The following is a 57,671-nucleotide window of genomic DNA, read 5'->3' on the forward strand; positions in this document are numbered from 1 at the left end:
TTGCGTAAATCGTGGCTTTTTTGATTTATGGGCTCAAGTTCTTGTCATTTGATGGTGACAAGAGCATTGTCCCATTCCCGACGGATGATCAACAGTGGGAGGGAAGGGGGGTTAGCCTGAGCGGCACTTAAATAACTAGGGTTTGATGAATCCCCGCTTGTCTGTGACTAAGCGGGGATCGAAATCACTTCTCATAGACCTAGATAAACGCCTGTAAGTCCAAAAGCATGAAGAGTATTGGGGAAGATGGGATTTATCCCTTGTATATAGTCTTTATGCTATGATGAAATAGATGAAAAATGAGGAAGAAAAGGAGAGGCGAACATGTCTAAATCTACGGAATATTCGGAGTCGGGGAACCCAATCTATCGCTATAGCGATAGACAGCATGAATGGCGGCCTCCGGTATACGGGGAAGAAGAATGGATCGAGAAAATCGAAGACCACGTGCGCAAGCATATCGGGGAAGTCGATTCCGTTTTCCACGAAATCCTATCGGATGTCGTTCATATTGACGTCCACTTCATAAAACCAACTCCCGAACGCAATTATTATACTTTATTCACAACTGGCATGAGCTTTATGCCCATGAATACGCCAGAAGGAGCGGAAGGCTACGAATACGCGGAATTGATGATCTGCTTGCCGCCGGATTGGCGGATCTCGCAAGAAGATTTACAAAATCCGGATCACTATTGGCCTATTCGATGGCTGAAAATGTTGGCCGGTTTTCCCCATGACTACGACACTTGGCTAGGCTGGGAGCATACGGTGCCTAATGGAGATCCGGCCGAACCGCTATCGCAGCAAACGGAAATGAGCGGAATCATTTTGCTGCCTCCCCTTGATGTGAACGAAGATTTTCTTTCACTTGACATGGAGGATGGGCGGACCGTACACTTCTATGCCATCGTCCCGCTATATCCGGAAGAAATGGACTTCAAGTTGAAGCACGGCAGCGACCCGCTGCTGGATAAATTCGAAGAATACGGCATTAACGAGATTATCGATTTGAATCGGCGCAATACGTGCAAAGCTGGCTAGAAGGTTGGAAGCAAAGCGAATATGAATAAGGGCACAGATTCTTGTCAACTGACACCGGATAGGCCCACATGGGGCGCCTTGTCCCATAAGGTCGCCGGTGTCAGGCATTACAGGGGCAGCCGGGCATGCCCTCGTGGGACCGGGAATCGAGCTACTTCTCCTTCTGGCCAATAGATGAACTGGAGGCTCTCAATAAAGATTTCTCTTGGTAAGATGGATTAACTGATTAAGAGCCCGTCTGGGTGGAGTGAAATTCATTCCGTCGTGATTTTTTTTGGTTGTGAAACCGGTAACGGCGGGAGAGCGCATCGCTGGCAGCGATGAGGTCAGGGGTTCAGTCCGCGCGGACGTAATAAAGTGAGTGAGCTTCGAAGGAAATGCATCTAGTGGAGGAGCACGGCGTCTGAATCTACCACTATAAAAGTGTTGATACTGCCATATTCAGTGAGAATTGTTTTGCTAATTAGAACGTACTTGCTACTTTAAGAGCTTTTTCAAGACCATCCACAATTATCTCTTCTGCTTTTTCTGGGAATTGATTGTGGCCTTCTATCACAATTGTCTCTATATCATTTACTCCGAAGAATCTCATCATACTTGCTACATATTTAACAGCCATTTCAACGTCAGCTTTTGGTCCTTCAGAATATACACCGCCACTAGCGTTTAATAATGCAATTTTCTTATTCCCCATAAGTCCCACTGGACCGTCTGGTGTATATTTAAATGTTTTACCTGCTCGGTTTAAATAATCAATATATGTGTGTAGCACAGCTGGGATTGTTAGGTTCCATAATGGGAAACCAAACACAACTTTATCAATAGCAAGGAATTGATCTAAATATTTATCAGCAACAGCTACTGCTTTTGCTTCTTCTGCTGTTAACGCAAGTCCTTTACTCGTTTTAAAAGTACCATTAATCATATCTACGCCTACATATGGCAATTCTTCCTTGTATAAATCAAGCTCTATTATTTTATCATTTGGATGCGATTCTTTGTAACTCGCAAAAAATTCATCATATAATTTTACACTGACTGATTGATATGCTGGGCGATTGTTTGCTTTTACGAATAAAACTGTTGTCATTTGTTCCTCCTGATGTTCACTACTCTAAGGTGTTTTATTATTAATTACTAAAAAGTTCATCGTATTAGCTTCACAATATCTTTTTGAATCTATACTCCATATCCCCACCCATAGCTGCAGGTGTATCACCAGTTTCTCTGAAATCATGGGTATAAATTTGTTCAAACGGACCCCAATTTACTTGCTTATAAAATTCATAACAAGGGAATCCATCGTGTTCCCCTTGAATGTCGACAATACCATCTTTTTTGACAAGTACAGTTAATAGATAGTCAACAGGAGGTGCTAATACATTTAATGGGTTGCTAGCACTTGCACTCATTTGAAATTTGACCTCGTCTGACCCCCATACAATATCCGTGCACAAAATGCCTTCCGTACTAGCTTTTCCTAATCTTTTATTAATGGAACCATCAGGAGTTGTGGTTTTTTCTGTTGTTATGCCCGTATTCACATATGTGAAAATTTCTTTTTTGTAGAAATCTACAATGACTTCTTGTTCAATTCTTGAACGCAAAGTGTTTACTGCATAAGGTGTAAACTCACGTGAGTCACCTTCGAATTCGATTGTGTTACCCGTTTGAATATCTTTCCTAGGTTCAGTCCAAGATGTTGGAATAAATACACTTGCTCTAACTTTAACGATAGTAGTCATGAGAATACACCTCTGTAATGTTTAATATTATTTTTCGTATGGTTAAATGCTTGCTTTTCCTTTAATATTTGCTGTTTGCAATCCCAGCTAGCGCTGCTGGAGTGTCACCAGTTTTTCTGAAATCATATGTATATATGAATTCAAATGGACCGAAATCTGTTTGTTTATAAAAGTCATAGCAAGGGAACCCATCATGTAAACCTTCGATATGTGCATCCCCAAAAGAAACATCATCAGCGCCCCACCTTCCAGTTGAAGGATCTTTAATAGGTTCCAACCAAGCATACGGTGCAAATACACTTCCTCTATTTTTAACGATATTAGCCATAAGAACCCTCTATAATTTATTAATTTTGTCTCGGTGAATTCTATTTCTTTCACAATCGTAATATAGTCAACTTGATTGACTATATTACGCATAGTACAATGAACTCTGAACAAAGTCAACCTAGTTGACTTTATTTAAGGAGGTAATATGTATGAATAATCATTTTTTTAGTGAATTAGATCTTACATCCCTTTTGTCATTATCTTTTAGTGTATCGATTAATGAACTACATGACAGATTGAGTGAATTGGGATTTGATGATATTAGGCCTGTACATGGTTTTATGTTTAAATGTATCAATCCTAATGGAGCAACAGGTATAGAACTAGCCGAATATTTAGGAGTTACAAAGCAAGCTGTGAGTAAAATGGTGGATTATCTCGAGCAATGTGGTTATGTAATACGCAAAGCTCATCCCACTGATAATAGAGGGAAAAATATTATTTTGACCGAACGAGGTTGGTTAGTAGTGAAAGCAAAAGAGAAGATTCTAACTGAGATTGAGCAACGTTGGATTGAAAACATTGGAGCAGAACGACTGCAAATGATCAAAGAAGATTTATCAAAATTAATTTATGGAGCAAATGAAGGTAATTTACCAACAAGAGTAAGACCTGTCTGGTAATCATAGAAAATTAAAACCTCTCCTATAATTGAACTACACCCCAAAAAATAGACATTAGAAAAAAGCTGGGTTAATCTAAACTATTTTAGGGGTGTTTGGCATTGGCTACAAAAGGACAGAAGTTTAAACGTTACAGTTAGGAGACCAAGCTAAAAGCAATCGAGCTAAAGCTAGGTGGCAAAACAAAAAGGGAGATAATAAAGGAATTGGGGATTGAAGATGAAGGTCAGATTAAGAAATGGATGCGTAAATACAAGCAACTCGGAGAGTACAGGCTTATGGATAATAGAGGGCGCCGTATGCAGGACGTGTAGCGGATAATAGACTTAATCATGATATTACAGCAGACAAACCCAATCAGAAATGGGTCACGGATATTACTCAGTACCGCGTGTTCGATCAGAAGATTTACCTGTACGTTATTAAGGATTTGTTTAATACTGAAATTATTGCTTATCACATGAGTTTCAACAATGAAAATTCGTTGGTTTTAAAAACGTTTGAAAAGGTATTTAACAAGCTGACTCCGGTTGAGTACCGTCGCCAGCTTGTTTCCTAGGGCTTTTTTCAATGTCTACAAAATCGGGGCTTGACCATGCAGCATAGGTTTTTTTATTGTCTACAAAATGGAGTCTTGTTCAGACTGCTGCACTGTTTATTTAACTATCGTTCTCCGATTGTACATTTGTTGCCCTAAGGCCTTGCGGTAGCAGTTGATAGCCGCTAGTCTTTCAGCTCATTCACAGAAAAGGGTTAATATTTGTAATATCTCCAGTGGATCGGTCCACTGTTACAAGAAACCGGCCATCGCTAGTAAGATTGCCTGCGGAAGAAGGTCTAATTTCAAATAAAATAAGTGAGTCATTGGCGTAGCTATGCTCTATTGTTGTGATTTGTACTTCTTTAACACTAACGTCCAAGAATTGTTGAGCCAATTGAGTCGCTTTCTCTTTACTTTGGTCTATTGAAATCCATTGTTCTTTTTGTATTTCATTGCTTTTGTTTGATTCTTTAGCTGCCTTCATATCATTAATACCAATTATTTTATTATTTTGACCAACCCATACACGCATACTGTCGTCTGCGGTTACATAAGTGGCAGTTTCTCTTTCATCTTTTATAAGTGAAAAACCAGTCAGGTTAAAATACTTCTGCAATACGAGAGTAGCTTCTTCTGCAGTATTGACTGTCAGGCTTTGGATTTGGCCGCCTCCAGGCTTCGATAGCTTTGCCACTTCCACTGTTTCATTTGATTGGGTATTCCCTTGAGCATTTACTAATGAGAATGAGCAGACAGTTAATAGCGTTGCTAATCCTAGTACAGATAAGCGCATAGAATTTTTCTTGAAATGTTTAATCATGAGTATTCTCCTCTTGAGATGCTTGTAATTACCCGATAATCCGACCAAACTTGGATATCTCCGGGCTCCTGCATAATGCTCCAACAAATTAATGATCGTCTGGCCGTAAGCTGCTTTGTATTCAGCATGGATGTAGGACAAGGCTAATGCATCACAGGCTACCTCTTGATCTGCTCGCATTCGTGCGTAGACAACCCACATTATCGGATTAAACCAATGTAAAATAACCAGAACATGCATGAGCCAATTCATCGCAATGTCCCTGCGCTTGATATGTGCCAGTTCATGATTGAAAATATAACGGAATTGATCGGCATCCATCGAACGAATCAACGAACTGGATAATAAAATCCTTGGTTTCATAAACCCATAAACCGCAGGACTCGGCACTGCATCTGTTACGGTCAGAAGAATCGGTTGTTTGACCGACATTTGGCGCTTGCATTGCTCGAATACTTGTAATACCGCCGGATGGGTTACACTGGGCTGTTTTTTAATTCGTCTATACACGTTGATATTGGCTGTAAGGGTTACAAGGCTCAAGATTATGACCCCTAGCAACCAACCAAACAACAGGATGTCTCGCAGCGTTATTTTGGATAATTGATCCACAAACGATTGCTTTGCAAGGACTTGTTTTTCAGGAACATTCGCAGAGGAATGAACTATGACATCGGATGGGTCTTTGAGTGACCATTCGCTCGGTGAATCCGCGTTGTTCTTCAACTGATTCTTTCGTTCATAAAGAATGGAAATATCATCGAGCGATCCTAAAAGGGATTCATTAGACAACTGCTGCTTCATTGGCAATAGATTGTATACGCTGTACGAGCTTTCTGGCGCCCAAGGCAATACGAGCCGAATGACAACAGGAAACCATAGGAGATATTGCCACTTCGGCTGCAACTTGTTTCTGAGCATCCATTTGATCATGACAATGAGAACAACCAGCACACTTGCCATCAGCGAAGCGCGAATCACCCAGTCGAAAAACACCTGCATATACATCTGCACATATGTCATGGCTATTTGCCTGTCTTCGATTTGTTATCATCGTTTTTGTTATCATCGAATAATTGTTTCAATTCATTGATTTCCTGTTCCGTCAGTTTTTTCTCCTGAAGGAAGTTCGCAAGCATCGGTTTAATGGCTCCACCGTACAATTTTTGCAGAAAACTTTTGGTTTCACTTTGCAAATACTCATTTTCTGAAACCAATGGATAAAACATTTGGGCTCGTCGAGATTCGTCTTTGTTGATTCCAACCGCTTCTTTCTGCACCAGACGGTTAAGCAGCGTACGAATCGTCTTCGGACTCCAGTCCATTGTTTCCGTTAGTTGTTTAACAATTTCGCTGGATGGACATTCCTTCCTCGCCCAGAGGATTTTCATAACTTCCCATTCTGCATCTGTGATTTGTGGTAATTTTGTCATACTCGAAACCTCCCGTTACATGTAAAAGGATCACAATTGTAGGCCTACAACTCATATACTACACGTGTAGTCCTATTGTGTCAACGAACATCCATTCACTTCCTATAACGACGAAAATAATAATAATTATGATGTGTAATACGTCTAGGTGGGAGATCACATCGCTGGCAGCGAAGAGGTCATCTAGAGAAAATAGTGTTAGTATAAAAAGGATATTGGGGATCTTTTAAACCAAAGATGAAGTCGAAAAGCCGCATCAACAGGCATACTGTACATGTGGCTTTTATCGTTATAAATTCAAGCAAGAAGGAGTATGGGGAATTAAGCTCAAATTCGCGAAATCTTTATTGGACTGTCAGATTTAAAGCGAAGTGCAGCGAAAAATGCGCTCAGGCCGTCTAATAGGTGGAGGTGATGATTCAGTGATGCCGGCCGGCTCGAATAACAAGGAAAATTTCCCGAAAGATCCCACTCAAGCTCTAGAACAGTTGATGGAAAGCTTTGGCTCGACGATCATGCGCACCGCTTATTTTTATACCGGGGATCGGCATTTTGCCGAGGATATCAGTCAGGAGGTATTTCTTCGCGCTTATCGCAACTGGAACTCGTTTCGTGGAGATAGCGCGGTTAAAACCTGGTTGACGACTATCGCTATCAACGTTTGCCGGGACAAGATGGGCGTACGGATGTTTACGGAACAGCCGACCGATCCCAGCCTGATGGAGCGGGGACGGATATTCAACGTAGAAGAAGAAGCGCTTAAAAGATTGCAGAAAAGCGAGATTTTGCGGCATATGCTGCGTCTGCCTCTGCCGTATCAGGAGGCTTTGTATTTATATTATTATCTGGACTTGGACACACGGGAAATTGCGAAAGCGACGTCGTCGCCCGAGGGTACCGTGAGAAACAGACTGCACCGGGCGCGCGAGGCGTTGGCTCGGGAAATGCGCAAGGAGGAGACAACCGATGACGGACATGGAGCGTAATTTACGTCAACATTTGCAAAAGGAGTCGGATGATATGTTGTTTTCTAAAATGGAATTGAGCGATAGCGTTAAACAGAAGATCAGGAAACAAGCCGCCGCGGAAGCGAGAGGCCGCCGCCGATTCGTTCTTCCGAAAGCCTGGCTTGCAGGAGCGGCAGCGCTGGTCGCGGCAGTCGTCATAGTGGCGGGATTGCCGATGCTGCAAGAGCCCGCCGCAGTCCCGACGCCAACGGATAATTCGTCGGAAATCGTGCCGCCCGGAAACGGAGGAGCCACAGGCTCGGAGTTGTCCCAATTGATTACAACTCCATTAGGAACGGCGGAGGCAGCGAAAGCAGCTTTCGGTTCCGGTGTGCTTGTTCCTCAAGTCGCCCCGGAAGGCTTCAAGCTGGCTGAGATCGTCGGCGTGGGAATGAAGGACCAACCGCTCAGAGATTTAAACTTCACATACAGCTCGGGTGATAAGACGGTGACGTTCAGCGCGAGCCGCATGCCGGCGGCGTTCCCGACGGACCTGTTCACACAGACCAAAGTGGGTGGAGCGGACGGCTTGATTTTCGAGCAAGCCGAGTTCACAGAGCTGTTCTGGGTGGTTGACGGCATTCAGTATGGCGTGTCCGGTCCGATTTCGGGCGACGAGGCGATGAAGGTAGCCGAATCGGTGGAGCCTTAATGAGTTGATGCGTGTATATCGTGAATGAATGGAACGCCTACCCGTCGAATGCTAGATAAATTGGGGTAGTGTAATAGCCCCACATGAGAGAGCATATCACTGGCAGAAATGAGGTCAGGGGTGAGAATCCCCCTAGGCTCCTCCAAAAAATTAATTCAAACCACTTCATCTGAAGTGGTTTTTTTGGTGAAGCTTATTTGCTTCAGAAGATTACAGGAGGAATTGAAATTTAGGATTGGAATCAAGATTGAATTCAATCTACTTAAATTAATATTGCCCCCGTAAAGGATAAGACTACCTCATTGGAACTTTATTGCAACACTCGTATGATAAGATAAGTCCCCAATATACAAATCGTGTTCCGGGAACTTATTACAGGGTTAAAAGAAGTAGTGAGATTACGTTATTCGCACGTACGCTTATCGCTCTTTGAATCTTGTTATTTTTTTGATCTCGTGAAAACGCTAACATCGGTCAGTTGAGGACGGGTGCGCATTTACAAGACTGGACATATGGAATAGTAGAGGTGATGCGGCAGCTAGCATAAAAGCGGGAAAGTGTTGTCAGGCCACACATGAGGGGTTCATATCGGGTGTAAAGGATCACTTTTTTTGTGCACTACATAAAATCATAGAAAGTTTTGAATTTAGGATTTAAGTGGAGAAGTTTTAAAGAGTTAAGGGATCTCTTCAAAACCAAAAAATAGGATATATGGAGGAAATTTGAGAATGAAAAAAAGACGATTATTAGCATCTTTACTTGTGACAGCGATGCTATTTACTTTGTTTTCTCCGCTTATGGCAGTCAGCGCGGCATGGGGAGATGATGTATCTCTTTTGACCGTAAATGCAGGTGCAGATGGTAATACGGCGACAAACGCCGATGCGCCGGACGGACAGAAAGCGTGGAGCTTAAACACCGGAACCTCAAAGGGCGGGGGTCCTTGGGATAACCTCTTCACGCCGAGCGTGGCGCCTCTAAAAGATGTATCCGCTTACAAGGACGGATACTTCGTTTTCGAGATGTATATTCCAAATGCGAGCTTTAAAAATATGCTAGGCAATAACTGGCTCGTCATCGTAAGCGACAGTAATCCCGCTGCGGATAAGTTCAACGCCGATTCTCGTCTCCAGCTTGATTTGAGCGGAGTTACAAATGCTGCAGTGGGAACATGGGCGACGGTCTATACAAAGTTATCGACGTCAAGTGCCGTAGCCGGGAATTTCAGTGACGCCTGGTTGGACAAAGTAACCAGACTGGCCATGCATCTGCAATGGGATACTAGTGTCCCTAGCACTGACGTTTTCATAAAAAACCCGCGTTTCCAGAAAAGTACGCTAGGCGTTCCGGTTTCACCGTCAACGGCTCCCGCACTTGATGTAGCAACAAAAACAGTAACTGCGAACGCACCGGCTAGCGGGCAAGCAGTGGAATTCGCAATAAGCGAAGATGGGATCGCTCCTGCAGCCGGCTGGGTGGATGGAAGTAAAAACGGTAATGTTTATTCTCATCAATTTGCCACATTGCCTTCAGCGCAGACTTATTATGTATTCGCGCGCGCGAAAGCAGACAACAGTTACAACTTCATCGGCGCATCTTCAAGAATTACGGTAACGTCTATTGACGAACAAACATTGGTTAATGAGGCGGCGGCGTCTCTGACATGGGATGCGATTAAAGGCAGTAATACTTCGAATAACGATGTAAAATCACAACTTAGCCTTCCGACAGCAATAGGAACAACTAACGTAGCATGGTCTTCGGACAATGCGGCAATAAGCAGCACCGGAAGCGTAAATCGTTTATTGAATAGAGAAGTAGACAAAACCGTAGTACTCACGGCGACAATAACCAAGGGTAATGCAAGCGCTACACAAACTTTTACCTTGACGGTGAGAGCTGTGCCGGCGGAGGTCAACGCCCGGGCTGCGACGTATTTTCCTAATATAGAAGAGGGAACAAGCAGCGCTATTGCGCCGGACGGAAATAACGCGGTTAAGCTGGGCGCTGGAAAAATAGGCGCCGGCGTTGAACGGCTTTGGGATGCCCGCTTTGTTAGCAGCAGCGGCAATCAGGATTTATCAGCTTATGCGAATCAATATTTTGTTTTTGATATGTATGTTACACATTCGGACCTTTTAAAGCTCAGCGGCAATAACTGGATCGCGATGGCAAGTGGCGGTAACAATCTTGACACCAATTCGCGTCTTAACCTTAATGTTAACGAAATCAAAAATGGAAAGGTTAATGAATGGATTACAGTTTATGCGCAATTATCAGCAGCCAATTCTCCGAATGGTTTCAATCCCGTTCATTTGGACACGGTACAGGCGGGGAGATTGCAAATGCAATGGTCATCTGTACCCCAAGGCGACATTTATATCAAGAACCCGCGTTTTCAGAATATCGTGGATTCGCCGAAACCTATTCCCACAGCTGTTGAGGCAACGGGCAACGTTACGTTATCTTCAGAAGCGCCAATAAACGGTCAGGCTGTGCAGTTTGCAATCAACACCACTGGTAACGCTCCTGCGGTCGGCGATTGGACGACGGGTACTCTGGGTACAGGCGTTTATACTGCGACATTTACAAAACCAACAGGCAACATCTATTATACATTCGCACGCACAGTTCAAAATACGCAATATCCTTTCGACGGAACGCATACAAGAGTTAAAGTGGAGCATCTTGACGACAATCAAGCAATATCGGACGCAGCAAATAAGCTGACATGGGACACGATTAGGAATTCGAATGTTATTCAATCCGAAGTAAGAACGGGGTTGACTCTTAAGACAACGGGTGCGAACGAAACGGCTATAGAATGGTCGGCTGAACCTGCAGGTATCATAAATACCGCAACTGGCAGTGTTACTCGTGACCCTGACGTAGGAAAAGCCGTAACCCTTACGGCGAAAATAACCAAAGGTAATGCAGCACCTGTTCATAAAATGTTCAATTTGACAGTAGCCAGTTCGACTAACGAACTTGCTGAAGTGTTCATTGACTTCAACGAGCCTGAATCATTTGATGCAGTTGATACCATTGGAAGCGGTTTCGGCGACGGTGGAGATCCGGCCGGACCGTACAAAGGACTACAAGGCAACGGCATAGGCATCAGCCTTATCGGAGACGGCGGTACCGCAGTGGATGTAGTCACTCAAAGCGGCGTAGACGCTGTGAAGATCGGCAACTTTATGTACGTCATTGTAGACGACCTTAAGCTTAAGCAAGCAAACAAGGTTGAATTAGCGGTCACATACTGGAGACCGAGCGCAGCGGGCGGTATTTCGTTACAGTATAACACCATATATCCCGGCAGTTTCTCTGGATTTGAAGCGTATAGATCAGGGAGCCTTCCGGCGACAGGAAGCGGAAACGCTTGGGTGACTTCAAAGGGTGTGCTTAACGGAGCTAATTTTGCGATAGGAGCACAAAATCAAGGTGCGCACTTCCGGATCGGTGCAGCCGGAGCAATCATACAGAGCATACGACTAACCGAAATTCCTCCAACGGATGAAGAAGCGGTAAAACTTGTTTCGGACGCGCTGACATGGGACGCGATCAAGGGTACGAATACCAGACAGGATCTGGTTGAAACCAATTTGAATCTTGCTAAGGCGGGTTCAGCGAGTACGAGCATTGTGTGGGCATCTACCAATAACACGGTGATCAACAGCAACACTGGCGCAGTAGTTCGTCAAGGAGTGAATACATCCGTAACACTCACGGCGACAGTAAGCAAAGGAACGGCAACACCTGTTGTTAAAACATTTAATATCGTCGTTCGCGGAACAGGGACCGGAACCGACGAGGAAGCGGTAAACGATATGCTGAATAAACTGACATGGGATTTAATCAAAGGCGTGAATGCTTCTGAGACTAATGTGACAACGAACTTAGTTCTTCCGTCCATGGGTGAAAATATGACGGATATTACATGGACGACATCCGCTGCTACCCTTATAACCACTGCAGGCGTGATACCGACAAACCGTTCGGACGGCGGAGGCGAGGTAACGCTTACGGCGACGGTAAAAAGAGGTCCGGTAGCTGCTCCTGTAACCCAGACTAAAACCTTTGTGCTTACAGTTCCGGGTCGATATGATTACGCAAAACACATGAGAGCGGCAATCGTTCAGGAATACGACGCGAAAGATTGGGCGATATCGGACTTTAACGTACTCGCTTTTGGTGCGAAAACAGTAGAGATGGCAGAAGCGGAAGGCTTAGTTAATTTCGATAACAGAGAGGCTTTCCAAGCGGCGATTGATGCGGCTTATAATGACGGCGGCGGCGTAGTCTATATTCCGGCGGGAACCTTTGCGTTCCATACGGAAACTACCGGCACAATAAGCGTTCAAAGCACGACAGGCAGTACAACCTATGAATATAAACAGGTTTTAAATTTGCGGGCAGGCGTACAGCTCCGTGGCGAATGGGATAATCCGGATGCGGACGATTACGATGGTAAAATCGACGGAACCATTCTCGCAGTCTATGCCGGACATAATTCAGCCAATTATGACACGTATGTTGACTCTGACGAGAGAGAAAATCAGACAGGCGGCAAAAAAGTAGCTAACGTGTCCGATAGATTCATAGACATGGAACAAGGCACAGGTGTAACAAACATTTCCGTATGGTATCCGAATCAAGATATTAATGCTACAACCACTGTTGAAAAGAGGAACGCAGATGGTCAGAAGACAGGGGAATTTGAGGACATAAAAGGAATTCCGTATCCGTGGACGTTCTATCAGAGAACCGGAAACAGCGTGACGCTTGATAACGTAACTCTTGTAAACGCTTGGGGAGGATTCATTTCCCTGCCGAGCGAAATGCATTATGTTGTGAACAGCAATATGACGGCTCTCTACAAGGGCATCGTGGTTCACACCTGTACAGATATCGGGCGTATCGAGAACGTTGATATTGACCCGAAATACTGGGCGAATTCAGGTCTTGACGGCGCACCGTCTCTTTCGGACGCGAGAGCGTACACAAGAGCGAACGCTACCGGATTCATGATGCACCGATCAGATTGGGAATATGTCTCGGGATTGAATATTTCCGGGTATAAGACGGGGATGTGGATCGGAAGAGAACCTGGCGGCGACGAAGCACCGAACGCGCAGTTCTACGGATTGAAAATCGAAGACAGCCAAACGGGGATATACATTGACAACGTTAATGGTTTCGGCTTGCTGCTCTCGAACTCGGAATTCGGAGGCGACACGGCAGTATATTTCAACGAACGTTTCGACACTTCTGTTCAATTCAACGGAGTTGCATTCAAAGGTCCGATTGTAAGCAACGCCAGAGGCGGAGTGATATCCTTTGAGGATAGTACGTTCGACGAATATGACAATTATGCGCTGAACTTCCTGGGCCGAGGCAACGCATTAGTCAGTCAGAGCAATTTTAAACAGGCAGACAAACATGCACATTTTGGAGCAAACTTCGGAACATTCAAATCGGTAAATTCAGGTTATAACCTTAACATCGAGAGCGCTAACCTTGCCGCTCACATCGATAACCTTGAACTTGACGTTAAGGCTGACGGTAATAACACCGCTGTACAAATCGTTAATGATGTTGATTATCTGTTTGAACCAATTCCGAAAGACGTAAAAACAGATATTGACGTACACCCGAGACCAACATCAAGCGCAGTGCTTAGACTTGACTTTCCACGCTCGTTAACCGGCAACGTGCCGACCGTGGATATATCTGCAAAGCTGCAGGAAGCTCTTGACTATATTAAAGCTAATCACGGCGGCGGCACGATCTATTTACCTGGTGGAAGATATAGACTGAATAATCCCGTCATCGTTCCCGAGGGTGTTGAACTCAGAGGAACATGGGACGTACAGCATCATACTCAAGGCGGCGGCACGGCGATCTTTACAGCGTACACCGGCGGGGCTGAGGGAGAAAACGGAAATTCCCTCATACAGCTTAAGGCAAACGCTGGGCTCAGAGGACTTAACATTGCGCAAACGAATATAACCAGCGTCAATCTCGACAACCCTAACCTAACGCTAAAAACTCCGTTTTTGGTACAGGGACAAGGCGCAGGTGTATATGCAATCAATTTAACGATCCCAATTGGGGATAAAGGAATAGATCTGGCTTCCTATAAAACAGATGGTCACTATGTAGACTATTTAGGCGGCACGCTCCTCAGAGCAGGCATCTGGGTCGGAGGAGGCGCCGAAGGCGGATTTATTAGAAATATGCAATTCAATCCGCATTACGCTTTGAGACTTCCGGGAGGCCAAGGATATTCGGCACCTACCGGCGATTTGTACGGATTCGTACAAAGATACATGAGTGCGCTCAAATTCGCCGATGTGGAAGACCAGACGATTTTCAATAATTTCGTTTTCGGTTCGGTATACGGCATACACTTCCTGAAAAGAGACCTGGGGAACGGCGAATTCGCATACCCTGGAAAAATGACGATGATTGGTCACGGTTCGGATGGAACCACCTATGCTCTCTATGTGGAAGACGCTGACGAACACACCAAAATAATCGCGATCAACTCGGAATTGGTTAATACGAACATCACGACGGAGCCGAATAGAGCGTATGTCAGAATGGGAGATGCAGCTAATACCGCGAAAATCCACCAAGACGCTGAACTAGTCCTGTACAACAGCGCGTTCTGGGGAAGCCCGACCGTAGCTGGAGCAATCGTAAATAACGGTGTCGTTCGCTTACAGCAAGCAAACTTCACTCAGCTGCCCGGCAACAATCCGGGTATTGATGTCCACGGCGGTAAGGCACATGTATACACTTCTTACTTCCAGCCGTCCAAGAACGGCCAGAATAATAATGTGTATGCCATGCTGCGCGAGAGCGGCACATCGGTAGAACTTAGCAACAATTATTACGCATCCGGCTTGAGAAACAGCACCCCGGCGGGCAATCCGTACGGCATTTACGGCTCAGATTTATTGGCGGAACCGTTTGTATTTAACCTAACCAAAAAGGGAGATAAACAACAATTCATCGTTAAGTATAATGTCGGAGGAAGAGCCTCTGCACCCGGAACATTAACAATTGTTTCCCCGGCTGCTTATGCTAAAGATTTCACTCCCATTAAATTTAACGCGCTTGCGGCAGGCGAATCCGTAACCGTAGATTTACCGTATTATGCTGCAGGTCTGATCACATTCAAGCTTCAACTCGAAGACGGAAAAGCATACACCTATACGGCAAAATTTGACGCAGCATACGCCGAAAAGGTAAGTTCTGCAGGTGCAGAAAATCCGGCAAAGAGTGCTGCAACTCCGGCATTTGTAATGGACACCAAAGATTATGTCACTTCGGGAACGTGGGATGGTCCGCAAGACCTCAGCGTAGGATCGCGTTTCGCATGGGACGACAGCAATTTATACGCGTACATTGTCGTTACAGACGACGTGCACTTCAATAGCCAAACCGGAGGAAATATATGGAGAGAGGATAATTTGCAGTTAGGCATTGATTTACGCAATCCCGCAACGAACAGTACTACGCGGAATGAATTGGGGTTCGCGCTCACCAATGACAACAAAGATGTAATATGGGCTTGGACTCGTCCCACAGGCGCCAATGCACCGACTGCTCCGATAACTGATATCGCAGCAAAGATTACGAGAGATGAAGAAACGAAAACGACGATTTACGATTTAAAGATTCCGTTTAATACCGTTCATAATAATCCTGCATCGGAGCTCACGAACGGAAGAGTCGGAATATCAATCATGCTCAATGAATCTGACAGCTCGCGTGAATCAGACAGCACCAGATCCACCTTTGAAGTTGAAAGTGGACAATTAAAAAATTCAAGTTCATTTACAGATGTATATCTGTTAGGCGCAGGCAAATACAATGAAATGCTTGAAGCATCGGCAAGCGCTGCCGTTTCAAAGGCTCTCGCGTCTGGATCAGCTGCCGATATCGCTATAGCTCGCAACTTTGTCACGATTATGGCAGACGGCGAAGTTAAGACGGATCTTCTTAGCAAAATCAAACCTATCGTTCAGGATAGCGAAATCAGCAAAGCTGCTGCTGAATTTGATCTGAATCCTAGCAAGCAGCAAGCAATTGCAATAAAGCTGGAGCTTAAAGGGAATACACTGACAGCCATTAAGAACGGCAGTACACAGCTGCAGGCTGGAACTGATTATGTTGTGAATAGTGATCAGATCACGTTTACGACGGCTTACTTGGCGAAATTACAAAAAGGTACTGCGAAGCTAACGTTTGAGTTTAGCGCAGGACAGCCGCAGGTATTGACGATTACAGTAGTTGATACCACGCCTGACAACAACAACGGCGGCAACAACGGAGGTAACAACGGTAGCAACACCGGCGGAAATCAAGAGAACCAGATTGAATTGAAGGATATTGCGGGACACTGGGCAGAAGCTGCGATTCGTAAAGCAGTGACTAAAGGCTTTGTAGTTGGCTACAAGGATCAAACCTTCAAGCCAAATGCGGCGGTAACCCGTGCGGAATTTGCAGTGATGTTATCCCGTGCATTGACTGTACAAAGTGATGGAAAGCAGCATGCCTTTAATGATGAAGCTGACATTGCTCCATGGGCAAAAGAAGCGCTTGAGCAGGCTGTATCAGCGGGGATTTTAAGCGGCTATGCGGATGGAACTCTGCGTCCAAATAGCGGTTTGACGCGCGCTGAGCTTGCAGTTATGATAGCTCGTTCGTTGAAGCTGGAAGACCAAAAGGACAAAGCAGCAAACTTTACTGACCAAGCTAAACTGCCAGAGTGGGCAAAAGGCGCGATTGGCGCAGTAGCTGCAATGGGGATTATGCAGGGCAAGGAAGGCGGCAAGTTTGACTTCAATGCAGTGGCAACCAGAGCGGAAGTAACTACAATTCTGCTCCGTATTTTGGAGCTGGATGAGAATTAAGAAGATCAGTCAGCAGAATTGTTGCAAGCGGATCGTAGAGTCTTAATCAGTGAGGATGTCAGCGGCGATTAGCCAAGTCTGACATCCTTTTTATTTGCCTTTGTATGGTTGAGCTTTTTATAGACGATTTATGATGATTGTAATGGGGAATAAGAAAATTTCTAAACCAGTTGTTTAGGGTTGTAATACCTAATGGTGGGAGAGCGCATCGCTGGCAGCGATGCACTCAAGGGTGACGGCCCCGATAGGTTCCACCAATATAACAAATCAACCACGCCCTCTGGACGTGGTTTTCTGTAGGAATAGATGATGTTTTTTTAGTTTTATTTTATACTATTACATATACCGTTTATTGTAAAAACATCTGGCGCGTAGAAACCACATTTGTTTGAACGGCTTGATAATCACGAATCATGGTCATCTTCTTTCATAGAAAAAATAAGGAGAAACAATGAACAATTCGATACATATTCTAGTTGCCGAGGACGATAGCGATATCAGCCGATTGCTGTGCAATATTATTAAGAAAAGCGGTTATATACCCCAGCCGGCCTACTCAGGAACAGAGGCGCTTCTCTATCTCGAGCGGCGCCAATGGAGCATGTTGCTTCTCGATCTGATGCTGCCAGGAATGACAGGAGAAGAACTGCTCAAGCGGTTCGACGGACGTGACGACATGCCGGTAATCATCATTTCGGCCAAAGGTGAGCCGCGGACCAAAGTGTCTGTCCTACGTGGGGGAGCGGATGATTTCATTACTAAACCATTTGATGTTGAGGAAGTTTCTGCACGAATCGATTCCCAGCTTCGCATGTATGCGCGAATCGCGCAACCGCCTAAGCCTAACATGCTAAAACATAAGGAACTTATACTTGATCGAGACGCTATGTCGGTTACTGCAGCTGGGGCGGAACTGACTCTCACGGCTAGAGAGTTTGAAATTCTCTCATTGCTTTTGTCGGCACCGAAAAAGGTATTCACGAAGTCCAATTTGTACGAAAGGGTTTGGCAAGAACCTTTCTACGGCGACGACAACACCATTAACGTCCATTTGAGCAATTTGCGCAGCAAGCTGGTCAAGGCGGCACCAGGAAGCGATTTTATTGAGACGGTATGGGGCATGGGCTATCGGCTAAGACCTTAAGACATTCTTAAGTATTGGCTTTAGTACCTCTTATGTTTTTGTTTCTATACTTGGTCTATCACAAAAAGGAGGCCAAGACGAAGATGCAAGAGTATGTATTAAAAACAAATCAGTTATCCAAAAAGTACAAAGGCCATTCAGCGCTGGACAAAGTTAATTTGTCAATCCGCAGAGGCTCGATTTATGGATTTATTGGACAAAATGGAGCCGGAAAATCAACATTGATCCGCCTTGTGACAGGACTTGCTTTTCCAACCGATGGATCGATTGAGCTGTTCGGCGCAAGCGAAGAGCAGGCATTGATCCAAGCACGCAAGAGAATCGGCTCCATTATTGAGAGTCCTGCCTTGTTCCCTCAGATGACAGCCAGCGAGAATCTGGAAGCGAACCGGATTCTGCGCGGCATTCCTGGCAAAGAATGCGTTCCAAGGATGCTGGAGCAGGTTGGACTACAAGGGACCGGCAAGAAAATAACGAAAAACTTCTCACTAGGAATGAAACAGCGGCTAGGTCTGGCGATCGCTTTGCTGGGTGATCCGGAATTCCTGATTCTGGACGAACCCACCAATGGGTTGGATCCGATGGGCGTCGTCGAAATGCGGGAGCTGCTCATGCAATTAAATCGTGAGTTGGGCATTACGATATTAATATCAAGCCATATTCTTAGCGAGTTGCATTTGATGGCAAGCCATTATGGCATTATCCATCGTGGTCGTTTACTAGAGCAGCTCACTGCTGAGGAATTGGATTTGAAATGCCAGCAGTATGTGTATATCAAAGTGAGTGATCCGGGCAAGGCAACAGCTGTTATTCAGAATGAGCTGGGCACGGCTGATTTCGAAGTGATGCAGGATGGGGCCATAAAGTTGTATAGTCCTATTGATAAACCAAGTAAAATATCGTCGTTGCTTTTCTCCGCAGGCCTTGAAATTGAAAAGTTTACACCCATGGGTGAGGATTTGGAGAGTTATTTCACGAAGCGGATCGGGGCTAATTCGCATGTATAATCTGATCAGAGTTGAGTTTTTCAAGCTCCGCAAGAACAGATCGTTCTGGACGTTGCTGATCGCACTTGCCCTAATCTCGCTTGCTTACCCCTTGCTCTACTATTTTGATCATCGATCAAATGGAGAGACTCAGTTCACGGGAGCCGAATTTTTGGTTACCTTTATTTCAAGCAATGTCTACGCTATCAAGTTCGGAGTAGCTGTTTTGGCTGGCTTCTTTATCTGCAATGAATATTCTACAGGTATCATGAAAACAATTGCTTCGTCGGGAAACACTAGAGGGCGACTGTATGCAGCAAAGCTGACGGTGTTCGCAGTTGGTGCGATGTTGATTTCTCTCGTCTTTCCAATCGTCAGCACAGTCGAAGTCACGCTGCTTTCAAGCTTTGGTCATTTACCGGAGGGAACTACCATTCTTTTCATACCTCGAGCTCTTGGGCTGACACTATTGTACACGGCTGCCTACGCGGCCATTGGTGCGCTGTTCACTGTAATCCTTACTGACAGCGGCAAAACGATCGGGATTACAATGATTTTCTTTTTAGTGATCGATATCGTTTTGGCTGGCATAGGTTCGAAGGTCGAATTTTTTGGTATGTTGTACGATTATTCCATCTTCAAACTGGTTGGCCAAATCGGTGAACCTAGGATCGATAGCGGAGATTTGCCCACGCTCTTACTCGTGCCGCTGCTGACAATCGGCTTATCCGCTATTATCGGTATTTTCGTGTTCCGCAGAAAGGATATTAAATAATAGATGGGAGGGGGGCATGTTGCTTATCCTGACGATCTTGTCGATGGCGGCAGCAGCTCTCCTGTTTGTCCATCTGTTGATGCTAAGGTGGGAGTTAGGTCGGATGACGGATCAATTGCGAAGCTATAATGAAGGGTTGACCGGTAAAAAAATCGACGTTGCTCTATTCGATCAGAAGCTCGAGCAGCTTGCTGGGCAGATCAATCGTCAGTCCCATTTCATCTTCGAAGCGGAAGCTCATAGAAAAAGAATCGAAAATGAATTTCGGCAGGCGGCCGTAAACATTTCCCATGATATCCGTACTCCGCTAACCTCCATTCTCGGATACATCCAACTGTTGGAGGTGGAGTCTATAACGCCTGAGGAGAAACTCGAATACGTCGCTACTGTTAAAAATCGGACAAAGCGCCTACAGGCATTGCTAGACGATTATTTTGAACTATCCGTGATCGAATCGCTGGATTATTCCCTTAAAACCGAAAAGCTTGAGCTGACCAACCTGATCACTGACATTATTGTCGAATTTTATGATGCATTCAACGAACGCGGCATTACGCCTGACATACGGCTTCCGGACGAAAAAATGACCATATACGCCGACGAATCGGCTGTACGGAGAGTTGTTGAAAATTTGCTTGTCAACACGGTCAAGTATGCGGTCGGCCAGGTGGAAATCTGTTTAGAACGGCAGCGATAAACGGTAGATTTGACGATTATCAACGACGCGAAGGAACTAGCTGGAAGCGACGTTAGCCTCTTGTTCGATCGGTTCTACACTGCAGACCGTGCAAGGTCCGCCCAAACATCGGGGCTTGGCCTCTCAATCGCCAAAAGTCTGATGAATAACATGGGTGGCTCGCTGACAGCCGAACTGTACGGTGAAAAGTTGATGATAGTTTGTCGCTGGAAACTTGCAACCGAGGTACTGATTTCGTAATGAATGAAGTATCTGTAGCGGAAAGTTAATGCTCTAGAGAAAAACCAGCGTAATGAAAGAGCCACCAGGGAAAACTGGTGGCTCTTTGTATGACTAACGATCTTATAAGCACTCCTTTAGCTATAAGGTACTAGGGTGTTCCTCAGGTATTAATAATTGTTTGGCATAATATGGATCATCCAAGAGAGGGCGGCCAATCGCGATTCCATCCGCTAGTTGATCCTCGAGTATACGATTGGCAAGACTGCGGGTATAAATCTTTCCAACTGCAATAATGGGGATGTTGAAATGCTGTTTGATCGCAGCCGCATGCGGCAACTGATAAGCATTGTATACGTCACTAGGCTGCATTGGCATATTCCCGCCTGTAGAGACATGGATTGCATCCAATTCAGATTCGAGCGGTTTTAACATTCGTGCCCACTCTATGGGGGTTAACCCTCCTTCGCAATAGTCGGTTGCAGAAATTCGGATGATAACCGGATAATTATTGCCAACTTCTCTTCTAATCGCATAGAGGATCTCCTTTAGAAACCTTGTTCTGTTTTCGGAAGTACCACCATATGCATCCAGCCTTGAATTCGATAGTGGTGATAAGAACTGGTGGAGTAAAAAACCATGTGCTGCATGAATCTCAATGCCGTCAAACCCTGCTGCTATACTTCGTTTGGCCGCAAGACGATATTCCTCAACAATTTGTTCAATACCTTCAACAGTCAAAGACTCGGGTGTGCCATAATATTCGTCGTATGCAATCGCGCTAGGTGCGACTAATGTTCTCGTCACTTCGGGTGAAGATTTTCGTCCGCCATGCGATAACTGAATAAAGACGGGGGTTTGGTGTACATGGATCGCGTTCGTAATATTTTTTAAAGGTTCCACGTGCTGATCCGTAAAAATTCCGATATCATTTCCCCAAAGCCTCCCATTTGAAGAGATTGCGGTGGATTCCAAGATCACGAGCCCGACATGTTTTGCTCTCTGGCTGTAATGTTCAACATGATGAACTCCAGCAAATGCCTCGGGAGTACCCATGTACTGCTGCATAGGTGCCATAATTAATCGATTTCTTAAAGTTAACCCTCTTAAAGGCAGGGGATCATTTAATGTAAATGTCATAGCGCATTCTCCTTTTCAAATGTGTGTTTACATTTTATTGAATAAAAACTATGATTTACATAGTATTCTTAAGGAAGAATGCATCCAAAACCTAAATTATGTAGTTCTTCTAAGTTCACAACCTTTAAAAATGAGGTGATTTCGTTAATGGATCAAATCGACTCCAAAATTTTATCTTTAATGTTCGAAAATGCTCGGATTCCGATTTCTGAAATGAGCAGAATGATTGCGATGTCGCAGCCGGCTGTAACGGAAAGGCTTCGAAAGTTGGAAGAGCAAGGCATGATAACTGCCTATCGTGCGAAGCTTAATCCTCATAAATTAGGCTTGTATACAACTGCCTTTGTACTGTTCAAAACGAATTGTTGCAATGATTTTATTACATTCAGCGAATCATCCTCTGAGATTATCGATCTTTACAGAATAAGCGGAGAGTATAACTTTTTAATGAAGGTGTTATCCGAAACAACAGAATCAATGACCAACTTTCTTGATAGGTGCAGCCCATTCGGATTTTCAACGACCTTAATTGTTCTCTCGACGGCTTTCGAAGATAAAAGTTTGGTAGCAAACAATATGTGATTAGGGACGAAACGGAATATCTAGATAGTTTCACTACAGAAACGGCAGCGTTGCCGTTTTTTATTTTGATCTTTGTGTGTATGATATTCCATTAGAAAATGATGAATAAAGCCTTTCGGAATAAACTCCAAAAGGTTTCATATCTAAATTCTATAGCTAGATTTTCAACATTGTGTAGTCATCGTAGAAACCGAGGCAAGAATTCAACTACCTCAAATTATTTATTGCGGGCAGAAATTTGAATGCAGTATTGTCGGATGGAATCGGTTATTTTTTATAACTACATTGCTGGGGCAACTAGAAGCATGATAGTATTTCAAGTAATGGAATGTTGCTAAATGATAATTAGAAGAAATTAAAGCAATCCATAAATTAATCCGAATACAACTAGAGGTGAACAGGATGCTGAAAATTAACCGTGAGGACAAGCGTCCAATATGGCAACAACTGCTTGATCAAGCAATCCATAATATCACAACCGGCAAATGGCAGCCAGGCGAGTTGCTGCTGCCTTCTCGTGAACTTGCACTATTAGTGGGTGTCTCTCGTTCAACGATACAGATTGTTTATGAGGAATTATTTAGTCGCGGCTACACGGTTACTTCAAGGCGCGGCGGAACAAGGGTGAGTGACTGGAACAGCAGAACAAGTTTTACAGAGGATGTGAAACCCCAAGGGCCTATCACCCCAGAGTTACCTTTATTAAACGAAGCAGTTAGTCATTTGCAGAGCTGGTTTAGAGGCAAAGAATATCAAAATGTTGAGATCGATTTCAGCCCGCATGAGCCTTATTTGGATCAACATTTTCAGAAAAACTGGAGACACTCATTTTTGCAAGCCTCGAAAGAAACGGACCTGGACAGTTGGACATATGGCAACGCTTATGGTTTCGTTCCACTACGTGAACAGATTGGGCGTTATCTGTCACTCGAGCGAGGTGTTCACGTGCATATCGATCAAATTATTTTAACTTCGGGCGCACAACATAGCCTTGATTTGATCGCTCAAGCACTTTTAAATGAAGGAGAAACGGTTTCCGTAGAAGATCCCGGTTTCCCCGCCGCATGGATGGCCATGAAATATCGGCGGATGAATGTTGTACCTGTCCCAGTTGATGATTACGGATTACAGGTAGACCACATTCATCCACAATCAAAGCTTGTTTATGTTACGCCTTCACATCAGTGTGCAGTTGGGGTGATCATGTCGGAGCCCCGCAGGCAACAATTGCTATATATGGCTGCTCAGCAGCAATTTTGGATTGTGGAAGACGACTATGACAGCGAATTTCGGTATCGTGGCGACCCGTTGCCTACGTTGTTTAGCCAGCAATCTCAGAACACATTGTATATGATGAGTTTTTCAAAAATGATTGCTCCTGGTATACGAATATCCGCAATCATTGGACCCCAAAAAGCCATTCGCCAGCTAGCACAAGTCCAAGAGCTAACCTATCGTCACCTTCCGATTATGGAGCAATTAACGCTTACACACTTTATTGAACATGGGTATTTCATGCGTCACATGAGAAGGGTCAGAAACGTATATCGGCGCAGACATGAAGCGATGTCGAAAGCCATTAGCTCATCTGGCTTAGGAGAACGTTTCAAGCTTAGCGGCGTAGAAACGGGATTACACATGTTTTTAGAAGCGGAAGACTCGTTTAACGAACAAGCCTTTACGAACCAAGCGTTAGAAAAGGGAGTACGCGTTTATCCGCTTAGCCATTATTGTTTGGAAAGTAATCGAAAAGGGTGGGTGCTTGGTTTTGCTAAAGTAGATGAGTCAGCAATAAAAAAAGGGATTTATCGTCTTGCGGAGATGCTGCTATAATTCGAACATCTCCGTCTCTTGGGTGAGTCGATCTGTCTCTGTATTTATGATCATGTTTCCTACTATTTCTGCTGAGCTTGTTTTATTCTACTCATTCTGGATGTTTTTTGGCGGAATTGTCCATGTATCAAAATATGCGCGGCCAAACCTGCAACGAGACCCCAAAATGCACCGCCAACACCAAGTAATGTAACATTTGCAGCCGTTGCTAAAAAAGTAATCAGAGCTGTCTCACGTCCCTTGGGATCAATTAAAGCGCCTGCAAGGCTGCTGCCAATTGTTCCAAGCAAGGCCAATCCGGCTAACGTCGCGATGAAGGTGGCAGGAAGAATCAGAAACAAAGCAGCTAGCGTCACACCAAATAGGCCGACGATAATGTAAAAAATACCACAAGCAATTCCTGCTATATAACGTTTATTTGAGTCTTCATGCGAGTCTTTACCTGTACAAATCGCTGCAGTAATAGCTGCTACATTAAAAGCATGCGACCCGAATGGTGCTGCAAGGAGTGAGCCTAAACCGGTTACTGTCAAAATCGGATTCGCACTCGTTTTAAATCCATCATTTCGCAATACTAGCATTCCAGGCATATATTGCCCCGTTAAAGTAATAACAAATAGAGGTAATGCTACGCTGAGTAAAGTATCAAATGAAAACTCGGGAACAACAAATATAGGTGTTGCGATTGCCCATTTGATATTGCTGAAATCTACATTCTTCACACTAATCAAGTAGATAAGTCCAATTATTAAAATACCGATGATAGCATAACGGGATGTAAACCTTTTTAATATCACATAAGCAGCAAATAGGACAACGACAAGTAACGGGTCAAATTCCGCTCCACCGAAGGCTGAAATACCAAACTTCAATAGAATGCCAGCCAGCAAACCAGAAGCAATGCCTGAGGGAATAAGCCGTACGAAACGCTCGAACATTCCCGATAATCCCAAAGCAATAAACGCTAAAGCAGAGATGATGTAAGCGCCAATCACTTCAGAATATGGGGTTACCGCTAATGCTGAAACGAGAAAAGCTGCACCTGGTGTGGACCAAGCCGTAATAATCGGTTCACGGTATCGATAACTTAGCCAAATACCAGTAATCCCCACACCAACGGAGATCGACATTACCCATGAAGCAGTCATTTCAGCGCTCAGACCAGCTGCTTTGGCTGCTTGAAATACGAGAACAAAGGTCCCGCCATAGTTGACAATGACAGATATTAAAGCAGCTATGGTAGGAGATATAAAATCACGGCTGCGCAGTGAAGATGATATTGTATCCATATTCTCTCTCCTAATCATTCTGTTGTGCGGTTTCATCCCAGTAATACTCATCCGGTAAATATCGCTTGCCAAATACGCTTGTCCCTACTCTTATAATGGTTGCCCCTTCTTCAATAGCAACCTTGAAATCCCCAGACATGCCCATCGATAGAATATCCATTGCTACCCTAGGCAGCTCCTTCTCTATAATCTGTGATTGAATTTTTTTTAATAAGCGGAAGCAATGTCGAGTCTCGTCATTTGTAGCATTCAGTTTTCCAATAGTCATCAAGCCTTTAACATTTAATGTTTCAAAATGAGACAATTGTTGAACCAACTCCAGTACAGATTCCGGTAAAACACCGAATTTGCTTTCTTCAAATGATGTATTGACTTGTACCAAGATATCCAAAGTTTTGTTTTCTTTAAGGAGCTGCTGATGCAAGGCTTTTCCGAGCTTCAAACGATCCACAGAATGAATGAGGGTGACATATTTAACAACGTCCTTCACTTTATTCGTTTGCAGATGTCCGATAAAATGCCATTCTACTTGGTTGTACTGCTGCATAAGCGGGAATTTCTCGCGAAGTTCTTGAGCTTTATTTTCGCCAAATAATACTTCACCCGCTTGTATGGCTATGCGCAACTTTTCAAACTGAACCGTTTTTGTCGCTAACAAAAGCTTCACTTCATCTTTCTTGCGTCCTGAGTGCTGGCAAGCCAATTCCATCTGATCCCTTACGGATCTAAGATTTTGTTCAACGAAATGGACCAAGTTCGTTCAGCCTTCTTTCTGGAAACGCGCAGACTATGCGCAATGTTTTTTCTGTATAGTCATCCTTTAGACTTTTTTTACTTGTACATTTTTTCTGCCTCAATCGGATTTTCTTTTGCTGTTATATGATGGGGGTCAATTCGGTACACCTGAACAGAAGTATTGAAAACAGCAGACCTGTATTTATCTACATGCTGTTTGGACAATGGGCGGTTATAATAACCAGGCACATATTTGTGGAGCATTTCCTGCAACATGTATGTAGCTTCGTCCAGATCAACGATGAGCTCGGCCTTGCCGAAAATCATGACGCTCATATAGGCTGTGTCCGTCTTAGCCGGTACTGGATCAGTAATGGTTCCATATTCTTCACAAACCGTAAAACAAACCTCAGGGTTTACACTCATGACCTGATTGCGTCTCCCGCCTGCGGCACCATGAAAATAAAGCTTCTCATTTGCCCAAACAAAGTTGAGCGGAACAACATAGGGCAGCTGACCATCAACCATGCCTAGATGGCCAATTCGCGCTTTGCTCAGGAAAGCTTTAATTTTGTTGCTATCGAGCACCTCTCTAATCTTGTAACGAACCATATCCATTTCAACCACTCCTTCAATACTGATTTATTTTCGCTAGCATATCAGTCATTGGAGTGAGTTAGTAGATCCAAAAATACTCTTATCGAGCAATCCATATTTATTTGGTGGTTCGGAAATTTCTATGGCATTGCCACTCGGAGGAACAACGAGGCTGTTGACATTTCTGAAAGTTAACGATATTCTAAAAGAAATTATGTTAGTGAGTACTAACTATAAATGCCTGGGATCTACTAAAATAAATGAGGATTTGGATTTGGAGAAAAGGATGACCACCGATAATAAAAGCAAGCTGATGCTGGCAGCAATCGATTTAATGGCTGAGAAAGGCTACAAAGGTGTATCAACGAAGGAGATAGCTGCAGCGGCGGGCGTCAGCGAGATGACCTTGTTCCGCAATTTTGGAAGCAAGCAAAATCTACTGGACAAAGCAGTCGATCATTATCATTATTCGATTGAAATGACTAAGATTTTTCATGAAAAAGTAATTTGGGATTTGAGAGCGGACTTGCTCATGATAAGCCAAATGTATCATGAGATCATGGATCGAAACCGTAAACTGTTTCTCATTGTCTTGAGTGACAACGAGCTGGCCGAGATTCGTGAGAAGGCGCAGAAGCATCCGCGGAAACTATTGGAGTTATTGACGAATTATTTTGCAGACATGCAGGAAAAGAACAAACTGATTGCAACCGATGCGGAAACACTGGCGATTACCTTCATGTGGATGAATTATGGAGCTTTCATAACAAAGCTATTTGGTGCGTCATCCATCACTAAGGTGACCCAGCAAAATTTTATGCAATCGAGCATTGAATTGTTTGTTAGAGCTCTGACTCCGTAGTTTTTTAAGCATTAGTTAGTGAGTACCAACAACCATTTGGGAGGTGTTGCAATGAGTAACAAACAATATTCCGAATCAGGCAAAATAGTTGGTCAAACGGCATCGGTGGGTTATCAAGTTGGTGTTCGGAGAACGTTTCCGATTTCGCAAGAAGAAGCATGGGCGTTTCTCACCTCTACCGAAGGGCTGAAATTATGGCTCGGCAGCCTATCTTTCTTAAATTTGCACAAGGGAGAGACTTTTACGACTCCTGAAGGTATTTCTGGCGAATTTAGGGTTGTAAAACCGTTTCAGCAGCTTCGGTTAAAGTGGGAGAAGAACGAATGGGAGAAAACATCTACGCTGCAAATCCGGCTGCTATCCGATAAACCTGACAAAACAACGATCAGTTTCCATCAAGAGAATCTGGATCATCCGAATACGCGTGAACAAATGAAGCTTTATTGGGAAGATGTACTGATGGCCATTAGACTTAAGACAAGTGATTCCGTAAATGATGAAAGGAGATAAATAAATATGAATAAGCCCAGTCATATCAATCTTCGAGTAAACCATTTGGAAAGCATGCTGCGCGATGAGGTCAGAGGTTAGGCCCCAAATAAACTTCACAAACAACAAATAAACTACTTCATCTGAAGTGGTTTATTTGTTGTTTGGTGGAGCCTTGCAAGGGGATCCAATGATCGAGCACGCCCAATTAGGCGATTTTTTAGGATCATGTCGTACTTTTTTTAGCTTTGGCCAATTCAAATGATCTCATTATTTTGCTCAAATCCATTAATGGACTTAAGCATTTCGATAAATGTATCAAGTTGTTGATTATCCCATTGGGATATGCGTTCATAAAAAAAGTTTTCCTTATCCCGCAGAGCATCAAATGTTTTTTTGCGTCCAAGTTCTGTGAGAGTAAGAAGTATCGCTCGGCGATCATCCGGAGAGCCTTCCCTTTTTACATAACCCAAAATCTCTAGTTGTTTGACGAGACGGCTGACCGAGCTTCGGTCCATAGCAGTTGAATCTGCCAAGATAGAGGCGCTTGTTGGACCATGGGAGTACAGCCATCTCACAATATGGAAAGCCGCAGGTTGTATTGAGGAATCGAAATAAGCAGAAGTTCTGACATTCAGCGCATGCGAGGCGCTAATGAGGGCATTAATTTGTTCGCCGAGCTTCAGCTCTAATTGTCCTCTCAGCGTGTCTTTACGTTCTTCATTCATTATTGGTACCACCTAACCTAGATTTTTCAAAGAAAGCACACTCATTATTTAATTGACATATATCAATCACTTATATATAGTTGATATATATCAATTATATATTTTCAGCAATAAGATGTCAAAATGACCGTGAAAAACATGCAATCCATATAAAGGAGAATGAAGATGACAGCAAATCCGATAATTGTAATTACTGGCGCTACAAGTGGCTTGGGGCAGCTTGTTGCAATCGAAATGGCTAAGCGAGGCGCTCATCTTGTTCTAACCGCGAGGAGTAAGAGTCGTGCAGAAGCAACTGAAAAAATGATCAAGGAGCGGACACCAACAGCTGAAATTAACTTTTTCTATGGTGATTTGTCATCAATGAAGGATGTCAATCGTTTGGGTCAAGAAATATCAGACGCAGTTCCCAAGATTGACGTGTTATTAAATAACGCTGGCCTTCATGCATTTGAACAGAGGATTACGTCAGACGGATTAGCAGAAATGATGGCTGTGAACTATTTTGCGCCATGGTTATTGACCCATCTCTTGCATCATTCCTTGAAAAAAGCAGGAAGTGCAACTGTTGTTAATGTTGCTTCTGAGGCTTCTCGCCGTCATGGGGAGCTTAAGATACCGGCGGATTTACTCGATACAGCTCCTTTTACTTCTAGAGGCTCATCCGCGGTATACGGGAAAAGCAAACTTTTAAATATTATGTTTACTGCTGAACTTGCTCGTAAATGGGATGGAACAGGAATCAGCATTCATGCACTGAATCCGGGATTTAATGTTACGGGTCTTGGAAGAGAACTATGGTTCGCCTCGATGCTGGAGCGTTTACTCCATTTCTTTCGTATTGGGGATCCGCGAAGAGGAGCCGATATCATTATTCGTCTAATGACTGATCCTAACTATCAAGGAAAATCGGGCGGATATTATAATGTAGGAGCCGGCGATCCCATAGTACCCGTGCATCCTGGGGGAATGAAGGAGATGCAAAGTAAATTATGGAATGATACATGTGATATTCTAAGGCGGAAAGGCTTCTTTGGAAATTGATCGGAGCAGTGAAACTAACCATAGGAGGAGAGCGCTTAGCTCGTAGAAATCAGGGACCCTCTAAGTTCCACCATACTAAACTAATCAACCACGTCCATCGGACGTGGTTTTCTATTCATTAGGTGGATAGCTTATGGGGAGATGCACCATTAAAATATGCCAAAATAAAAGCGTCATGTTTTATGATGAGCTGGCATGCGGAGTATTAAGAATCCAAACCGTTAAATGGATAAAATTTTCATAAAATACATCGTAATAAATGCTTTACAAGACATATGTGGGTGTACTATTATGAAATAGGACACCAAATGGTGTCTGATTAGAAAATAGAAAGGATGAGTATTTTAAATGCATATACTAGCCATTGTTCTTCAAAGCTGGCTGCTTTTTTCCATGGCTTTTTTTGGAGGAAGCAAGATTGTAGGAGCAAAGCATCAGGTTGAACTGTTTGATTCGATTAAACTTCCTCAATGGTTTCGCGTCATTACGGGCTACGTTCAAATTGTTGCCTGCATAGGACTCATTGTCGGCTATTGGTATGCGGAGATTGCGGCATGGACCGCATTATTGGTAGGCGTCATGATGCTATTGGCATGCCTCACACATTTAAGAGTCAAACATCCAATCGGAAAAATATTCCCTGCCATATTAAATCTTTTGATAGCTGCTGCAGTAGTGCTTTTATATGCAGATGAACTGTCCAATCTATTTGGGTAAGGATAGTGGGATTCACCAATAAAACAAATCAACCACGCCCATAGGACGTGGTTGATTTGTTTTAAACCTATTCAATAAATTTCCTTCAAAAGCTCGAAAACTTCCTCTAAAGTAAGGCCGAAGGTTTTGTAATAGGAAGTGTCTAGAACCATTTGCTTCATAATCATTTCGTTGCGTTTTTTCAGCATCTCATCAGGGGAGAGCTCGGCTACAAAACAGCCTTTGCCGGTTACGGTATAAATCAAGCCAAGCCGTTCAAGTTCTTCCCACGCTTTTTTTACGGTAATGATACTAACACGAAGCTCTGTGGCGGCTTGTCGTATGGGAGGTAAGCTATAACCATTTTCTAGTTCACCTTTTAGAATTTGTGCGCTAATTTGTTCAAAAAGCTGCTGATAGATCGGTTTATCAGATGAGTTCGAAATAGCTATGTTCATTAAATTTCCACTTTCTGAAAACGTTTGATTGCAATATGATAAGCGATTATCGTAAATATCGCAAATATGACGATGCCCGAGAACAAGATGGATAGATGAATTCCCAATTGATCAGTACCATTTCCTTTGAAAAGATCATACACAAATGAATTCTGTATTCCGAGCCATTCTGCGCCTCCTGCAAACAGTATCGCAGCTGTAATGGACACAATCGTTGCTGCGCCGTATTTATAGGCTGTTTTATAATACATCGATATAAGGATAATGTTGAAGATTGCAATCATAACGAAGCATAGTCCCCAAAAACCAAAGGATGGTTTGAAGAAAAAATAGGTCAGATTTGGATATAAGCGAATAGTAATCAAACCATATATCATGGCAACAATGATGTGCATTAATTCCAGAATAACAATAACGTATACCTTTGCTTTTACAATGTCTTTTTTGGTTACAGGCAGCATGTTTGTAAATATCAAATCATTCTGAGATTTATACCCTGCAAACATATTCGGTATCGTGAGGAAACAGAAGTAGAGGATGACAAGGAAATATAACCATGAGGGAATTAGCATTAAAGCACCCGTCAAAAAAGGCATGATATAAAAGAATGGGCTTACGCCTAGCTTTAATTCTTTCATTAGTAAATTATACATGCACAATCTCCTTTTTCGCGAAATAGATCATAATCTCTTCAAGACTAGGCAAAGTTGATTTAATTTTCCAAGAGGGATCAAAGTCTTTAGTATGGATCAAGGCTGTAAAGCCGAATGAATTCTTTTTGTAGGCAATTAACTGGTCTTTTATCAAATCCAATTGTTCTTCTTTCCCGTTCACCAAGCGGTAGGTATCAATAAATTCTTCTTTCTCAGAGCTGTTGATAATATGTCCGTTATCGATAAAAGTAATATAATCGGCACATTTTTCCAAATCAGTTGTGATATGAGTGGAAAACAGGATGCTGATTTCACCATCTTCCACTAGTTCCTGAAAAATATCCAATAAATTGTCCCTTGCAACCGGATCAAGTCCGCTTGTTGGTTCATCAAGAATAAGCAGCTTTGCACCATGTGATAAAGCGATGGCTAAGCTGTATTTCACTTTCATCCCGGTTGATAATTCAGCTATTTTTTTGTTTTCATTCAAATTAAATCTCTTGAGATAATTGTAATAGGCTTCATCATTCCAATTATGATAGAACTTTTTGATTACATTAGTTAATGTTTTGACTTTGTTTCGAGTATAGAAATTGATGTCACCAAAGGCAGAGCCAATTTCTTGTTTTAGTTCGAGCTCGTGTTTGGTCATCTCCTTGCCCAAAATACTAATCTCGCCGCTATCCTTATGAATCAAATTCAAAATGGCTTTTATTGTCGTTGTTTTTCCTGCGCCGTTGGCTCCGATAAATCCCATAATATAACCCTTTTCCAGTTGAAAAGATACGTCTTTTAAATGAAAATGCTCATATTTTTTATTTAAATTTTTGATTTCTAAGGCAAGCATATAATCAACTCCTTTGTTAATTGTGTATGTTGTGCATGCACAATATATCATTGGAGCCACTCGCATGTCAATAACAAGAAATTTATGGATGAGTTTGTTTATTTCTTGTTTATCGTAGTTTGTTATAACCATCATGTAATAAAATTCATTTTAGAACATTGGCCCATCCCCTATACGAATATCCTTCATACGATATACAGTGCCTTATGTTAAATGACAGAGTAAGCAATTGCTCAATGAGAGATGTGATTATTTAAATTAAAAACGGAGCTTACTGGTTGAGTTGTTTTAGCAATCCGATGCTGCTAAAAATAACACCAGCCCAATTTACTTGTTTATTTGGCGTGGCTTAGTCAGTGAAGATTCAAAACATCGATAAGCTAACCAAACTTTTTATTCTCAAATGGGCGAGACAAGCCAGCGGCGCTGACTCGTCCTTATTAATAAATAGTGTAGATGTGAAACCAGTTCTGGAGGGAAAACGGTCGTAGTCAGGGATGGGATCAAGGTTTAGTCTAATATGATATTGCCTTGGTTATCGCTGTTTAGGAAGGCTTTGTATAATGGCGTTCTGACACTATTTTGATTCATATGGTGCAGCTAAGGAGATGAGAACACTGAAGAAGATAACAGTAAAAAAACGTTTTTCTCGTTACAATCACAGGCATTTTCAATTTAGAAAAAAACGATGCCAAAAGTGTAAGAAAAGGAATTGTAAGTGCGGTATTAGACAGGAAGTTATAGTAAATGTCAAAGCAAAGCGAAGAGCAGCGAGTGTTAAAGGAGCAACAGGAGCAACAAGAGCAATGGGAGAAACGGGGGTAGCGGGAACAACGGGAACAACAGGAACAACAGGAGCAACAGGGGTAGCGGGAACAACAGAAGTAACGGGAGCAACAGGAGCAATTGGGGTTACAGGAGCAACAGGTGATCCAGGTGTGACAGGATCAGTAGGGGCAACTGGGGTTACAGGAGTAACTGGTCAAACAGGAAATCCAGGTGGAGCGACAGGTGAAACAGGATCAACAGGTGAGACAATGGTTCGGGTGCTGGTACTCAATCTAATCCAGGCATGATTATTATTACTGCTGCCGCTAGTGATGTACTAACTTTAAGAAATCATTCCAGCGCCTCTAGCGTTACTTTACAAACCAATGCCGGGGGAACTCAAATCAATTCAAATGCTTCCATTCTTATTATGAAAATAAGTTCTTAGGATTTCTTTCAAAATTGTGAAAGGATAAGTTTAATGTAATTTACAGAACTATCCGGATGAAAATGCAAGTAGTTTAATGTGATGAGGCTAGTGCTGACTCATCTTTAGACTGCACCAATAAAAAAATCACGTCCATTGGGCGTGATTTTTTTTATATGTTGGAATGCCCAATGAGTGAACTACAGCGTCAGTTCATGTTGACGGATTGAACAGAGAAAGCTGAATCGAATGAAGGAGCACACCGTCTGAATCCAAGGCGAAACCTCCTCATTATGTCATCTTCTTGAGCAATTAAATAAGTCTAGGAGAACCCAAGCTGGATCAGCCAGTTAGACGAGATAAATCTCCTTAGTGCTCGATTTCTAAGAATTGTTATATAAAAATACAAGTTTTTAATCTGCTGGTTCAGTTTTTGGGTGTGATAAAATGAAAGGTGCGCTTGATAGGCTCAAAAACGATATGAGGAGTGAATGATACACAAATGATGCAATATCGGAGAAAATGGCTCCCAAATACGTTGAAATATAGACTGTTTATCGCGTATATCACATTACTGATGCTTCCTTTGTGCATCGCAATTTATTATCTTTTCCAGCATTTCGAAACGATTCGGCAGAATGATATGATCGACCGCATGTCTGAGCGTATGCAGCAGGTTTATATATCCTTGACGGATATGATGGCATTTTCATATAAAGCAAATACCATGCTGAGTCAGGATGAAAGCCTGATCCAGATTATGCACGCTCCTGATAAATATGATCCTTTTGTTCGAAAGAAAATAATAGAAAGCAAAATGTTCGGAATCAACAACAGCTTTTTCTTCCATCAGACGGAGCTGTATTTTCGTTTTATCGACCGTAATGGCAATGTATACACCTCCTATGCTCCCAATGACCAGTTGACAAACGAACGGAAAGAATTGCAGGAGTGGCAAAATAAGCTGCAAATCGGCTTGCGTCCTTACCGATGGGTGGCGAACGACTGGAATGATGTAAGAGGAAGTCAAGGAAATAAGCTGCTAAGTCTGTATACGATGCTGGACGACGAGCTGCGGGGAAATTACGGATTAGCACGTATCAGCATCAACATTCAGGAATGGTTCAACAATACGCTAAAAGATAATCCGGTCAATCAGGATCTAACTATTTTTACCGGGCAAGAAGAAGTCATTTTGCAAAATAAGGAATCCGCTTTCGGTGTGGACAGCATGAAAAGGATCATTTCTTCACATGCAAAAAATGGACATTACAAAGATGAACGAGCTTTGTCACTAATCAATTACAGTTATGTGGAGGAGCTGGATTGGTATGTCGTTAGTCAAATGCCCTTAAGTGAGCTTCAGCGTGAAGTGAAGCAATTAAGACTGATGATCTATATGTTTCTAATTATTCTGGTAATCGTTTTCATCACGGTAACCTTCTTTTTGGCATCCCGAATAACGAAGCCGTTGTATGTTTTGAAACGAAGCATGGAAGAGGCGTCGGACAAGAAGCTGAATGTTAAAATATCGATCAACCAAGGTGCAACAGATGAAATTCGTTCTCTAAGCGATAGCTTTAACCGAATGATTGATGACGTTGTGCTGCTAATTTCTAAGCTGAAACAGGAAGAGCGGCAAAAGCAGGTAGTCCGTTTTCAAATGCTGCTCTACCAAATGAACCCGCATTTTCTCTTGAATACGTTGAACACTGTCAAATGGATTGCAAGAAAAGAGAAACAGGACGCCATTTCGGGTATTTGTACTTCTTTAGGCTTAATATTGGAGGCTAGTTTGAATTCCGATATTGAGCTGATTCCACTTAAACAAGAGATCACTTTGCTGCGATCCTATGAATCCATACAGGCGTTTCGATTTAGAGAACAGTTTACAATCGAATATGAAACAGAGGAATCGGTACAGTATGCGCTTGTTCCCAAATTTAGTTTGCAGCCTCTGACAGAAAACTCTATCGCCCACGGCTTTAATATGTCTGAAGGTCGTGGCACCATATGGGTCAGGGCGCGAGCGGAGGGGAGCGAGCTTGTTCTGGAAGTGGAAGATAACGGAATTGGGATGGAAGAGGCAGCCCGCAATAAGGGGAGACGCAGCGGACACGGGATTGGACTGAGCAATTTAAAAGAAAGGCTGGAGCTGCTCTTTAAGCGTGAGGGAGTGATTGAACTTATATCGGGCGAGGAAGGAACCCTCGTTCGAATACGTATGCCATTATTGATTGCAGCGCCTTATTCACAGAAAGGAGATGACGGACATGTGGACGATTTTATTGGTGGAAGATGAAGTGTTTGTTCGTGAAGCTATCAGAGAAATTTTGGACTGGGAAAGCCATGGTTTTTGTGTTGTCGGCGAAGCGGGCAACGGCAATGAGGCGCTTTCGTCTATTATGGATTTGAAGCCAGATGTCGTCATCGCCGATATAGTTATGCCTGGCATGGATGGAATCGAATTGCTGAAGGAAACACGGAAAGCCGGTATACGCAGCCGCTTTATTATGCTGACGGCTATGAACCAGTTCGATTATGCACGGGATGCGCTTCAATACGGAGCCTCCAACTATTTGCTGAAACTATCCTTAAATGATGATGTTTTGCTGGAAAGTTTGGCACGAATCAAGGAGGATTTGCTTGCAGAGCTTAAAGGGGCCGGAGAGGCGCTTTTTCCTTATTATCACCGCACGTGGGCGGTTATTTTGGGAACAGGAGTATCGGCTCAGGCAGATGCAGCGGAGCTTGTCTTGGTGGTGAAGAAATTCAGCAGTCTGAGATTAGAGATTGTAGTCACTCTAAACGGTGCCGCACCTGCTCGCATGGATCAAGTTGGGATCCGGCCGGAAAAATATCTGCTGGTCCAAACCTTCCATGATGCGGGTCAGACCACTTTCTTTTGCTGGAGTTTTCAGAAGAAGTCAGAATCGGTCAGCCAGATCCGGTCCCAGCGGATGATTGAAACAACGCCTATTAGCAACTTGTCCCGTTTGTCCGATGATTGGCTGCATGCGCTGAATCAATTAAACGGCGAATGGTACGGTCGTAATTCTGATCCGATAGGGGAGAAACACGTGCGGGTGCCAATTGAGGAGCTGGAGGCTGAGTTGATTCGCTGCTTTGAAGAGAGGAATGAACCAAAATGCACGGAGGCAGCAACGCTGATTTGGTCGTGCATGAAAGACTCGTCATTTTCTCATGTGGAAGTGAAAAAACGAGCAGCCCATCTGCTTCATGTTGTGACGATGCTGGCAGGACGGAAATCGGAGGATAGGACAGACATCTACTCTGCCGTAAGCCATGAATCGCTGCGCGCGCTTATGCTGCAAGCAATACGGGAGCTTATTCGGCAGAAGCAAGAGGAGCATATAAGCTATACAGACCATCCAGAGGTGAACCGGGTGATTCAATATATGCTGGAGCATTACAGGGAGAACATTAAAGTTACGGATTTGGCTAGTCTGGTAGCGATCAATGTAGACTATTTGAGCACCGTATTCGGCAAAAAAACGGGATTGACGCCAATCGCCTATTTGCGAAACATTCGTATTGAACAATCCAAACGTCTGCTGCTGCATTCCAAGCTCAGTGTAGAAGAGATCGCGAGTCAGACAGGCTTCACTGACGATGCGTACTTCATCAAAGTGTTCAAGCGCTTGGTTGGACAAACACCCAGCTCCTTTAGGAAAGAGAACAATATATAAGTTTTATACAGCCAATCCGCAAGTTTCGTCTCTTATAGACCCAAGAGCGAGTTGATATAGTTGGAATGTATTAAACATCCGATTAGGGAGGTTACAAGAAAGATGAGAAACAGAAAGAGATTGGTTGCAGGCTTGATTTCGATTGTGGCGGTGTCTCTGATGCTTGCTGGCTGTGGCGGAAACAATAATGGTAATGGAGGAGCGAAATCACCAGAAACATCTTCTAACGCAGAGCCCGGCAAGGCGGCAAGCGCCGACCCAATCAAGCTGACTCTGTGGGGAGCCGTGCCGGCAGAAAATGGCCCGCAAGAGGTTGTCGACAACTGGAATAAAGAAAATTCAGATATTCAGTTGGAATACGTACGGTTCGTCAATGATGATGCTGGCAATCTGAAGCTGGATACAGCGCTCATATCCAGCCAACCCGTAGATATGTACATTAGCTATGATATCAGTCTTTACGAGAAGCGGATCAAAGCAGGAAACGCGCTTGATTTGAGCGCTTTCTCCGACTACAACGTGGATGAGAAAATGGGCGAAGGCGCCGCTTTGTGGAAGATTGACGACAAGTATTATGGTGTACCAACCCAGAAGGGCTTGTCCTTTGTCTGGTTGAACAAGGATATGCTCGACGCTAAGGGATTGCCGGTTCCGACAGAATGGGGACTGGACGAGTTCAGGGATTATGCTGCCAAGCTGAAGGGTGACAACGTTTGGGGAGTAGCGCAAAGCGATTATTACTTCAATGTCCCGATCAACGGTTCCATGCAGAAGCAAAGCTTGCAGTTGACGAATCCCGATGGCACCTCGGCTTTCGACAACCCGCTTACGGTCAAAGCACTTCAGGTTTATTCGGACATGATGTTCACGGATAAAAGCTTGATGCCACATACAGAGCAGATCACCTCAAAACCTGCCTTGGATCAAATGTTTGTGAAGGGAGAAACCGCGATGTTATTCTCCACGAACCAGATTTTTCGCACAACTAACAATGTGAAAGAATTTCCACGGTCGTTCAAGGCGGCGGCAGCACCTGCCCCCAAGGTTAACAAGGATCAGACCGATTATATTAACGCCGGCGGTTTGGGAGACGTGGTTTCCATAAATCCCCGAACCAAGCATCCGGAAGCCACCTGGAAGTTCATCAAGTGGTATGCAGACGGCGGAATGCTGCCGATGGCGGCAGGCGGAAGAGTTCCTTCATCCAAGGACTTTCCAGTCGATGAGGCTGTCGCCCTTATGTTTAAGGGTGTAGAGGACACGTATGACCTAGAATCGATTAAGCGGGTCATGTTCGGGGATCTTCCGCTAGGCCTGAGTCGTCTGGATCGGAAAACGTCAAGTGAACAGCAGTCAATCTACGATAATGTATTTTCCCAAAAGCTGTCTCCTGAGGAAGGCGCGAAGGAGTTAGCGAGGGTGCATAACAAGAATTTGCAAGAGTCATCTAAGTAACACTGCTAGGCCAGGTGGAGGCGGGGCTTTGGCGCCGCTACCCCTTGGTCGCAAGCTGCATGTTGCTTGGAACTAAAAATAAATAATACATAGAGAAAGGCGGTGACTAATCGTGAGCTGGATGAAGCGGCAGAGGATGATTGGTTATGTATTCATTGCTCCCAATCTGATCGGAATGATGATATTTATGCTCGTTCCGGCCCTGTTCTCCTTTTATTTGATGTTTACGGATTGGGTATTCGCTAGCGGGCAAAGCCCGCGTTTTATCGGATTGGATAATTTCAGGATGATGGTGAAAGACGATTTGTTTGCTGTATCGGTCAAAAACACCTTGCTGGTGCTGATCCCCGTACCGATTTCTATTATGCTCGGATTTTTGATTGCGGTCATGCTCAACAATCGAACCTATTTTCAGAAGACGCTGCGGGCGTTCTTTTTTGCCCCGTATTTCACTAGCGGCATCGCAATTGCTTTTGTCTGGATGGTGCTGTTTCAGCCCACCAACGGTCCGATTAACGCATTCCTGCGTTCTGTTGGTGTAAGTGATCCTCCCCTGTGGTTCGCTTCTCCAGATACATCGATGTATGCTGTGCTGGTCATGATGACAGCAGGCGGCATCGGGTACAACATGATTATATATTTGGCCGCGCTGCAGGAAATGTCTTCGGAGCAGTTAGAAGCTGCCAAGATGGACGGAGCAACGTTCGGGCAGTTACTGAGACTAATTATATTTCCTTTGGTTAGTCCTACCACCTTTTTTCTGATGATTACCGGCTTCATAGGCTCCATTAAAGGTTTTGGCATGATTTACGCTATCACTCAAGGAGGTCCTGCTAATAGTACGACGGTTTTCTCTATTTTCGCTTATAAAAAAGCATTCAATTTTTATGAAATGGGATATGCCTCGGCCGTCTCATGGACCATGTTCCTGATCATCCTCAGCATCTCGCTTATTCAGTGGGCTGTTCAGAAAAAGTGGGTTCATTACTAACGGAGAGGAAGACGCACAATGGGTACAAGAAATGTCAGAATAATCAGAGAACGAGTGATCAAAGGTTTTAATACGATCCTAATGGCATTAGCCAGTCTGCTGCTATTGTCGCCAATGATCTGGATGATCAGCACCTCGTTTAAAAAAGCAAAGGACGTCTTCACTTATCCAATTCAGTGGATTCCTCTCAATCCTGTATGGGTTAACCACTTTAAGGTCTGGACGGCCGGAGACGGATTTCTTTTATTTTATTTAAACTCGCTGAAGATATCCTTGATTTTAATGGTCGGAGCCCCCTTGTTTGCCGCTTTTGCCGCATATGGCTTCAGCCGCATTCCATTCAAGGGAAGGAACGCTATCTTTGTGCTGTATCTGTGTCTGATGATGATTCCACAACAAGTGCTTTTTGTTCCTAAATTCATCATGTTTGAATGGATGAGAATTTACAACACGCATTGGGCGCTTATACTTCCGGGTTTGTTTACAGTATTTGGCGTCTTTATGATTCGGCAATTTTTTATGAGCATTCCCCATGAAATATCTGAAGCGGCTTTCATTGACGGAGCCGGCCATTTCCGAATTTTCTTTCAATTGTTTCTACCGCTTTCCAAACCGGTTCTGGCAACCTTCGCTATCATTGATTTTACATGGACGTGGAACGATTATGAAAACGCTTTGATTTTCTTGCTGGACAAAAGACTGTTTACGGTTCCGCTTGGTATGCAGAATTTTATGCTGGAAGCGGGAGTGGACTATAACATGATGATGGCTGCCGCCACAGCAGGAGTCGTGCCGCTGCTTATCGTCTTCTTTATTGGCCAGAAGTATATTATTCAAGGGTTCTCCAGTTCTGCTGTCAAAGGATAAACGACATACATCCTCCTATAAAAATAGGAGGATGTATGTGATCCAAGAAAACCCATGTTCTGTTTGCCTCACGAATGCCAAGAGGCAATAAATAAGGAGGTCATTCTAATTAAAAGACTAACTATTGTTCTTATAATGGCTTTACTGACTAATCTATTTTTCTATAACACTCCCAGTCAGGCTTCTGCAGAGGATCAGCCGAAAAAACTCGAGAACATCACATCAGATTTTGATTATGTACTCAGTGATTTTGAGCAAGTGAACGATAACTGGCTCTTTGCTTTTGGCGATACGCCTGCCGTAAAGGGAAGCTATAATGTGATCGAATCAGCTGATAGTTACCAAGGAAACTATATGGGGCAATTAATAGCAGATTTCAGTAAAAGCCCTACAGGTTCGCCATATGTGGCCATAAAAAAAGAGGTGAATAGCCTAGACATTGAACAATTTTCGTTTTGGGTCAAAACCTCGGATCTGAAGTCAATCCGCATACGAACAACTGATTCAACGGGGCAAACGTTCCAACAGCGTATCGAATTGCAAAATACATCAGACTGGCAGCAGGTTGTAGTAAGTCAAATGGGATCGAAATCATTTACTTATTGGAACGGTGCTAACGACGGGATATGGCACAAACCAGCCGGAGCCATATCAATACTCTTCGATCGATTTGATATAAAGAATGGGGCGTTAAATGCCACTATTTTGCTTGATCAGATCACAGCTCAAGTAACTGTTCCGCCAGTAGATTTTGATCACTTAATCAGTGACTTTGAGCAACCGAATGACAATTGGCTCTTTGCTTTCGGTGATACGCCTGCCGTAAAGGGAAGCTACAATGTGATCGAGTCAGCTGAGAGTTACAAAGGAAAATATATGGGCAAATTAATAGCAGATTTCAGTAAAAGCCCTACGGGATCGCCATATGTGTCCATAAAAAAAGAGGTGGATGACCTAGACATTGAACAATTTGCGTTTTGGGTCAAAACCTCGGAATTGAAGTCAATCCGCATACGAACAACAGATACAACGGGGCAAACGTTTCAACAGCGTATTGAATTGAAAAATACATCAGACTGGCAGCAGGTTGTAGTTAGTCAAATGGGATCAAAATCATTTACTTATTGGAATGGCGCCAATGACGGGATATGGCACAAACCAGCCGAAGCTGTAATGATACTCTTCGATCGATTTGATATTAAGAATGGTGGGACTACAGCGACTGTTCTTGTGGATCAGGTTACATCCCGATTAGGGGACTGGTGGCCAGAAATGGAAATTAAACAGACGACACTTGGCAATGTATTTTTGGAGAATGAATCAATCACGTTTGATGTGAGGACAGTTAGGCCGACGGTACAATGGTCGGTTTATGACGTTTACGGATCCCATGTATCCTCAGGGACAGAACAAAACATAGGTGGAACAGCAAGAATAACGGTGCCTTTCACAAAATTGGGCTATTTTACGCTGGATGTTTCCGCTGAGCAGCCCGGGAGCGAACCGCTCGTCCAAAAAACAGCTTACGCGGTCATTTCCTCGGTTTTGCCGCCCGGCAATGGCGAGTCGCCATTTGGCGTCAGCACTCATCTGAACTGGACTGCCTCTGGCTGGAGTAAAGAACTAACCAAGCTTATCCGCTATATGGGCGCGTCTTTCGTTAGGGATGGCATGGAATGGACCAGTATTGAAAAGGAAAAAGGCGTTTATACTTTTTCACCTACACCGGATGACTACATGAACAAGCTTGCGGAGAATGAGCTTAAGCTTCTCTTGGTGGCGGCATTCAATAATCCGTTCTACGATAACAATGGCACACCCTTCACGGATGAAGGTAGAAGAGGACTTGCTGAATATGCGAAGGCCTATGTGGGTCATTACAAGGATCAGCTCATCGGGTTCAACGTATATAATGAATTCAACGGAGGATTTGGCAAAAGGGGCAACAGTCCTGCCAATTCACAGCCGGACTATTACTACAAGCTGATGAAGGAGACGTATAACATAGTCAAGCCAGCGTATCCTGATGTGCCGGTAGTCGGTATCGTCTCAGGGGGCGTCGACTTGAACTGGATCGAAGGTGTACTGAAAGGCGTAGGAGAAGGTGAAGACAAGAATGCCGGCCTGAAATATTTGGATGCAGTGTCTGTACAGACCTATATGGATCCGAACGCTCCTGACGAAGTATTTGCAAAATTAGAAGGCCTGAAAACCTTGATTAAACAATACAATGACGGCAAGCTTGTACCGATCTGGGTGACGGAATTTGGTTCGCCGACTCACCAATCCGCCAAAGGTGTCGATGAGAAGACACAGGCCAATTATTTGCCTCGCGGATTTGTAACGGGAATGGGGCTCGGAGTAGAACGGATGTCCTGGTACGATTTCATGAATGATGGTCTTGAAAGCGATTACAATGAACATAATTTTGGATTGGTCCGGCATAAGGATGACCCTATGGGGGCTTATACTCCAAAGCCAGCCTATGCGAGTTATGCTGCAATGAGCAGGCAGCTTGCAGGTGCGGCATTCGATCAGATCGAGCAATTTGGCGACCCGATAAAAAGTAATTTGTTTACGCAAGGCGGCGAAGCTCTTCGAGTTGTATGGGCGCAGAAGAAAACCGCTGCCGTAATTGAAACGGACAACAATCTGGAAATTACAGATTTTATGGGGAACACAGAAATTTACACACCGCATAATGGCAAGATCTATATGACGCTGACGGGTGAACCTTTTTATATAAAAGGAAGCATTAGCCGGATTGTGAAGGACGATACTTTTGCGTTCGCAGGTGAGCAAACGGCAGTAGGCGATTCGCATACATTCACCTTAACCGTGAACAACGAGACAGGGCCTTCGCTTGATATCACCGCGAGGATGGAGGAAAGCAGCTATCCAATTGTGGCTAAGCAAGGGCAAGCTGAAGCACTTTCTCTGACCGTCAATGAGACGCGGGAAGGTTTCCGTTCGGTAGCAATTTACTTGCTGGACAAAGCAGGTAACAAGATAGGCAAGCTGCAGCATGAGGTCGTAACTGGTGTACCGCATACGGTTTCTGTTAAACCTGCAATGCAGCAGATCGATGGACAATACAGTCAAATGCTGAACGTTGATGTAGAAAATTTTAGAAAGACCGCAGGTCTTACTGTTAACAGAATAACCTGGAAGGTCGGAGGACAGTCTGGACAAGAGCTTATCAACATGACTGTGCTTCCGGGCAATAAACAGAAATTCAGCATTCCGCTTAGCCTGATCGCACTTGGAGGGGACCAGCCGGCTTCCATCCGAGTTGAGTTTGAGGAGCAGGAGCCTTATGTTTATGAAGGGAATTTCAGTTTTAATCCCATCTACCAGGGAGCGATTTCGGTCAATGACCGCATAGAGCCAGAAATTGATGCATTATCGCCTACAATGGATTTATCGCAAGGCAAACCTGTCTTACTCTCCGGTCATAGCGGCCAGATTGAATTGAGTGGACAAGCTTGGCTCCACTATGATCAGGATCATTTGTACATGACTGCAAAAATAAAGGACGATGTTCATGCGGCATCGGCCTCCGGTGCTGATATATGGAATAATGACAGCATCCAGTTTGCCTTGTCTCCTGGAATTCCTGGGGAAAGCCGGGGCTGGTATGAGTATGGTATATCGGATACGCCGAATGGTCCGCAAATTTATCGCTGGACGACGATGGGAGGATTGCCGGCAGGGCCGCTGCAAAATGGTGAAGCAGCTGTAACAAGGGATGAGGAGCATAAGCTGACGATCTATAAGCTTGCTCTGCCTTGGTCGGAGCTGACGCCGATACAGCCCCAGCGCGGTGATGTTATGAGCTTCTCACTGCTCGTGAATGAGAATGACGGCAAGGGAAGAAGAGGCTGGTTGGAATGGGGCTCTGGAATTGGCAATGAGAAACGGCCAAGTATGTTCCGGTCGATGCAGTGGATGTATAATCAGGCAGCTCCATCCGTCTATGAAGCAACTTATACCGTCAAATCAGGTGAAGAAGTGCAAGGAACGCTGCGAGCGGAGCATGCAGAAGGGGCAAAGCTGACATTTGAAATTGTTGCAAACGGCAAGAAAGGTACAGCCAAGCTTGTCGCTACTGGTGAGGGCAAATTTGTCTACAGAGCGGATGCCACCGCAGCGGGAGAAGATGCTTTTACGTTCCGAGTATTTGATGGATACGAATATTCTAATATTGCGACAGTAAAGGTCAACATTGAAGAAAATACCGTTACACCTCCTTATCAGGGTGGAAATAATCATAGCCCAAGTCCAAATATCTCACTTACGGGTCAATTATATCTACCGGTAAAAGCTGCTGGGGAAGTAAGCCTAGGTACAATTGCGAAGCTGGTCATTTTTGAAGGCACGACAGACAAAGGCACGAAGTTGTCGCTGCTGGAGCTGGATGATAAAGAGAATATCGGCAACGCTGGTTTGTCACGGCAGCTTCTAAGCTCGCTTATCGAGGTACAAGGGGAGCCGGAAGTTAAGCTGCATAAGCCAGTGATACTTAGTCTTGCTTTCGACAAGAAGAAGCTGAAAGAATCGCAATATCCCTCTATATGGCAGTATGACGAGAAGCAAAAGAAATGGATTGAAGTCGGCGGGGAAGCTGTCGGTGACGTGATCAAGGCGGAGATTGGAAGTTTAGGTAAATTCGCTGTATTTTCCAAAGACGGAGGAGAGCCGAAGCAAGTTTTACTGACCGATATTAACGGGCATTGGGGACAAGCCTGGATCGAAAAGGCAGCGCAGCTAGGTATTATACAGGGCTATAGCGATCATACCTTCCAGCCGAATAAAACGGTAAGCCGTCAGGAGATGGTATATATGCTGGTGCATGCTCTTAAGCCGTCAAATGAAGCAACTGCGTCTGACTTTGCAGATCAAAAACAAATCGGCGTATGGGCAGCAACAGAGGTTGCGGCAGCTGTCGGAGAAGGATGGGTTACAGGCTTTGGGGACGGAAACTTCCGCCCTCAAGCCAATATGACTCGTGCCGAAGTGACAGCTATTATTGTTCGTGCAATGAATCTTCCGGTGAAACAGAACAGCAACGGGAATACCGGATTCTCGGATAACGAGAGCATCCCTGCCTGGGTCAAAGGTTATGCTGCAGCTGCGGCAGAGAACGGCCTGATTGAAGGCCGCGGAGGCAACCGTTTCGCCGCAGAAGGGATTGTCACTCGGGCTGAAGCGGCAGTGATCATCGTAAGATTGCTTGAAATGAATGAGAAGCTGCGGCAATAAAAGAAGGAAAGAAGCTGTTCATGACCGATTTGGTTCATGGACAGCTTCTTGTGCGTTTGGCAGAGTAAACGAATAGGAGTGAAAGGTCAATCTTCAACATTTGAGCCTTTTCATATCGTTATACTTTGTTATTTTTCCGATAGTCAGATGGACTTACTCCGACACGTGACGAGAAGATACGGCTGAGATAATATCCGTTGTCATAACCGCACTGTACAGCAATTTCCTGCAAAGTATAATCGCTTTCCATCAAAAGAGATTTTATTCGATTGATTCGTAAGGATGTGATGTACTCGCTAGGATTGACAGAAAAAGTTTGTTTAAACTTTCTCGTCAACTGCACAGCGCTTAAACCAAATTCAGCGGCTACTCTATTGATGTTGAAAGGTGTATAGGCGAGTGTTTGCAAACGCTCGAGTATGGCTTCAAGCATAGGATCTTCCGCGCTTGGCATGGATTCCTGAAATGGATTGAAGTGATCGCTGGCAAGCAGGAGGATATCGTGAATAATCGTGTTCTTCCAAAGCTGCGCTTGTTGATTCGAATGCCCCGATAGCTTACGAAGCATGCGAAGATTTGATCTTAAGCGATCCGGGTCCCCGATAATCACTTGTCCATGTGGATAGCTTTCTGTCGTTGTGTGAATGTAGGTGTTCGTTTCGGCTAAATGAAACAAAATGAAATGAAAAGTTAACTTTTCAAGCGTTTCTCTATGGAATGCAATATGAGGAGGGCATATGACGATGCTGCCGAAGCTGGATTCCCCCTCTTGACCTTCAATTTGGAATGAAAATCGGCCACTTTCAGGTATGAACATAACCCAGTTGGAGTAAGTGTCCACGGAAAGCTGGAATCGATCGATATTTTGCCAATAGTTATAGGATATTACAGTCGGTGTGTGCGACCATAGCGCGGGATGATCCATTCTTATAAACTCCTTGAAATAAAGTATATCCTTGAAATAATTATAGTGCATTTTCTTATACTTTGAATAGCAATATATTTGAAATTGAAGATACACACAACTTATATTCAAGGGGAGATTGCCATGAGAAATGAGTTAGTGAAAACGGATATTACCGTAGTTGGAGCCGGATTGGCAGGAATATGCGCGGCAATCGCCGCGGCAAGATTGGGCTTGAAAGTGGCGCTTGTTCATAACCGTCCAGTGCTGGGGGGCAATTCCAGCTCGGAGGTGAGAGTGTGGGTATGCGGTGCAACCGGTCATGGAGTAAATCGTTATGCCCGTGAGACGGGGATCATGGGAGAGTTGTTCATCCAGAACCAGTACCGCAATCCCGAGGGGAATCCTTATTTGTGGGATTTGACGCTGCTGGAAGCCGTTCGCGCGGAACCGAACATCAGCTTGTACTTGAATACAGACGTCCGGGAAGTCGAAGCGGATGGAGAGCTTGAAGAGCGAGTTATCCGTGCTGTTACCGGATGGATGATGGGCTCGGAGCGGCTTATTCGCTTCGAGAGCGAAGTGTTCCTCGATTGCACGGGAGATGGTTTGGTCGGTTTCCTAGCGGGAGCCGCCTATCGTCTAGGGCGTGAAGCGCAGCACGAATACGAGGAAGATTGGGCGCCAGAGGTTGCAGACGACATTACGTTAGGCAGCACCCTGCTGTTCTACACGAAGGATACCGGCAAGCCGGTTCGGTTTGTCGCTCCGTCATTCGCTAAGGACATTTTGACGACATCCATTCCGATCAAACGAGTCATACGCAGCGGCGATTCGGGCTGCCACTATTGGTGGATTGAATGGGGTGGAGAGCTGGATAGCGTTCATGAGAACGAGCGAATCCGCGATGAACTGTGGTCGGTCATATATGGGATATGGGACTATATCAAAAATTCAGGTCAATTCGATGCGGAGACGATGACGCTCGAATGGGTTGGCTCGATCCCGGGCAAGCGAGAGTACCGCCGCTTTATCGGCGACACGGTGTTGAATCAAAACGACATTATGGCGCAGCATCCATTCGACGACAGCATCGCCTTCGGTGGATGGTCGATCGACTTGCATCCCCCTCAAGGCATGTATGCATCTGAGAGTGGATCTAAGCATCTGCATGCGGATGGAATCTATCATATTCCGTTCAGCTCTTTGTATTCAAGAAACGTGAGCAATCTGTTATTTGCCGGACGGAACATCAGCGCGACGCACGTTGCTTTTGGCACGACGAGGGTAATGGCAACTTGCGCGGTAATTGGAGAAGCTGCTGGGGCAGGCGCCGCGTTATCCGTTATGAAAGGTGTTACCCCGCGCGAGCTGCGTGAGTACCATATTGCTGAACTTCAGCAGATATTGCTTAAGAGTGATGCTTCAATCATCGGATTACGGAACATGGATGCATTGGACTTGGCTAGGAGAGGAACCATGAGCGCTTCGAGTACTTTAACGCGAATTTGCTTGGATCAGCCATCGGAGGCGTACCCCCTTGCAAAGGACGTCGGTTTGCTATTTCCAATTGAAGGTGAGATGGGACAGTTCGAGCTGCTGCTGTCGGCAAGCGGGGAAAGTGAGCTTACCGTTGAGCTGTGGGATACCGGACGTGCGGAAAACTACGTTCCGGCAACGTTGCGTCATAGTGTGAAGGTGAAAGTAAGCACGGGTGAGCGGCAATGGGTCGAGATTCCGCTCGTGCAGGGTAGCGATGAAGCGGCGAAAAATGCATTTATCATCGTCCGCGCAAACGACCGAATCAGCTTGTTTAAGTCGGCTGTTCCACTAACAGGTGTACTCGCTTTCGAGAGCATGCATACCGAACACTCCAGTCGCGATGATGACGAGCGGTATACGCCTGTCACCGAATGGAGCATGAAGCGACTGGTTCGCGAGCCATTTTGTTTCTCGGCGGCAACGGGTGCCTATGCGGCGAGCAAGGCAAACGATGGTTACGCAAGACCGTTCGGCGGACCGCATATTTGGGTATCTGAACCGCTGAAAGCCGGTGTTGACGAATGGATTGAGGTTGATTTAATCGAAGCGACGAATGTGTCCGAAATCCATGTGACCTTCAACGATGATGTAAACGAGGATTTAATTAACCTTCATCATCACGAAACGCCTTTTTTAGTTATTCCGGAGCTCGTCAAAGACTACCGAATTGAAGCTTGGGTAAACAACGGGTGGACTGTTTTGCATAGAGAAACAAATAACCGAATAAGAAAAAGAGTTCATTCCATAAATGAAGTACAAACCAATAAGTTAAGATTGGTTGTCGAAAGTACGAATGGCAGCCCCCGAGCGGAAATTGTGGAGATTAGAGTATACAGTTGTAAATGATAAGGTTTTTAATCTGGAAAAAAAGAGGGTGCCTTTGCCAATCTCATGGCATGAGGACATCCTCTTTCTGATTGTATTGTAAAAATGGGGGACAAGTCCCCACCAAAATAATGATTCAAGTAAACGATTAAATTTAAGAACTATTTTGAATACCGATTCGAACAAAAGTACTGCATTCATCGAACAAAACTCCCCCGTCGTGATAAACAAAGCCTCTAACGAAACAAATTTCCCACCCATCAGAAACAACTGTCCGTTTTTTCCGAGGACTCCTTTCGATACAATGAAAGCGTATACTATTCCGTAAAGGAGATTAGATATGAACTTTGATTTAAGTATAGTACCTTTCAGTCGAAGAGAAACGTTCCTAGCGATCTCCATTTTGCCTGAAGCCAAAGATAGACAACAAGGCCTATATATGCGCACCGTGCGCGGTGGCGATGATAAATTCGGCGAAGCTTTCCATATCGATATGCTCGATGAAAGCGGCCAATCTGTATCTTTCCTGTCCAAAGCTTCCCCAGAGAGGATTCAGTTGACATCGAAACGCGGCTTAACGGCAGAAATTTGTATATCTGACAGCCGGACATTCCGTGTTCGCGCGAACGGCTGCGGAATTCGCTTGACCTTCCGTACGGCCGCTTACGATTATGCCTATCAAGCGTCACCTAGCAGCTGGGAAGTAAACAGCTTCACCCATGAATGCAGGTTCATGCTTACTGCGCTTGTTGGCGAGCTGCGAATGGAAGTTCCATGGGACAAAATCAAAAGCTCATATGTTATCGCAAATTTCTTGCCGGACAATAATTCAGGTAAATTAGAGTTTGCAATTGAAGAGTTTAGGACCATTTTGGAGCCGCGAATGGCTTGGGAACCTTTTGATGATGTTGTTAAGCAAGTGAAGGAAGAGTTTAATTTGTGGTTGGATAATAGTTTAACGTTGCCACTACGCTGGGAAGAAAGCCGAGTACTAGCCGCTTATATTACGTGGTCCTGCCTCGTTCCGGCAGAAGGCTGTCTCACTCGGCCAGCGATGTATATGTCAAAGAATTGGATGACGAACATTTGGAGCTGGGATCATTGCTTTAATGCGATGGGGCTTGTTCGTCATGACCCGAAGCTGGCATGGGATCAGTTTATGATTTTCTTTGACCGGCAGGATGAGAGTGGACTTATCCCGGATTTCATCAACGATAAATATGAGCTGTGGAATTGCAACAAACCGCCCATTCATGGATGGACGCTTGCTTGGATGATGGCACGAACGGACTTTATCAAGGAGGCGCAGCTTCAAGAGGTTTATGGCCCTTTGTCCAAATGGACAAAATGGTGGTTCAACTACCGCGATGGCGATAGCGATGGCATTCCGCAATACAATCATGGCAACGACTCCGGCTGGGATAACAGCACGGCGTTTAACAATGGCATTCCGGTAGAGAGCCCTGATTTAGCAGCTTTTCTTATTCTTCAAGCAGAGCTTTTAGCTGAAATTGCTGAACGGCTCGGTCATGTGGAAGAAGCAGTCGAATGGAGAAAGCTTGCTGAGGGAACAATGAAAAAAATGATCAGCCATTTTTGGAAAAATGGTCAGTTTACAGCCTGCCGATCAGGTACGCATGAGCTATCCGAAGGAGACAGCCTATTATTGTTCGTTCCAATTATATTGGGCAAACGTCTACCTGAGCATATCCGCACTGCACTGCTAGAAGGGCTGCGTGATGAGAACAGATTCTTAACTGCTAATGGTTGGGCGACGGAGAGTGTGAATAGTCCTTTCTATAGTGCTGACGGGTATTGGCGCGGTCCAATCTGGGCGCCCTCGACGATGATACTGGTTGAAGGTGCTGCCGCAGCAGGAGATCTTGAGCTTGCTGAGATGGTCTCACGCCGGTTCTGCGCCATGCTGGATCGAAGCGGGATGGCCGAAAATTTCGATGCGATGACGGGTCAAGGTTTACGTGATCGAGCGTTTACATGGACGTCGAGCGTGTTCCTCATTTTGGGTAATGAGTATACAACCGAATGAATCACTGCACTTCCAATAAGCCAATAATAGGCTGACGGGAGGTGCTTTTGACGTTTATGGGAATAAGATCTATTTTGTGATTGGTGGGTTGTCGTCCACAGCATATTTGCTGGAATTGCTTCTCATTGTTCGGTAAAAGAGGTCCATGATACACTTCAAGTATTATGGAGTGGAGGAGGAAGGATGTAATTATGATGAATCATGTACTTAAGAAACTTAAACTTCCTCTTTTGTCTGGCTCTTACCGGAGCATACGAACCAAGCTGCTCTTCTGTTTTCTCATTGTGACCATTATTCCACTGCTTTCGCTTGGAGCTTTGTCTTATTACCAATCCGCGAAGGTCATTAATTCTCAGTTTGGCAAATATGGAGATAATGCAGTGGCTCAATTGGAACAGCAGATGAGCTCATATTTGAATCGAATGAATCAGACAACAGAAACTATTTATTCCTATTTGCTTGATCCTGCGCGCGTTGATCTAAGTGATCATGTACCGACTACGTATAAAGATATCATGGATAAAAATGATTTCGAAGCACTTTTGAAAGCGCTTAAATCCGATCGAACGATTGGAATCTATATTATTACCAGTTCCGGCTATTATTATGGGGAAAATAATCTTGATGTGTCCAAGCTCAGCCTTATTCCCGCATGGCAAGCCATGAACACTTCTTTTGGCGGCAAGTATTGGTTAGGATTTTACTCTCAGAACCATGCTATGGGCGAAACGATGGAGAACGGGATCTCATTGCTAGGCTTGGCAGTACCGGTTAATAGTCCTTACGGAGCGCTGCGAGGCAGTAAAATTTTAATCGAAGAAAATGCCGAGGATCTGCTTCATATGTTCCAGCTGTTCGAGAATGATACGAAGGCACATCTCAAAATTGATGATCCACAGGGAAGGATTATCTATGAGACGGCAACTGACTTCTAGCCCAAAGAGAGTGACATCTTATGGACTAAAACTCTTGCTGTTAATGGGTGGAGCATTGAGGCAAGATTACCTGCTGCATCCTTTTATCGCTCTTCCGACATTATACGGTCGAATACCGTCATCGTCGCTTTTGGCTCCTGTCTGCTGGCCTTTGGACTCGCATACTTGTTCTCTTCCCGGTTTACCGCACGGATTCGCCGCCTTAAGGATGCGATGCAGAAGGTAAGCTTCGGAAAGCTGCATACGAGGACTCAGGTTGAATCCCATGACGAGCTAGGCATCCTGGATACAAGCTTTAATAATATGGTCAGCGGGATACAATCGTTAATTGGCGAAGTGGAACGGAGCGAGCGACTTAAGAAGGAGGCGGATCTTAAGGCTTTCCATTATCAAATTAATCCCCATTTACTGTTTAACACGCTTAATTCGATTCAATGGAAAGCGAGATTGCAAGGAGCAGAAGATATCCGTCAGATGCTGTATCACCTTACGATGGTGCTTGAGGGTAATTTGGATATCTCACAGGAGTTGATTTCTATGGAACGTGAGCTTCGGATGATTGATCATTTTTTGAAAATTCAAGAAGTGCGCTACGGTTCCACGTTCGAGTATGAGCTGGAATGCGATGAGCATTTGAAACGCTATCTGATTCCTCGAATGACGCTGCAGCCATTGTTCGAAAATATTTTTTTCCATGGCTTCGAGGATGGCAAGGGTGTGATCCGTTTGACTGTACAGGAGAAAGGCAATCATTTATTGCTTAAGTTATCCGATAACGGAGCTGGCATTTCACCAGATAAGCTAAAGCTTCTATTATTGCCCAATATGACGAATCGCAAGGGCCGAGGAGGACTAGGGGTGCAAAATGCCGATCAGAAATTCAAATTGCATTTTGGCCTGCAGTATGGGTTAACCGTACAATCGATTCAGGGTGAAGGGACTACGATCATCATTGAATGGCCCAAAAAGGAGGATAACCTGCATGGAAGCAACCAAGATGATTAAGGTGTTAATCGCAGATGACGAAAGTATTGTCCGCAAAGGACTTCGGTCGACCGTCCCTTGGGATAAGTATGGAATGGAAGTGGTCGCTGACGCTCCGAACGGCCGCAAAGCCTGGGATGCTTTTCTTGAACATCAGCCTGAAGTTGTCATTACGGATATTGTCATGCCCGAGATGGATGGCATCGAATTGTCACGGAAAGTAAAGGAGAAAGCTCCTCATACAAAAATAATTTTACTCAGCTGCCACCGGGATTTTGAATATGCGCAGCAGGGCATGAAGCTGGGCGCATCAGGTTATCTGCTCAAAACCGCCTTCGAGGACGAAGAGCTGGAAGGAATGCTGGCGAAGTTCCAGAGTGAACTGGGGGCGGCTTCGGAATCCGCGGTGCCTGAAGAAAATAGCATTGATCAAGGAGAACGCTTGAGTACCCTGTTGTACGCTTGGTTGAATGGACATAACCATAAATTTATTGGCGAGATGGAGAAACGCACTCGCGAGGAGTGGTCTTTCCATGGCGAGCCTGTCTATATCTATTTGGTCAAGACTTCAGGCTGCGAGTCATCCTGGCTTGATCTATTGAAGAAAGTGACATACGAGGATCAAAAAATTTGTGAAGGGACGATTATTCCTTATGGGGAGGAACGGTGCTACTGTATCGTCCCGCAATCTAAATTAAATGTCTTGGACATGCTGCTAGTGGAGCAAAAGAGCAAGAATACGAAGCTGCAGTGGGCCAAAAGAGGGCCGCTCATGCATGCGGATGAACGACTTCAAGCATGGTTAGCGCTTCATAAAGAAGCAGAACTGGAGAAAGCCCACAGCGTATCCGCGGTGGATTGGCCAGAGGCAATTTGGCGAGCAGTTAACTTGCTGCATGAGAACCCAGCGGCAGATTGGTCAGTCAGCGACGTGGCCAAACAGGTCGGCCTTAGCCGCAGCCATTTCTCGATCCTGTTCAAAAAAGCAGTAGGAGACAGCTTTGTCGCCTATCAGTATAAACGCAAGCTGAAACTCGCATATGTGTTATTGAAAGAAACGAACCTTACGATGCAGGACATAGCCGAGCGTACAGGGCTTGGCGATAGCAAATATTTCAGTAAATGGTTCAAGCGCTGCACGGGGCAAACGCCCAGCTACTACCGTACCCAACAAAAAGGCAGTACGCTCCAAACAGATGTGCACCTTCCCAAGTAAATCGAACAAAACCACACCAACATTCGAATGATTAACGGTTTTGTAGCGCTTTCATTTTTATTAAGATGAAAGCAGTTCAATTACGAAGTACTACACGGATAGGGGAGCTGCCAGAATGAAGAACAAAATTTCTCTTATTATTGTTACGACGGTTATGACTGTGACAATGCTTACTGCATGTTCAGGTAATAACGAAAGTACAAATGGCACGACTGCGAAGCCTGATAATGAAAAAGGTTCTACTGCTTTGAAAACGCTTCGATTCGCTACATGGGATACTGGGGATGCGCTCAAGATTGAGCAAGATATCGCTAAGAAGTTCGAAGCCAATCATCCAGGCACGAAGGTTCAGGTAGAGGCTTACGCAGATGGATTTGACCAAAAGCTGGCTGCAGGCTTCGGGGCTACAAATCCTCCCGATGTCATGTATATGTGGGATTTTCCAACCTATCACCAGTCGCTTGAGCCACTTAACAGCTATGCAGACAGCGATGCGGACCTGAAAAAGGATGACTTCTACAGCGGCCTATTTAATTACGCGACAATTGACAACAACCTTTATGGCATTCCGGCAGGCTTCACGACACGTGTTGTTTACTACAACAAGAAAATGTTTGATGATGCGAAGATTCCTTATCCGAAGGATGGCTGGACATGGGATGAGTTTCAAGAAATCTCCAAGCAACTGACGGACAAAACGAAGAAGCAATATGGCTTCGGAGTTCGGGCTGAGAATGACACTTATGATCTGCAAGGGTTTGTATGGAGCAATGGCAGCTCCTATATATCGGATGACGGTAAAACAATAGAAGGTTACATGAACAGCAGCGAAACAGCAGGTGTGATTCAAATGTTTGGCGACATGTTAAAGAACGGCTCTGCCGTGCTTGCAGGCGGTAAAGGCCAACAAAGCGGCGAGGATATTTTTAAAGCTGGCAAAATCGCCATGTGGGAGAGCGGAATTTGGCCGCTCGAATCTTTCAAGCAAGCTGGCATTGATGTAGGCACCGTGGAGATGCCAGCATTTCCAGGCAAGCAAGTAAAAGGCGTTGTCGCAGAATCTGCGCTGTCCATTGCGAAGGATTCCAAGCAAAAGGATTTGGCTTGGGAATTTATCAAATATTATGTATCGAATGAAGCGATCAAGATGCGCGTAGCTGATTTGCCAGTAAGATTAAGCGTCGTGGAGGAGCTCAAAAAAGATCAAGATCCTCTGTACAAGCCGTACTATACGATGCTTGAACGTTCTGATAATACACCGGCTTTCCTGCTTAACGCAAAGTGGAATGAAGTGAATAGACAGCTTTCCGCGGCAGTAGAAGCAGTTATGCATGGCAGTAATGCGCAGGAAGCATTGAATCAGGCGGTAAAAGATAGCGAGCGTTACTTGAAATAACATTATAGCTGCAGAAAGAAGGTTAGGAGATGGCTCAGACCTACCCACAGACAGCAGGAAAACATTCAGCCAGCCTGAAACGCAGATGGGGTGGGGCTGTGCCCTACCTCTTCATTTTTCCATGGATCTTTGGATTCCTCGTTTTCACTTTGGGACCGTTGTTGTTTTCACTTATTATTTCTTTTTTTGATTGGCCGATCGTGGGCAAGGTGCAATTTATTGGATTTGGCAATTATGTAGAAATGTTTACAGACGATCCGTTGTTTTGGAAGTCATTCGGCGTCACGATTAAGTTTGCAGCGCTATTTGTTCCGCTCAATATTGCAGTTGGGTTGGGACTTGCGATTCTTCTTAACCAGAAGACACGGGGCAGTGCGATTTTTCGAACAGCATTTTATTTGCCTTCTGTCATCTCAGGTGTAGCTTTAGCAATGATCTGGTCTTGGGTGTACAGCGGTGATTACGGCATATTGAATTATTTTCTGTCACTCGTCGGTGTACAAGGCCCGGACTGGCTGAATGAAACACAGTGGTCTCTCGTAGCCATGGTTGTCGCAAGCCTATGGGGACAAGGCGCAATGATGCTCGTCTTTCTCGCTGGGCTCAAAGGGATTCCAAAGGATCTTTATGAATCCGCATCAATTGATGGGGCGGGTATGATCAGGCAGTTCATCAGCGTAACGATTCCGCTGCTAACGCCGACGATTTTGTTCAACCTAATTACTTCTATTATAGCGGCGTTTCAACAGCTCACTCTCGCGTTATTGCTAACGGGCGGAGGCCCTATGAAATCTACGTACTTCTATGCGATGTACATGTATGAGAATGCGTTCAAGTTTTTCAAAATGGGCTACTCTGCTGCAAACGCATGGTTTATGTTTCTTATTGTGCTCACATTGACTTTTTTTGTATTCAAGTCGTCAGAGGCTTGGGTGTTCTATGAAGGCGAAATGAAACGTTTGCCGGATAAGAAATCAAAGTCCAGTGGAAAGGGGAGCTCCGTATGAGGCGGATCATCGTTTATACGCTGCTGATCTTCTGCTCGCTGATGTTCACTGCCCCGTTATTTTGGGCGTTAACGACCGCTCTTAAGTCGCAGACGGAGCTGTATCTTTTTCCGCCAAAATGGATTCCTTCGGTTTGGAAATTCAGCAACTTTGCGGAAGCATGGACGACGCAGCCTTTTAACTTATTTCTGAAAAATACGCTAATCGTAACTTTGTTGTCTACGATTGGCCAGTTGATATCCTGTACTCTAGTAGCTTACGGGTTCGCGAGATTTGATTTTAAGGGACGCAATCTACTTTTCCTAGTTGTACTAGCGACGATGATGGTTCCTTGGGAAGTGACAATGATTCCGCAGTATATGGAGTTCAACTATTTGGGATGGATTAATACGCTTAAACCGCTTATCGTACCTTCTTGGTTCGGTTCAGCTTACTTTAT

Annotated in this window: 47 protein-coding genes (1 of these 47 cut by a window edge); 33 read left to right on the forward strand and 14 right to left on the reverse strand. The window is 44.4% G+C overall.

From position 1 onward, the window contains the following. Positions 1–324: 324 nt before the first annotated feature. Positions 325–1,044 (forward strand): suppressor of fused domain protein, encoded by a 720-nt coding sequence (locus ACIFSR_RS27680; RefSeq protein WP_430061498.1) that lies wholly within the window; start codon positions 325–327, stop codon positions 1,042–1,044. A 463-nt stretch (positions 1,045–1,507) separates the two neighbouring features. Here the strand turns inward: ACIFSR_RS27680 and ACIFSR_RS27685 are convergent, their stop codons facing one another. The 3 genes from ACIFSR_RS27685 to ACIFSR_RS27695 form a co-directional block, all read right to left on the reverse strand. Beyond that, a complete protein-coding gene (locus tag ACIFSR_RS27685; protein ID WP_339203990.1) occupies positions 1,508–2,134 on the reverse strand; it encodes an FMN-dependent NADH-azoreductase in 627 nt (208 codons plus the stop codon). 70 nt (positions 2,135–2,204) lie between these two features. Then, complete coding sequence (locus tag ACIFSR_RS27690) at positions 2,205–2,789, reverse strand: DUF3238 domain-containing protein (RefSeq protein WP_339203989.1); 585 nt, start codon at positions 2,787–2,789, stop codon at positions 2,205–2,207. Between the two features lie 61 nt (positions 2,790–2,850). Continuing rightward, a complete protein-coding gene (locus tag ACIFSR_RS27695) occupies positions 2,851–3,117 on the reverse strand; it encodes a DUF3238 domain-containing protein (protein WP_430061501.1) in 267 nt (88 codons plus the stop codon). Positions 3,118–3,268: 151 nt separating this feature from the next. Here ACIFSR_RS27695 and ACIFSR_RS27700 point away from each other — a divergent pair, with 151 nt between their 5' ends. The 3 genes from ACIFSR_RS27700 to ACIFSR_RS27710 all read left to right on the forward strand — a co-directional run bounded on the left by ACIFSR_RS27700 (position 3,269) and on the right by ACIFSR_RS27710 (position 4,301). Then, the gene (locus ACIFSR_RS27700; RefSeq protein WP_430061503.1) at positions 3,269–3,742 is read left to right on the forward strand and encodes a MarR family winged helix-turn-helix transcriptional regulator; all 474 of its coding nucleotides are present in this window, start codon (positions 3,269–3,271) and stop codon (positions 3,740–3,742) included. Positions 3,743–3,900: 158 nt separating this feature from the next. Continuing rightward, entirely contained in the window at positions 3,901–4,056 is a 156-nt protein-coding gene (locus ACIFSR_RS27705) for a helix-turn-helix domain-containing protein (RefSeq protein ID WP_430061641.1), read from the forward strand. Between the two features lie 23 nt (positions 4,057–4,079). After that, positions 4,080–4,301, forward strand: coding sequence for a DDE-type integrase/transposase/recombinase (locus tag ACIFSR_RS27710; protein WP_430061643.1), 222 nt, complete (start codon positions 4,080–4,082; stop codon positions 4,299–4,301). A gap of 181 nt (positions 4,302–4,482) precedes the next feature. Here the strand turns inward: ACIFSR_RS27710 and ACIFSR_RS27715 are convergent, their stop codons facing one another. Together ACIFSR_RS27715 and ACIFSR_RS27720 are read right to left on the reverse strand one after the other, a co-directional pair. Continuing rightward, the gene (locus ACIFSR_RS27715) at positions 4,483–6,126 is read right to left on the reverse strand and encodes a M56 family metallopeptidase (RefSeq protein WP_430061505.1); all 1,644 of its coding nucleotides are present in this window, start codon (positions 6,124–6,126) and stop codon (positions 4,483–4,485) included. 2 nt (positions 6,127–6,128) lie between these two features. Further along, positions 6,129–6,536 carry a BlaI/MecI/CopY family transcriptional regulator gene (locus tag ACIFSR_RS27720; RefSeq protein WP_339203986.1) on the reverse strand — a complete coding sequence of 136 codons (408 nt, stop codon included), beginning with the start codon at positions 6,534–6,536 and terminating at the stop codon, positions 6,129–6,131. A gap of 425 nt (positions 6,537–6,961) precedes the next feature. Here ACIFSR_RS27720 and ACIFSR_RS27725 point away from each other — a divergent pair, with 425 nt between their 5' ends. The 8 genes from ACIFSR_RS27725 to ACIFSR_RS27760 all read left to right on the forward strand — a co-directional run bounded on the left by ACIFSR_RS27725 (position 6,962) and on the right by ACIFSR_RS27760 (position 20,964). Continuing rightward, positions 6,962–7,522 (forward strand): sigma-70 family RNA polymerase sigma factor, encoded by a 561-nt coding sequence (locus tag ACIFSR_RS27725; protein WP_430061645.1) that lies wholly within the window; start codon positions 6,962–6,964, stop codon positions 7,520–7,522. Further along, positions 7,503–8,195 carry a DUF4367 domain-containing protein gene (locus tag ACIFSR_RS27730; RefSeq protein ID WP_430061507.1) on the forward strand — a complete coding sequence of 231 codons (693 nt, stop codon included), beginning with the start codon at positions 7,503–7,505 and terminating at the stop codon, positions 8,193–8,195. Before ACIFSR_RS27725 ends, ACIFSR_RS27730 begins: the two co-directional genes overlap by 20 nt. Positions 8,196–8,923: 728 nt before the next feature. Further along, positions 8,924–17,122, forward strand: coding sequence for an immunoglobulin-like domain-containing protein (locus ACIFSR_RS27735; protein ID WP_430061509.1), 8,199 nt, complete (start codon positions 8,924–8,926; stop codon positions 17,120–17,122). 451 nt (positions 17,123–17,573) lie between these two features. Continuing rightward, complete coding sequence (locus ACIFSR_RS27740; protein WP_430061511.1) at positions 17,574–18,266, forward strand: response regulator transcription factor; 693 nt, start codon at positions 17,574–17,576, stop codon at positions 18,264–18,266. Between the two features lie 83 nt (positions 18,267–18,349). Continuing rightward, the gene (locus tag ACIFSR_RS27745) at positions 18,350–19,273 is read left to right on the forward strand and encodes an ATP-binding cassette domain-containing protein (protein ID WP_430061513.1); all 924 of its coding nucleotides are present in this window, start codon (positions 18,350–18,352) and stop codon (positions 19,271–19,273) included. Then, entirely contained in the window at positions 19,266–20,027 is a 762-nt protein-coding gene (locus tag ACIFSR_RS27750; RefSeq protein ID WP_430061515.1) for an ABC transporter permease, read from the forward strand. Before ACIFSR_RS27745 ends, ACIFSR_RS27750 begins: the two co-directional genes overlap by 8 nt. Positions 20,028–20,043: 16 nt before the next feature. Continuing rightward, on the forward strand, positions 20,044–20,724 hold the full coding sequence (locus tag ACIFSR_RS27755; RefSeq protein ID WP_430061517.1) for a sensor histidine kinase: 681 nt from the start codon (positions 20,044–20,046) through the stop codon (positions 20,722–20,724). Between the two features lie 9 nt (positions 20,725–20,733). Then, positions 20,734–20,964 carry an ATP-binding protein gene (locus ACIFSR_RS27760; RefSeq protein WP_430061519.1) on the forward strand — a complete coding sequence of 77 codons (231 nt, stop codon included), beginning with the start codon at positions 20,734–20,736 and terminating at the stop codon, positions 20,962–20,964. Positions 20,965–21,084: 120 nt separating this feature from the next. Here ACIFSR_RS27760 and ACIFSR_RS27765 read toward each other — a convergent pair whose 3' ends face one another. Next, positions 21,085–22,083 carry a tRNA-dihydrouridine synthase gene (locus ACIFSR_RS27765; protein WP_430061521.1) on the reverse strand — a complete coding sequence of 333 codons (999 nt, stop codon included), beginning with the start codon at positions 22,081–22,083 and terminating at the stop codon, positions 21,085–21,087. Between the two features lie 147 nt (positions 22,084–22,230). Between ACIFSR_RS27765 and ACIFSR_RS27770 the strand changes: the two genes are divergently transcribed. Further along, positions 22,231–22,665, forward strand: coding sequence for an Lrp/AsnC family transcriptional regulator (locus ACIFSR_RS27770; protein WP_430061523.1), 435 nt, complete (start codon positions 22,231–22,233; stop codon positions 22,663–22,665). Positions 22,666–23,067: 402 nt separating this feature from the next. Further along, entirely contained in the window at positions 23,068–24,498 is a 1,431-nt protein-coding gene (locus ACIFSR_RS27775) for a PLP-dependent aminotransferase family protein (protein WP_430061525.1), read from the forward strand. A gap of 62 nt (positions 24,499–24,560) precedes the next feature. Here the strand turns inward: ACIFSR_RS27775 and ACIFSR_RS27780 are convergent, their stop codons facing one another. The 3 genes from ACIFSR_RS27780 to ACIFSR_RS27790 form a co-directional block, all read right to left on the reverse strand. Further along, entirely contained in the window at positions 24,561–25,787 is a 1,227-nt protein-coding gene (locus ACIFSR_RS27780; protein WP_339203975.1) for a benzoate/H(+) symporter BenE family transporter, read from the reverse strand. 10 nt (positions 25,788–25,797) lie between these two features. Then, the gene (locus ACIFSR_RS27785; RefSeq protein ID WP_430061527.1) at positions 25,798–26,541 is read right to left on the reverse strand and encodes a YggS family pyridoxal phosphate-dependent enzyme; all 744 of its coding nucleotides are present in this window, start codon (positions 26,539–26,541) and stop codon (positions 25,798–25,800) included. A 77-nt stretch (positions 26,542–26,618) separates the two neighbouring features. Then, complete coding sequence (locus ACIFSR_RS27790; RefSeq protein WP_430061529.1) at positions 26,619–27,140, reverse strand: pyridoxamine 5'-phosphate oxidase family protein; 522 nt, start codon at positions 27,138–27,140, stop codon at positions 26,619–26,621. A 265-nt stretch (positions 27,141–27,405) separates the two neighbouring features. Between ACIFSR_RS27790 and ACIFSR_RS27795 the strand changes: the two genes are divergently transcribed. Further along, positions 27,406–27,981, forward strand: a complete 576-nt coding sequence (locus ACIFSR_RS27795; protein ID WP_430061531.1) for a TetR/AcrR family transcriptional regulator — start codon at positions 27,406–27,408, stop codon at positions 27,979–27,981. Positions 27,982–28,032: 51 nt separating this feature from the next. Then, positions 28,033–28,491, forward strand: coding sequence for an SRPBCC domain-containing protein (locus tag ACIFSR_RS27800; protein WP_430061533.1), 459 nt, complete (start codon positions 28,033–28,035; stop codon positions 28,489–28,491). A 236-nt stretch (positions 28,492–28,727) separates the two neighbouring features. Here the strand turns inward: ACIFSR_RS27800 and ACIFSR_RS27805 are convergent, their stop codons facing one another. Continuing rightward, on the reverse strand, positions 28,728–29,198 hold the full coding sequence (locus ACIFSR_RS27805) for a MarR family winged helix-turn-helix transcriptional regulator (protein ID WP_430061535.1): 471 nt from the start codon (positions 29,196–29,198) through the stop codon (positions 28,728–28,730). A gap of 165 nt (positions 29,199–29,363) precedes the next feature. Between ACIFSR_RS27805 and ACIFSR_RS27810 the strand changes: the two genes are divergently transcribed. Both ACIFSR_RS27810 and ACIFSR_RS27815 read left to right on the forward strand, forming a co-directional pair. After that, positions 29,364–30,242 carry an SDR family NAD(P)-dependent oxidoreductase gene (locus tag ACIFSR_RS27810; RefSeq protein WP_430061537.1) on the forward strand — a complete coding sequence of 293 codons (879 nt, stop codon included), beginning with the start codon at positions 29,364–29,366 and terminating at the stop codon, positions 30,240–30,242. Between the two features lie 348 nt (positions 30,243–30,590). Continuing rightward, positions 30,591–30,959, forward strand: coding sequence for a DoxX family protein (locus tag ACIFSR_RS27815; protein WP_430061539.1), 369 nt, complete (start codon positions 30,591–30,593; stop codon positions 30,957–30,959). A gap of 71 nt (positions 30,960–31,030) precedes the next feature. On the opposite strand, the gene ACIFSR_RS27820 is transcribed toward ACIFSR_RS27815, so the two are convergent. From ACIFSR_RS27820 to ACIFSR_RS27830, 3 genes are read right to left on the reverse strand one after another with little or no spacing between them, the layout of a single operon-like run. Further along, entirely contained in the window at positions 31,031–31,396 is a 366-nt protein-coding gene (locus tag ACIFSR_RS27820) for a GntR family transcriptional regulator (protein ID WP_339203969.1), read from the reverse strand. Next, a complete protein-coding gene (locus ACIFSR_RS27825) occupies positions 31,396–32,049 on the reverse strand; it encodes an ABC-2 transporter permease (RefSeq protein WP_339203967.1) in 654 nt (217 codons plus the stop codon). Before ACIFSR_RS27825 ends, ACIFSR_RS27820 begins: the two co-directional genes overlap by 1 nt. Next, positions 32,042–32,896, reverse strand: a complete 855-nt coding sequence (locus ACIFSR_RS27830) for an ABC transporter ATP-binding protein (protein ID WP_430061541.1) — start codon at positions 32,894–32,896, stop codon at positions 32,042–32,044. The genes ACIFSR_RS27825 and ACIFSR_RS27830 overlap by 8 nt, the downstream gene beginning before the upstream one ends. 806 nt (positions 32,897–33,702) lie before the next feature. Here ACIFSR_RS27830 and ACIFSR_RS27835 point away from each other — a divergent pair. The 7 genes from ACIFSR_RS27835 to ACIFSR_RS27865 all read left to right on the forward strand — a co-directional run bounded on the left by ACIFSR_RS27835 (position 33,703) and on the right by ACIFSR_RS27865 (position 46,376). Continuing rightward, on the forward strand, positions 33,703–33,972 hold the full coding sequence (locus ACIFSR_RS27835) for a hypothetical protein (protein ID WP_339203964.1): 270 nt from the start codon (positions 33,703–33,705) through the stop codon (positions 33,970–33,972). 621 nt (positions 33,973–34,593) lie between these two features. Continuing rightward, positions 34,594–36,393 carry a cache domain-containing sensor histidine kinase gene (locus ACIFSR_RS27840; protein ID WP_430061543.1) on the forward strand — a complete coding sequence of 600 codons (1,800 nt, stop codon included), beginning with the start codon at positions 34,594–34,596 and terminating at the stop codon, positions 36,391–36,393. After that, the gene (locus ACIFSR_RS27845) at positions 36,365–37,801 is read left to right on the forward strand and encodes a response regulator (protein WP_430061545.1); all 1,437 of its coding nucleotides are present in this window, start codon (positions 36,365–36,367) and stop codon (positions 37,799–37,801) included. Before ACIFSR_RS27840 ends, ACIFSR_RS27845 begins: the two co-directional genes overlap by 29 nt. Positions 37,802–37,903: 102 nt before the next feature. Next, entirely contained in the window at positions 37,904–39,256 is a 1,353-nt protein-coding gene (locus ACIFSR_RS27850) for an ABC transporter substrate-binding protein (RefSeq protein WP_339203961.1), read from the forward strand. Between the two features lie 121 nt (positions 39,257–39,377). Continuing rightward, positions 39,378–40,247: a carbohydrate ABC transporter permease gene (locus ACIFSR_RS27855; protein ID WP_339209709.1), complete on the forward strand. Its 870-nt coding sequence runs from the start codon at positions 39,378–39,380 to the stop codon at positions 40,245–40,247. Positions 40,248–40,265: 18 nt separating this feature from the next. Next, positions 40,266–41,114, forward strand: a complete 849-nt coding sequence (locus ACIFSR_RS27860; RefSeq protein ID WP_339203960.1) for a carbohydrate ABC transporter permease — start codon at positions 40,266–40,268, stop codon at positions 41,112–41,114. Positions 41,115–41,249: 135 nt separating this feature from the next. Continuing rightward, on the forward strand, positions 41,250–46,376 hold the full coding sequence (locus ACIFSR_RS27865; RefSeq protein ID WP_430061547.1) for an S-layer homology domain-containing protein: 5,127 nt from the start codon (positions 41,250–41,252) through the stop codon (positions 46,374–46,376). A 118-nt stretch (positions 46,377–46,494) separates the two neighbouring features. Here ACIFSR_RS27865 and ACIFSR_RS27870 read toward each other — a convergent pair whose 3' ends face one another. Continuing rightward, positions 46,495–47,301, reverse strand: coding sequence for a helix-turn-helix domain-containing protein (locus ACIFSR_RS27870; protein WP_430061549.1), 807 nt, complete (start codon positions 47,299–47,301; stop codon positions 46,495–46,497). A gap of 123 nt (positions 47,302–47,424) precedes the next feature. Between ACIFSR_RS27870 and ACIFSR_RS27875 the strand changes: the two genes are divergently transcribed. The 8 genes from ACIFSR_RS27875 to ACIFSR_RS27910 form a co-directional block, all read left to right on the forward strand. Further along, positions 47,425–49,668, forward strand: coding sequence for an FAD-dependent oxidoreductase (locus ACIFSR_RS27875; RefSeq protein ID WP_430061551.1), 2,244 nt, complete (start codon positions 47,425–47,427; stop codon positions 49,666–49,668). A 319-nt stretch (positions 49,669–49,987) separates the two neighbouring features. Continuing rightward, the gene (locus ACIFSR_RS27880) at positions 49,988–51,694 is read left to right on the forward strand and encodes an amylo-alpha-1,6-glucosidase (RefSeq protein ID WP_430061553.1); all 1,707 of its coding nucleotides are present in this window, start codon (positions 49,988–49,990) and stop codon (positions 51,692–51,694) included. Positions 51,695–51,885: 191 nt separating this feature from the next. Beyond that, entirely contained in the window at positions 51,886–52,629 is a 744-nt protein-coding gene (locus ACIFSR_RS27885; protein ID WP_430061555.1) for a cache domain-containing protein, read from the forward strand. A 165-nt stretch (positions 52,630–52,794) separates the two neighbouring features. After that, complete coding sequence (locus ACIFSR_RS27890) at positions 52,795–53,634, forward strand: sensor histidine kinase (protein WP_430061557.1); 840 nt, start codon at positions 52,795–52,797, stop codon at positions 53,632–53,634. Then, positions 53,612–54,829, forward strand: coding sequence for a response regulator transcription factor (locus ACIFSR_RS27895; RefSeq protein ID WP_430061559.1), 1,218 nt, complete (start codon positions 53,612–53,614; stop codon positions 54,827–54,829). The genes ACIFSR_RS27890 and ACIFSR_RS27895 overlap by 23 nt, the downstream gene beginning before the upstream one ends. A 115-nt stretch (positions 54,830–54,944) precedes the next feature. After that, on the forward strand, positions 54,945–56,225 hold the full coding sequence (locus ACIFSR_RS27900) for an ABC transporter substrate-binding protein (protein WP_430061561.1): 1,281 nt from the start codon (positions 54,945–54,947) through the stop codon (positions 56,223–56,225). A 29-nt stretch (positions 56,226–56,254) separates the two neighbouring features. After that, positions 56,255–57,232 (forward strand): carbohydrate ABC transporter permease, encoded by a 978-nt coding sequence (locus tag ACIFSR_RS27905; protein WP_430061563.1) that lies wholly within the window; start codon positions 56,255–56,257, stop codon positions 57,230–57,232. Continuing rightward, positions 57,229–57,671, forward strand: the 5' portion of a protein-coding gene (locus ACIFSR_RS27910) for a carbohydrate ABC transporter permease (protein ID WP_430061565.1). It continues 370 nt past the right edge of the window; the window shows 443 of its 813 coding nt (coding positions 1–443); its start codon is at positions 57,229–57,231; its stop codon lies beyond the right edge, outside the window. Before ACIFSR_RS27905 ends, ACIFSR_RS27910 begins: the two co-directional genes overlap by 4 nt.

Origin of the sequence: Paenibacillus sp. NRS-1760 (assembly GCF_050467785.1) — a bacterium.
Lineage (GTDB): Bacteria > Bacillota > Bacilli > Paenibacillales > Paenibacillaceae > Pristimantibacillus.

What these genes read in the sequence shown, in the direction of transcription:
- ACIFSR_RS27755 (WP_430061517.1), top strand. Translation starts at nt 20,044, where the DNA reads ATGTTGCTTATCCTGACGATCTTGTCGATGGCGGCAGCAGCTCTCCTG.
- ACIFSR_RS27750 (WP_430061515.1), top strand. Translation starts at nt 19,266, where the DNA reads ATGTATAATCTGATCAGAGTTGAGTTTTTCAAGCTCCGCAAGAACAGA.
- ACIFSR_RS27900 (WP_430061561.1), top strand. Translation starts at nt 54,945, where the DNA reads ATGAAGAACAAAATTTCTCTTATTATTGTTACGACGGTTATGACTGTG.
- ACIFSR_RS27730 (WP_430061507.1), top strand. Translation starts at nt 7,503, where the DNA reads ATGACGGACATGGAGCGTAATTTACGTCAACATTTGCAAAAGGAGTCG.
- ACIFSR_RS27880 (WP_430061553.1), top strand. Translation starts at nt 49,988, where the DNA reads ATGAACTTTGATTTAAGTATAGTACCTTTCAGTCGAAGAGAAACGTTC.
- ACIFSR_RS27875 (WP_430061551.1), top strand. Translation starts at nt 47,425, where the DNA reads ATGAGAAATGAGTTAGTGAAAACGGATATTACCGTAGTTGGAGCCGGA.
- ACIFSR_RS27845 (WP_430061545.1), top strand. Translation starts at nt 36,365, where the DNA reads ATGTGGACGATTTTATTGGTGGAAGATGAAGTGTTTGTTCGTGAAGCT.
- ACIFSR_RS27835 (WP_339203964.1), top strand. Translation starts at nt 33,703, where the DNA reads ATGGGAGAAACGGGGGTAGCGGGAACAACGGGAACAACAGGAACAACA.
- ACIFSR_RS27715 (WP_430061505.1), bottom strand. Translation starts at nt 6,126, where the DNA reads ATGACATATGTGCAGATGTATATGCAGGTGTTTTTCGACTGGGTGATT.
- ACIFSR_RS27820 (WP_339203969.1), bottom strand. Translation starts at nt 31,396, where the DNA reads ATGAACATAGCTATTTCGAACTCATCTGATAAACCGATCTATCAGCAG.
- ACIFSR_RS27700 (WP_430061503.1), top strand. Translation starts at nt 3,269, where the DNA reads ATGAATAATCATTTTTTTAGTGAATTAGATCTTACATCCCTTTTGTCA.
- ACIFSR_RS27830 (WP_430061541.1), bottom strand. Translation starts at nt 32,896, where the DNA reads ATGCTTGCCTTAGAAATCAAAAATTTAAATAAAAAATATGAGCATTTT.
- ACIFSR_RS27800 (WP_430061533.1), top strand. Translation starts at nt 28,033, where the DNA reads ATGAGTAACAAACAATATTCCGAATCAGGCAAAATAGTTGGTCAAACG.
- ACIFSR_RS27885 (WP_430061555.1), top strand. Translation starts at nt 51,886, where the DNA reads ATGATGAATCATGTACTTAAGAAACTTAAACTTCCTCTTTTGTCTGGC.
- ACIFSR_RS27795 (WP_430061531.1), top strand. Translation starts at nt 27,406, where the DNA reads ATGACCACCGATAATAAAAGCAAGCTGATGCTGGCAGCAATCGATTTA.
- ACIFSR_RS27840 (WP_430061543.1), top strand. Translation starts at nt 34,594, where the DNA reads ATGATGCAATATCGGAGAAAATGGCTCCCAAATACGTTGAAATATAGA.
- ACIFSR_RS27870 (WP_430061549.1), bottom strand. Translation starts at nt 47,301, where the DNA reads ATGGATCATCCCGCGCTATGGTCGCACACACCGACTGTAATATCCTAT.
- ACIFSR_RS27810 (WP_430061537.1), top strand. Translation starts at nt 29,364, where the DNA reads ATGACAGCAAATCCGATAATTGTAATTACTGGCGCTACAAGTGGCTTG.
- ACIFSR_RS27735 (WP_430061509.1), top strand. Translation starts at nt 8,924, where the DNA reads ATGAAAAAAAGACGATTATTAGCATCTTTACTTGTGACAGCGATGCTA.
- ACIFSR_RS27695 (WP_430061501.1), bottom strand. Translation starts at nt 3,117, where the DNA reads ATGGCTAATATCGTTAAAAATAGAGGAAGTGTATTTGCACCGTATGCT.
- ACIFSR_RS27685 (WP_339203990.1), bottom strand. Translation starts at nt 2,134, where the DNA reads ATGACAACAGTTTTATTCGTAAAAGCAAACAATCGCCCAGCATATCAA.
- ACIFSR_RS27720 (WP_339203986.1), bottom strand. Translation starts at nt 6,536, where the DNA reads ATGACAAAATTACCACAAATCACAGATGCAGAATGGGAAGTTATGAAA.
- ACIFSR_RS27825 (WP_339203967.1), bottom strand. Translation starts at nt 32,049, where the DNA reads ATGTATAATTTACTAATGAAAGAATTAAAGCTAGGCGTAAGCCCATTC.
- ACIFSR_RS27725 (WP_430061645.1), top strand. Translation starts at nt 6,962, where the DNA reads ATGCCGGCCGGCTCGAATAACAAGGAAAATTTCCCGAAAGATCCCACT.
- ACIFSR_RS27815 (WP_430061539.1), top strand. Translation starts at nt 30,591, where the DNA reads ATGCATATACTAGCCATTGTTCTTCAAAGCTGGCTGCTTTTTTCCATG.
- ACIFSR_RS27850 (WP_339203961.1), top strand. Translation starts at nt 37,904, where the DNA reads ATGAGAAACAGAAAGAGATTGGTTGCAGGCTTGATTTCGATTGTGGCG.
- ACIFSR_RS27905 (WP_430061563.1), top strand. Translation starts at nt 56,255, where the DNA reads ATGGCTCAGACCTACCCACAGACAGCAGGAAAACATTCAGCCAGCCTG.
- ACIFSR_RS27745 (WP_430061513.1), top strand. Translation starts at nt 18,350, where the DNA reads ATGCAAGAGTATGTATTAAAAACAAATCAGTTATCCAAAAAGTACAAA.
- ACIFSR_RS27790 (WP_430061529.1), bottom strand. Translation starts at nt 27,140, where the DNA reads ATGGATATGGTTCGTTACAAGATTAGAGAGGTGCTCGATAGCAACAAA.
- ACIFSR_RS27805 (WP_430061535.1), bottom strand. Translation starts at nt 29,198, where the DNA reads ATGAATGAAGAACGTAAAGACACGCTGAGAGGACAATTAGAGCTGAAG.
- ACIFSR_RS27740 (WP_430061511.1), top strand. Translation starts at nt 17,574, where the DNA reads ATGAACAATTCGATACATATTCTAGTTGCCGAGGACGATAGCGATATC.
- ACIFSR_RS27855 (WP_339209709.1), top strand. Translation starts at nt 39,378, where the DNA reads ATGAAGCGGCAGAGGATGATTGGTTATGTATTCATTGCTCCCAATCTG.
- ACIFSR_RS27780 (WP_339203975.1), bottom strand. Translation starts at nt 25,787, where the DNA reads ATGGATACAATATCATCTTCACTGCGCAGCCGTGATTTTATATCTCCT.
- ACIFSR_RS27775 (WP_430061525.1), top strand. Translation starts at nt 23,068, where the DNA reads ATGCTGAAAATTAACCGTGAGGACAAGCGTCCAATATGGCAACAACTG.
- ACIFSR_RS27770 (WP_430061523.1), top strand. Translation starts at nt 22,231, where the DNA reads ATGGATCAAATCGACTCCAAAATTTTATCTTTAATGTTCGAAAATGCT.
- ACIFSR_RS27690 (WP_339203989.1), bottom strand. Translation starts at nt 2,789, where the DNA reads ATGACTACTATCGTTAAAGTTAGAGCAAGTGTATTTATTCCAACATCT.
- ACIFSR_RS27860 (WP_339203960.1), top strand. Translation starts at nt 40,266, where the DNA reads ATGGGTACAAGAAATGTCAGAATAATCAGAGAACGAGTGATCAAAGGT.
- ACIFSR_RS27680 (WP_430061498.1), top strand. Translation starts at nt 325, where the DNA reads ATGTCTAAATCTACGGAATATTCGGAGTCGGGGAACCCAATCTATCGC.
- ACIFSR_RS27865 (WP_430061547.1), top strand. Translation starts at nt 41,250, where the DNA reads ATGGCTTTACTGACTAATCTATTTTTCTATAACACTCCCAGTCAGGCT.
- ACIFSR_RS27765 (WP_430061521.1), bottom strand. Translation starts at nt 22,083, where the DNA reads ATGACATTTACATTAAATGATCCCCTGCCTTTAAGAGGGTTAACTTTA.
- ACIFSR_RS27895 (WP_430061559.1), top strand. Translation starts at nt 53,612, where the DNA reads ATGGAAGCAACCAAGATGATTAAGGTGTTAATCGCAGATGACGAAAGT.